Origin of the sequence: Tabrizicola sp. (assembly GCF_016793705.1) — a bacterium.
In the GTDB taxonomy this organism is placed as follows: Bacteria; Pseudomonadota; Alphaproteobacteria; order Rhodobacterales; family Rhodobacteraceae; genus Tabrizicola.
In genome coordinates this window covers 1-44,612 of record NZ_JAEULO010000009.1, presented here as the reverse complement: position 1 = coordinate 44,612, position 44,612 = coordinate 1, and the positions used below count along the sequence as shown (strand labels likewise).

At 65.8% G+C, this 44,612-nt stretch carries 47 protein-coding genes; 21 read left to right on the top strand and 26 right to left on the bottom strand.

Annotation, left to right across the window (positions count from 1 at the left end):
• Window positions 1-328 precede the first annotated feature (328 nt).
• Window positions 329-856, top strand: a complete 528-nt coding sequence (locus JNJ68_RS02025) for a hypothetical protein (protein ID WP_294978276.1) — start codon at window positions 329-331, stop codon at window positions 854-856.
• A 207-nt stretch (window positions 857-1,063) separates the two neighbouring features.
• Here JNJ68_RS02025 and JNJ68_RS02020 read toward each other — a convergent pair whose 3' ends face one another.
• From JNJ68_RS02020 to JNJ68_RS02000, 5 genes are all read right to left on the bottom strand, one after another.
• On the bottom strand, window positions 1,064-1,885 hold the full coding sequence (locus tag JNJ68_RS02020) for a ferredoxin--NADP reductase (RefSeq protein WP_294978273.1): 822 nt from the start codon (window positions 1,883-1,885) through the stop codon (window positions 1,064-1,066).
• A gap of 74 nt (window positions 1,886-1,959) precedes the next feature.
• A complete protein-coding gene (locus tag JNJ68_RS02015; RefSeq protein WP_294978270.1) occupies window positions 1,960-2,379 on the bottom strand; it encodes a DUF934 domain-containing protein in 420 nt (139 codons plus the stop codon).
• Complete coding sequence (locus JNJ68_RS02010; RefSeq protein ID WP_294978268.1) at window positions 2,376-3,128, bottom strand: phosphoadenylyl-sulfate reductase; 753 nt, start codon at window positions 3,126-3,128, stop codon at window positions 2,376-2,378. Before JNJ68_RS02010 ends, JNJ68_RS02015 begins: the two co-directional genes overlap by 4 nt.
• The gene (locus JNJ68_RS02005; RefSeq protein ID WP_294978265.1) at window positions 3,118-4,788 is read right to left on the bottom strand and encodes a nitrite/sulfite reductase; all 1,671 of its coding nucleotides are present in this window, start codon (window positions 4,786-4,788) and stop codon (window positions 3,118-3,120) included. Before JNJ68_RS02005 ends, JNJ68_RS02010 begins: the two co-directional genes overlap by 11 nt.
• A gap of 5 nt (window positions 4,789-4,793) precedes the next feature.
• A complete protein-coding gene (locus JNJ68_RS02000; RefSeq protein WP_294978263.1) occupies window positions 4,794-5,099 on the bottom strand; it encodes a DUF2849 domain-containing protein in 306 nt (101 codons plus the stop codon).
• A 144-nt stretch (window positions 5,100-5,243) separates the two neighbouring features.
• Here JNJ68_RS02000 and JNJ68_RS01995 point away from each other — a divergent pair, with 144 nt between their 5' ends.
• Window positions 5,244-5,705, top strand: coding sequence for an Lrp/AsnC family transcriptional regulator (locus tag JNJ68_RS01995; RefSeq protein ID WP_294978261.1), 462 nt, complete (start codon window positions 5,244-5,246; stop codon window positions 5,703-5,705).
• Window positions 5,706-5,748: 43 nt separating this feature from the next.
• Here the strand turns inward: JNJ68_RS01995 and JNJ68_RS01990 are convergent, their stop codons facing one another.
• From JNJ68_RS01990 to ssb, 8 genes are all read right to left on the bottom strand, one after another.
• Window positions 5,749-6,924 carry a cytochrome P450 gene (locus JNJ68_RS01990; protein ID WP_294978259.1) on the bottom strand — a complete coding sequence of 392 codons (1,176 nt, stop codon included), beginning with the start codon at window positions 6,922-6,924 and terminating at the stop codon, window positions 5,749-5,751.
• Window positions 6,921-7,838 carry a DMT family transporter gene (locus JNJ68_RS01985; protein ID WP_294978256.1) on the bottom strand — a complete coding sequence of 306 codons (918 nt, stop codon included), beginning with the start codon at window positions 7,836-7,838 and terminating at the stop codon, window positions 6,921-6,923. The genes JNJ68_RS01990 and JNJ68_RS01985 overlap by 4 nt, the downstream gene beginning before the upstream one ends.
• 60 nt (window positions 7,839-7,898) lie before the next feature.
• Complete coding sequence (gene tpiA / locus JNJ68_RS01980; protein ID WP_294978254.1) at window positions 7,899-8,642, bottom strand: triose-phosphate isomerase; 744 nt, start codon at window positions 8,640-8,642, stop codon at window positions 7,899-7,901.
• A 105-nt stretch (window positions 8,643-8,747) separates the two neighbouring features.
• Window positions 8,748-9,107 carry an iron-sulfur cluster assembly accessory protein gene (locus tag JNJ68_RS01975; protein WP_294978252.1) on the bottom strand — a complete coding sequence of 120 codons (360 nt, stop codon included), beginning with the start codon at window positions 9,105-9,107 and terminating at the stop codon, window positions 8,748-8,750.
• Window positions 9,108-9,131: 24 nt separating this feature from the next.
• A complete protein-coding gene (locus tag JNJ68_RS01970; protein ID WP_294978250.1) occupies window positions 9,132-9,947 on the bottom strand; it encodes a DUF3307 domain-containing protein in 816 nt (271 codons plus the stop codon).
• Entirely contained in the window at window positions 9,940-10,593 is a 654-nt protein-coding gene (locus JNJ68_RS01965; protein WP_294978248.1) for a hypothetical protein, read from the bottom strand. Before JNJ68_RS01965 ends, JNJ68_RS01970 begins: the two co-directional genes overlap by 8 nt.
• 108 nt (window positions 10,594-10,701) lie before the next feature.
• Window positions 10,702-11,079, bottom strand: a complete 378-nt coding sequence (locus tag JNJ68_RS01960; RefSeq protein ID WP_294978246.1) for an SUF system Fe-S cluster assembly protein — start codon at window positions 11,077-11,079, stop codon at window positions 10,702-10,704.
• Between the two features lie 105 nt (window positions 11,080-11,184).
• A complete protein-coding gene (gene ssb / locus JNJ68_RS01955; protein ID WP_294978243.1) occupies window positions 11,185-11,718 on the bottom strand; it encodes a single-stranded DNA-binding protein in 534 nt (177 codons plus the stop codon).
• Between the two features lie 200 nt (window positions 11,719-11,918).
• Here ssb and JNJ68_RS01950 point away from each other — a divergent pair, with 200 nt between their 5' ends.
• Window positions 11,919-12,524, top strand: a complete 606-nt coding sequence (locus tag JNJ68_RS01950) for a lytic transglycosylase domain-containing protein (RefSeq protein WP_294978241.1) — start codon at window positions 11,919-11,921, stop codon at window positions 12,522-12,524.
• Window positions 12,525-12,585: 61 nt separating this feature from the next.
• Here the strand turns inward: JNJ68_RS01950 and JNJ68_RS01945 are convergent, their stop codons facing one another.
• The 6 genes from JNJ68_RS01945 to miaA all read right to left on the bottom strand — a co-directional run bounded on the left by JNJ68_RS01945 (window position 12,586) and on the right by miaA (window position 20,986).
• Window positions 12,586-14,679, bottom strand: a complete 2,094-nt coding sequence (locus JNJ68_RS01945; RefSeq protein WP_294978239.1) for an ABC transporter ATP-binding protein — start codon at window positions 14,677-14,679, stop codon at window positions 12,586-12,588.
• 4 nt (window positions 14,680-14,683) lie between these two features.
• Entirely contained in the window at window positions 14,684-16,096 is a 1,413-nt protein-coding gene (locus JNJ68_RS01940) for an ABC transporter permease (protein ID WP_294978237.1), read from the bottom strand.
• 13 nt (window positions 16,097-16,109) lie between these two features.
• Entirely contained in the window at window positions 16,110-17,198 is a 1,089-nt protein-coding gene (locus JNJ68_RS01935) for an ABC transporter permease (protein WP_294978235.1), read from the bottom strand.
• Window positions 17,199-17,278: 80 nt separating this feature from the next.
• A complete protein-coding gene (locus tag JNJ68_RS01930; RefSeq protein ID WP_294978233.1) occupies window positions 17,279-18,913 on the bottom strand; it encodes an ABC transporter substrate-binding protein in 1,635 nt (544 codons plus the stop codon).
• Window positions 18,914-19,137: 224 nt separating this feature from the next.
• Window positions 19,138-19,938 (bottom strand): AraC family transcriptional regulator, encoded by an 801-nt coding sequence (locus JNJ68_RS01925; protein ID WP_294978230.1) that lies wholly within the window; start codon window positions 19,936-19,938, stop codon window positions 19,138-19,140.
• A gap of 175 nt (window positions 19,939-20,113) precedes the next feature.
• On the bottom strand, window positions 20,114-20,986 hold the full coding sequence (gene miaA / locus JNJ68_RS01920) for a tRNA (adenosine(37)-N6)-dimethylallyltransferase MiaA (protein WP_294978281.1): 873 nt from the start codon (window positions 20,984-20,986) through the stop codon (window positions 20,114-20,116).
• Between the two features lie 75 nt (window positions 20,987-21,061).
• Here miaA and pyrH point away from each other — a divergent pair, with 75 nt between their 5' ends.
• From pyrH to lpxB, 12 genes are all read left to right on the top strand, one after another.
• Window positions 21,062-21,784, top strand: a complete 723-nt coding sequence (gene pyrH / locus JNJ68_RS01915) for a UMP kinase (protein ID WP_294978228.1) — start codon at window positions 21,062-21,064, stop codon at window positions 21,782-21,784.
• 155 nt (window positions 21,785-21,939) lie between these two features.
• On the top strand, window positions 21,940-22,506 hold the full coding sequence (gene frr / locus JNJ68_RS01910; RefSeq protein ID WP_294978226.1) for a ribosome recycling factor: 567 nt from the start codon (window positions 21,940-21,942) through the stop codon (window positions 22,504-22,506).
• 38 nt (window positions 22,507-22,544) lie between these two features.
• Entirely contained in the window at window positions 22,545-23,261 is a 717-nt protein-coding gene (gene uppS, locus JNJ68_RS01905) for a polyprenyl diphosphate synthase (protein WP_294978224.1), read from the top strand.
• Complete coding sequence (locus tag JNJ68_RS01900) at window positions 23,261-24,067, top strand: phosphatidate cytidylyltransferase (RefSeq protein WP_294978222.1); 807 nt, start codon at window positions 23,261-23,263, stop codon at window positions 24,065-24,067. The genes uppS and JNJ68_RS01900 overlap by 1 nt, the downstream gene beginning before the upstream one ends.
• Window positions 24,068-24,070: 3 nt before the next feature.
• A complete protein-coding gene (gene dxr / locus JNJ68_RS01895) occupies window positions 24,071-25,255 on the top strand; it encodes a 1-deoxy-D-xylulose-5-phosphate reductoisomerase (RefSeq protein WP_294978220.1) in 1,185 nt (394 codons plus the stop codon).
• Window positions 25,255-26,583, top strand: coding sequence for an RIP metalloprotease RseP (rseP, locus tag JNJ68_RS01890; RefSeq protein WP_294978217.1), 1,329 nt, complete (start codon window positions 25,255-25,257; stop codon window positions 26,581-26,583). Before dxr ends, rseP begins: the two co-directional genes overlap by 1 nt.
• Before the next feature lie 157 nt (window positions 26,584-26,740).
• Window positions 26,741-29,071, top strand: coding sequence for an outer membrane protein assembly factor BamA (gene bamA, locus JNJ68_RS01885; protein WP_294978279.1), 2,331 nt, complete (start codon window positions 26,741-26,743; stop codon window positions 29,069-29,071).
• A gap of 2 nt (window positions 29,072-29,073) precedes the next feature.
• Window positions 29,074-29,634: an OmpH family outer membrane protein gene (locus JNJ68_RS01880; RefSeq protein ID WP_294978215.1), complete on the top strand. Its 561-nt coding sequence runs from the start codon at window positions 29,074-29,076 to the stop codon at window positions 29,632-29,634.
• Window positions 29,635-29,720: 86 nt separating this feature from the next.
• Entirely contained in the window at window positions 29,721-30,182 is a 462-nt protein-coding gene (gene fabZ / locus JNJ68_RS01875) for a 3-hydroxyacyl-ACP dehydratase FabZ (protein ID WP_294978213.1), read from the top strand.
• Between the two features lie 3 nt (window positions 30,183-30,185).
• Window positions 30,186-30,992 carry an acyl-ACP--UDP-N-acetylglucosamine O-acyltransferase gene (gene lpxA, locus JNJ68_RS01870; protein ID WP_294978211.1) on the top strand — a complete coding sequence of 269 codons (807 nt, stop codon included), beginning with the start codon at window positions 30,186-30,188 and terminating at the stop codon, window positions 30,990-30,992.
• Window positions 30,989-31,807 (top strand): UDP-2,3-diacylglucosamine diphosphatase LpxI, encoded by an 819-nt coding sequence (gene lpxI / locus JNJ68_RS01865; protein ID WP_294978209.1) that lies wholly within the window; start codon window positions 30,989-30,991, stop codon window positions 31,805-31,807. The genes lpxA and lpxI overlap by 4 nt, the downstream gene beginning before the upstream one ends.
• A 76-nt stretch (window positions 31,808-31,883) precedes the next feature.
• The gene (lpxB, locus tag JNJ68_RS01860; RefSeq protein ID WP_294978277.1) at window positions 31,884-33,002 is read left to right on the top strand and encodes a lipid-A-disaccharide synthase; all 1,119 of its coding nucleotides are present in this window, start codon (window positions 31,884-31,886) and stop codon (window positions 33,000-33,002) included.
• Here lpxB and JNJ68_RS01855 read toward each other — a convergent pair.
• The gene (locus JNJ68_RS01855) at window positions 32,962-33,456 is read right to left on the bottom strand and encodes a DUF2059 domain-containing protein (RefSeq protein WP_294978207.1); all 495 of its coding nucleotides are present in this window, start codon (window positions 33,454-33,456) and stop codon (window positions 32,962-32,964) included. The two genes, lpxB and JNJ68_RS01855, sit on opposite strands and share 41 nt — an antisense overlap.
• 4 nt (window positions 33,457-33,460) lie before the next feature.
• Window positions 33,461-34,597 (bottom strand): tRNA 2-thiouridine(34) synthase MnmA, encoded by a 1,137-nt coding sequence (gene mnmA, locus JNJ68_RS01850; protein ID WP_294978205.1) that lies wholly within the window; start codon window positions 34,595-34,597, stop codon window positions 33,461-33,463.
• 126 nt (window positions 34,598-34,723) lie between these two features.
• On the opposite strand from mnmA, the gene JNJ68_RS01845 reads away from it, so the two are divergent.
• The 5 genes from JNJ68_RS01845 (at window position 34,724) to JNJ68_RS01825 (ending at window position 40,285) form a co-directional block, all read left to right on the top strand.
• Window positions 34,724-35,002, top strand: a complete 279-nt coding sequence (locus tag JNJ68_RS01845; protein ID WP_294978203.1) for a DUF1153 domain-containing protein — start codon at window positions 34,724-34,726, stop codon at window positions 35,000-35,002.
• Between the two features lie 95 nt (window positions 35,003-35,097).
• Window positions 35,098-35,805, top strand: coding sequence for a response regulator transcription factor CtrA (ctrA, locus tag JNJ68_RS01840; RefSeq protein WP_294978201.1), 708 nt, complete (start codon window positions 35,098-35,100; stop codon window positions 35,803-35,805).
• A gap of 54 nt (window positions 35,806-35,859) precedes the next feature.
• Complete coding sequence (gene ligA, locus JNJ68_RS01835; protein ID WP_294978199.1) at window positions 35,860-37,977, top strand: NAD-dependent DNA ligase LigA; 2,118 nt, start codon at window positions 35,860-35,862, stop codon at window positions 37,975-37,977.
• Window positions 37,974-40,058, top strand: coding sequence for an ATP-dependent DNA helicase RecG (recG, locus tag JNJ68_RS01830; RefSeq protein WP_294978198.1), 2,085 nt, complete (start codon window positions 37,974-37,976; stop codon window positions 40,056-40,058). The genes ligA and recG overlap by 4 nt, the downstream gene beginning before the upstream one ends.
• A gap of 104 nt (window positions 40,059-40,162) precedes the next feature.
• Complete coding sequence (locus tag JNJ68_RS01825; protein WP_294978196.1) at window positions 40,163-40,285, top strand: hypothetical protein; 123 nt, start codon at window positions 40,163-40,165, stop codon at window positions 40,283-40,285.
• 127 nt (window positions 40,286-40,412) lie between these two features.
• On the opposite strand, the gene JNJ68_RS01820 is transcribed toward JNJ68_RS01825, so the two are convergent.
• Window positions 40,413-40,856, bottom strand: coding sequence for an iron-sulfur cluster assembly scaffold protein (locus tag JNJ68_RS01820; protein ID WP_294978194.1), 444 nt, complete (start codon window positions 40,854-40,856; stop codon window positions 40,413-40,415).
• Window positions 40,857-40,917: 61 nt separating this feature from the next.
• Here JNJ68_RS01820 and hisI point away from each other — a divergent pair, with 61 nt between their 5' ends.
• Complete coding sequence (gene hisI, locus JNJ68_RS01815) at window positions 40,918-41,289, top strand: phosphoribosyl-AMP cyclohydrolase (protein WP_294978192.1); 372 nt, start codon at window positions 40,918-40,920, stop codon at window positions 41,287-41,289.
• A 35-nt stretch (window positions 41,290-41,324) separates the two neighbouring features.
• On the opposite strand, the gene gluQRS is transcribed toward hisI, so the two are convergent.
• The 4 genes from gluQRS to JNJ68_RS01795 form a co-directional block, all read right to left on the bottom strand.
• On the bottom strand, window positions 41,325-42,332 hold the full coding sequence (gene gluQRS, locus JNJ68_RS01810) for a tRNA glutamyl-Q(34) synthetase GluQRS (RefSeq protein WP_294978190.1): 1,008 nt from the start codon (window positions 42,330-42,332) through the stop codon (window positions 41,325-41,327).
• The gene (gene trmFO / locus JNJ68_RS01805; protein WP_294978188.1) at window positions 42,320-43,651 is read right to left on the bottom strand and encodes a methylenetetrahydrofolate--tRNA-(uracil(54)-C(5))-methyltransferase (FADH(2)-oxidizing) TrmFO; all 1,332 of its coding nucleotides are present in this window, start codon (window positions 43,649-43,651) and stop codon (window positions 42,320-42,322) included. The genes gluQRS and trmFO overlap by 13 nt, the downstream gene beginning before the upstream one ends.
• 52 nt (window positions 43,652-43,703) lie before the next feature.
• Window positions 43,704-44,018, bottom strand: coding sequence for a hypothetical protein (locus JNJ68_RS01800; protein ID WP_294978187.1), 315 nt, complete (start codon window positions 44,016-44,018; stop codon window positions 43,704-43,706).
• On the bottom strand, window positions 44,005-44,612 hold a 608-nt coding region (locus tag JNJ68_RS01795; protein ID WP_294978186.1), incomplete at its 5' end, for a DNA gyrase C-terminal beta-propeller domain-containing protein. The genes JNJ68_RS01800 and JNJ68_RS01795, both read right to left, overlap by 14 nt.

The following is a 44,612-nucleotide window of genomic DNA, read 5'->3' as shown; positions in this document are numbered from 1 at the left end:
CACGACCCCGACATTCTCGCCATCCGCACCGATCAGGCGGATTTCCGGAGCGCGGATGCGGTCGTTGATGCGGGGACCGGTTTCGCGTTGCGGCGGGGCATTGTGCGGTCTGCGGGCTATGGTAGTCGTCCTTTGATGGTTCAATGTGCGGCGGCAATCTAGACGCGGGCGTGCTGCTCTGCAACCCGGCTGCGCCGCCTGAGGTCCAGAATTCCGCATGTTTCCGGCGTTTTTCGTCGTGCTGCATCGCAGCACCCTTTTCATTTCCCGGCCAAGCTGCCATATGACCCGCATCCGGGCGCTAGCTCCGGTCATGGGAGTATATGACATGAACAGAACCGTTATCATCGGCGCCATCGTCGTCCTTCTGGCTGCGGGCGGCTGGTACCAGTTCAGCTACAAGCCGAACCAGGAGGCTGCTGCCGAGCAGGCCGCCGCCGCCAAGGCTGCCGAAGAGGCTGCCGCCGCGAAGGCCGCTGAAGACGCTGCTGCTGCCCAGAAGGCGGCTGACGAGGCCGCCGCCGCTGCCGCTGCGACGACCGAAGCCGCGACCGATGCTGCCGCGGCCACCACCGAGGCTGCGACCGAAGCCGCGACGGAGGCAACCGAAGCTGCAACCGACGCAGCTGCCGCCACCACCGAAGCTGCCACCGACGCTGCCGCCGCTGCGACCGATGCCGCTGCCGCGCTTGATCCGGCGAACTTCAACGCCGACGCCGTCGTGGCGCTGATCGACGGCTCGACGCTCGACGACGCGACCAAGGCCACGCTGAAGACCGCCGTGGATGCCGCCAAGGCCAACCCGGCGCTGGTTGCCGACACCATCGCGCAGGTCAAGACCGCACTCGGCATGTGATCTTCGGCGTCCGTCGAAACCTGAAGGCCGCGAGGGGGAACCCTTGCGGCCTTTTCCTTTGCGCGCGGTCGGAGTTTCGCAGCGCCATGCAAAAGGCCGCGGGACTTGCCCGCGGCGCTTCGAAATCAAAAGTTAAGACCACCCTAACGGAATTTCGTAAGTCTTTGTAGGCGCTATATACTCTGAAAATGTCCACCGTGGACAGAGTCAGATTCCGTCGCCCACGAAGGCCTTCTCGACCACATATTCCAAGGGCTCCGAATTGGCCCCCTCCCGCAGCCCGAACTTCTCCAGCACCGCCTTGACGTCGTGGTTGAAGGCCAGGCTCCCGCAGACCATGGCCCGGTCTTCCTCGGGGTCCATCGGGGCGAGGCCAAGGTCGGCGAAGACCTTGCCGCTGGTCAGGTTGTCGGTGATCCGCCCCATCCGCTCCGAAGCCTCGCGGGTCGTCGTCGGATAGTAGAGCAGCTTCTCCCCCACCATCTCGCCGATCAGCGGATCATCCTTCAGGCTCTCCACCAGCCGCCGCCCATACTCCAGCTCCGCCACCTCGCGGCAGGTGTGCATCATGATGACCTGGTCATACTTGTCGTAGGTCTCCGGGTCGCGCATCAGGCTGGCAAAGGGCGCGATCCCGGTCCCGGTCGCGAGGAACCAGATCCGGCTTCCCGGCAGCAGGGCATCATGGACCAGCGTCCCCACCGGCTTCGGCCGCAGGATGATCTCGTCCCCCACCTTGATATGCTGGAGCTTCGAGGTCAGCGGCCCGTCCGGCACCTTGATCGAGTAGAACTCCAGCTCTTCGTCCCAGCTGGGCGAGGCGATGGAATAGGCCCTGAGCAGCGGCTTCCCGGTGTCGCCCAGAAGTCCGATCATCACGAACTCGCCCGAGCGGAAGCGCAGGGATGCCGGGCGCGTGACCCGGAACGAGAACAGCCGGTCGGTCCAGTGGGTGACGGAAGTCACGGTCTGCGCGTCGGGCAGGTGGGGTTTCGCTGCGGCGGTGTCCATCGTCACGGTCTCGTTCATCGTTTCGCCCCTCCATAGGCGAGCGGCGGCGGCAAGGGAAGCCTTCCCGCTGCGGCGAATTGGATCGCGGGAGATCAGGCGCGGAGCCGGGCCTGGTAGTGGTTCGCCTGCCAGTCGGCGGCCCGGAACTGCCACTGTTCGGCGGGCTGGCGCGCGGCGATCTCGGCCGGAATCTCGGCGCCGTCGAAGCCGACCCGGCGCAGCATGGCGTACTGGTCGGCGATGACCGGGCCAAGGGCCAGAAGCTGGCCGGTGTAGCCCAGCATCCTAAGCTTCCGGGCGATGGTGAAGGCGCGGCCGTCGTTGAAGGCCGGGAAGGCCACCCGGATCAGGGTCAACTGATCCAGCCGCCCGACCAGCGCCTCGGGGTCGTCGGTGTTCGACAGGTCGACCGAGGTCTGGTCGGCCAGGTCGGCCAGCGCGACGATCTCACGCGCGGGGGCGGGAGTGAAGCCCGCGTCGGTCACGATGATGGTGGTGGAGGGCTCGCTCATGCCGCGTTCTCCTTCGGTGCACGCACGGCCTTGCCGTCGATGAAATGGATGCCGCACTCGGTCTTGGACTGCCCGCGCCAACGGCCCGCGCGGGGATCTTCACCCGGCTTCACCGGGCTGGTGCAGGGCGCGCAGCCGATGGAAGGGTAGCCCTTGGCAACCAGCGGGTGCCGCGGCAGGCGGTTTTCCACCATGTATTCCTCAAGGTCCTCGCGACCCCAGTGCGCCAGTGGGTTGACCTTGATGCGGAAGTCGCCCTCGTTCTCGAAAAAGTCGATCGTGCCGCGGTCGGCGTTCTGGAACCGCTTGCGGCCGGTGATCCAGCCGTCGAACTTCGAGAGCGCGCGTTCCAGGGGTTCGACCTTGCGGATGTTGCAGCAGCTGTCGGTCGAGAACTGGTGCAGCGTGCCGTCCGGGTCCTCGAAATTCACCCGGGCGGGGTTGGCGCGGATGGTGCGGATGTCGCAGAGATGCAGCTTCTCGGCCAGGTCGCGCTGGTAGTCGAGCGTTTCCTGGAAGAGCATCCTTGTGTCGATGAAGAGGACCGGCGTCTCGGGTGCGATGACGCTGACGAGGTGCAGAAGCACCACCGATTCCGCCCCGAAGGAGGAGACCAGCGCCACCCGGCCCAGGTCCTCGTCCCCCAGCGCGTGCTCCAGCACCGCCGTCGCGGAATGGTGCTTGTAGCGCGCGTTCAGCGTGGCGACCCGGTCGGCGACGGGGCCTTCGTGGCGCCCGTCACGCGGCATGTTGCGCGCCTTCCGTCTCGTAGAGTGCCGCCTTGAACGGGTCCATCCCGACCCGCTTGAAGGCTTGCAGGAAGGTCTCGGACGGTTCCAGCCGCAACCCGAGATAGGCGCGCAGGATGCGTTCGATGGCGGGCACGATCTCATCATAGGCAAAGCCCGGCCCGGTCTTCTCGCCGATCACCGCATCCTCGGTGCCGTCGCCGCCGAGGGTGATCTGGTAGTTCTCCACCCCCGCCCGGTCGAGGCCGAGGATGCCGATATGCCCGACATGGTGGTGTCCGCAGGCGTTGATGCAGCCGGAAATCTTGATCTTCAGCGGACCGATCTCATGCTCCAGCTTGAGCGCCTCGAAATGGCTGGCCAGCTCCTGCGCGACCGGAATCGACCGGGCGGTGGCCAGCGCGCAATAATCCATGCCGGGGCAGGCGATGATGTCGGAGAGGAGCCCGACATTGGCGGTGCCAAGGCCCGCCTGCACCAGTGCGGCGTGCAGCGTGGGCAGGTCGGACTTGTGGACATGCGGCAGGATGACGTTCTGCTCATGGCTGATGCGCAGGTCGCTGTGGCCGTAGCGCTCGGCCAGATCGGCCAGAAGGCGCATCTGGGCAGAGGTCGCATCGCCCGGGGTCTTGCCATGGGCCTTCAGGCTGACGGTGACGATGGCATACTGGTCGTTGCGATGCCGGGTGAGGTTGGTGTCTGCCCAGGCCCGGAACACCGGGTCGGCGGAGTAGAAGGCGTCATAGGCATCGATCGGAGCGTCGCGAAAGGCGGGGGGGGCGAAGGCTTCGCGGATGTCGGCCAGAAGCTTCTGGTCGTTGCCGCCGAAGAGCGGGCGCAGGCGGGCGAATTCCGCCTCGACCATGCGGGTGATCTCGTCCTTGCCGGTCTCGTGCAGGGTGATCTTGATCCGCGCCTTGTACTTGTTGTCGCGGCGGCCGAGCGTGTTGTAGACGCTGAGCACCGCCTCGACATACGGCAGAAGGTCGGCTTCGGGCAGGAAATCGCGGACGGTCATTCCGACCATGGGTGTACGACCGAGACCCCCGCCGACGATCACCTCGAAGCCGGGCTCACCGGCGGCATTGCGGACCATGCGCAGGCCGATGTCATGCGCGCGGGTCACGGCGCGGTCGTTCGGGCTGCCGGTGATGGCGATCTTGAACTTGCGCGGCAGGAACTGGAATTCCGGGTGGTCCATCGACCACTGGCGCAGCAGCTCAGCATAAGGACGCGGATCTGCGATCTCGTCTGCGGCGGCTCCGGCGAAATGGTCGGCGGTGACGTTCCTGACGCAGTTTCCGCTCGTCTGGATCGCGTGCATCTCGACATCGGCCAGCGCCCCAAGGATCGCGGGCACGTCGGGCAGTTTCGGCCAGTTGAACTGGATGTTCTGCCGGGTGGTGAAATGGCCGTAGCCCTTGTCCCAGGTGTCGGCGATATGGGCGAGCTGGCGCATCTGGCCCGGGTTCAGCGAGCCATAGGGGATCGCGATCCGCAGCATGTAGGCATGCAGTTGAAGGTAGAGCCCGTTCATCAGTCGCAGCGGGCGGAACTCATCCTCGGTCAGCGAGCCGTCCAGCCGACGTTCGACCTGATTGGTGAACTGCGCGACGCGGGTGCGGACGAAGGCTTCGTCGAAGTCGGAGTAGGAATACATGCAGGTCAGCTCGCGAGGTCGGCTTGCTTGCCGTGGTTGTAGTTCGAGGGGCCGCGGGTGCGGAATTCCTCGCGGAAATGCGTGGGCTCGGGGCCATTCGCGCCCGGCTTTGCATCGGCCAGATAGGGGCCGACCACAAGCAGTTTCTGCGCCGCCGCATGGAGGAGGCGAAGCTGGGCATGGGCCTCGTCCTCGATCAGCTCGGCCTCGTTGTGGAAGGCGGACCAGCGGTCGTCGGCGGTCAGATAGACCACATCGCCTTCGCGCAGGCGGTTTGCGGTCACGATCTTGGGCGTGAAGCGGCGGCTCATCTTCGGGATCCTTGGCCAAGGAATGTTCCCTGGAATATAGAATATTTTCCCTGCAAAGGACCAGTGGCCCTTGCAGATAAGGATGCGTGTTCCGATACTGGCGGGGATGAAAACCGCTGTTCCGGGATATGGGGGAAATCAGGAATGACCGCCGCGCTGGACGATCTGGACCGGAAAATCCTGTCCGAACTGCAACAGGATGCCGAACAGTCGCTGGACGAGATCGCACGGAAGGTGGGGTCGTCGAAGACCCCCGTGTGGAACCGGATCCGGCGGATGCGCGAGCAGGGGGTGATCACCCGGACGACCGCGATCCTGGATGCCGAGGCCTTGGGGCTGGAGGCCTGTTTCTTCGTGTTGATCCGCACTTCGGAGCATGAGGCAGAATGGCAGCGGCGGTTCCTGAAGGCCTTGCGCGAGCGGCCTGAGGTGCTGGAGGCGCACCGGCTGGCGGGGGACATCGACTATATCCTGAAAGTGCGGGTGAAGAACGCGCGGGCCTATGACACGTTCTACCAGGCGCTGATCTCGGAGGTGCGCATCTACAACGTGACGGCGCTTCTGAGCATGGAGGAGATCAAGTCGACGACCGTACTGCCGGTATGAGGGCAGGAACCTCCGGCGGGGGTATTTGGGCAAAGATGAAAGTTCAGGCGGTGACGCGCAACTCACTGAGGCCGTGGAAGTGGTAGACGTCGGCGTATTCGGGCTTGGCGGCGAGAGCGAGGTTCGGGTGGTACTGGAAGAGGATCGGCAGGGCGATCTGCAATTCCAGCCGGGCGAGGGGGGCGCCGACGCAGAAGTGGAGCCCGGCGCCGAAGGTGGCGAGCGGTTTGATCGGGCGTGAGGGGTTGAAGCGGGCGGGCTGATCCCAGACCCCGGGGTCGCGGTTGGCAGCGGCGAGGAGGAGGCCAACCCGGTCGCCACGGCGGAATCTGTGGCCCATGACCTCGATATCCTCATAGGCCCAGCGGGTGAACATATGCAGCGCGGGGTCGTAGCGGAGGATTTCCTCGACGGTTCCTTCCGCGCTGTCGGGGGCGAGGGCGGTCAGGGACGTCCGGGTTTCCACGAGCGTCTTCACCCCGTTGCCGATGGTGTGAACAGTGGCCTCGTGGCCCGCGTTGAGGAGGAGGATGCAGGTGGCGATCAACTCGTCGGTCGAAAGCTTCTCACCCTCGCTTTCGGCGGCGATGAGCTGGGTGATCAGGTCGTCGGCGGGGCGGGCGCGGCGGTCCTCGACATAGGCGCGCAGGAAGGCGACGAAGGCTTCGGTGGCGGCGACGGCGCGGTCCTCCATCGCGCGGGTGCGGCCGGCCATGTACATGCCGACCATCGCGTTCGACCAGCGCAGGAGGTCGGGGGCCATCTCTTCCGGAACGCCGAGGAGGCGGGCGATGATGCGGACGGGGAGCGGTTGGGCGAAGGCTTGCAGGAGGTCGAACTCGCCTTCAGGGAGGGCTTCGACGAGTTCGGTCGCCAGCGCGGTGATGTCGGGCGCAAGGCCAGCGATCCGGCGCGAGGTGAAGGCGCGCAGGACGAGGTTGCGCAGGCGGGTGTGGCGGGGCGGCTCCAGCTCCAGCATGGAATGCGCCTCAACGGCGTAGAACGGGGCGAGATGCGGCGGGATGACGGGGGGCTCCACCGGCTCGCGGCCGAAGCGGCGGTCGCGGAAGATGGCATTCACCGCCGCCGAATTGCCGGTGCAGGTCAGGTCGTAGTCGGCCCAGCGGAAGAAGGGGCCGGCGGCGCGGGCGCGTTCGTAGAACGGATAGGGATCCTGGACGAAGGCCGGGTCCTTGGGCGATTGCGCAAGCTCGATCATCGCCGTGTCCCGCCCAGGAGACCTTGCGCGATGGCCGCACCGGTCACAACGATGGCGGCGCCGAGCGTCTGCCACCAGTTCCAGGGGCCGCCCGCGAGGAAGACGATGAGCATGACGTAGAACGGCACCGCGTTCATGTGCATCGAGGCCGCGCCGATTCCGATCCTGCCGACCGAGAGTATCCAGAGAAGCTGGGCGATGGCCATCGAACCGATCCCGAAGGCAGCAAGTCCACCGAACTCCGGCCAGCCTATGGCGCCCCAGTCTGGCCACTCGCCGCGCAACACCCCGTCGGCGAGAGCGGCAAGGGTGGCGACGATCGCGCCCCCGGCGATGGTGATCGTGCTGCGGCCGAGAGGGGTGAGGTCGGGAAATGCCTTCACCGTCTCGCGCGAGCCCCAGGTGTAAAGCGCGACCGAAATGAGAGCGGCGAGGACGCCGATGCCCAAGCTGACCTCGCCCTCTGCTCCGTTGACGGCGATGAGGCCGCCGGCCACCGACAGGACCAGCCCGGCAGCCAGTGCGCGGGTGAATGGGCGGTGGTCGGCCACGCATTCCAGCAGGATGCCAATCACCGGCATGATCGCACTGACGATGGCGACGGTGACGGGATCGTTGTAGCGCAGCGCGATGATGACGAAGAACGAGGCGAGCCCGAGGGTGACAAAACCGACCCACGCACCCTTCATCCAGTTGGCGCCCAGCACGACCGCCTTGCCCTCGACGATCCACCAGACCGGCAGCAGCACCGCCGCCGCCAGCAGCGCACGAGCGGCGGTCAGCGCCACCGGCGGCATGTGCGGGATGATCAGATCGGCTGCAGGCAGGCCGCTGGCCCAGATCACCATCGAGGCCAGGCAGATCAGGTTTGACGCGATCAGGTTGCCACGCGTCGTCGTATCGAAAGTTGTCATCGGGCCAGCCTAGGCGGGCAGGGCGGGCTCGGCTGGCCCGTCAGCGACAGGGAGAGGTCGTCAGGCGGCCGAGAGTGCCGCGACGATGGCGCCGAAATCGGTGGCCTTTAGGCTTGCGCCGCCCACCAGCGCGCCATCGACATGCGGCACGGCGAAGATCTCGGTGGCGTTCGAGGGCTTGACCGAGCCGCCGTAAAGGATGCGGACGCCCGCGGCCTCGTCCCCGATCAGGCCGCGCAGCCGACCCCGCAGGAAACTGTGCACTTCCCCGATTTCCGCCAGCGTCGGCGTGCGCCCGGTCCCGATGGCCCAGACGGGTTCATAGGCCACCACAAGGTTCGCCGCTGTCGCACCCATGGGGATGGAGCCGTCGATCTGGTTGCCGATCACTGCCAGCGTCTTGCCCGCATCATGCTCGGCCTCGGTTTCGCCGATGCAGACGATGGCCACGAGACCGGCTTCGACCACCGCCTCGGCCTTGGCGCGGACCTGGGCGTCGGTCTCGCCGTGATCGGTGCGGCGTTCGGAGTGGCCAAGAATCACGTAGGTCGCGCCCGCGTCCTTCAGCATGGACACAGAGATGTCCCCGGTGTGGGCGCCCTGCGGTTTCGCATGGCAATCCTGCGCGCCGACCTTCAGGGCCGAGCCTTTCGCGGCCTCAGCCATCCGGGCGATCAGCGTGGCGGGGGGGCAGAGGAGCATCTCGCAGGCCGGGGCAGGGTGCGCGGCGAGAAGCGCCGTGACCTCGGCCAGCGAGGCCTTGGTGCCATTCATCTTCCAGTTCCCGGCGGCGAGTTTCTTCATGCTGCGTTTCCTTTTGCGCTTCCGGACACGCCTAGCGTGTATGGGGCGAAAGGAAAAGGCTTCCGATCGCGAACAATCTGTCGTTGGCAGGGGATTTATCGTCGATCAGACGGCGGGCGTATCGCGGAACTTGATCGACTCGCCGCAACCGCAGGCCTCGACCACGTTGGGGTTGCGGAACTTGAAGCCGCTTTCGACGAGGCCGGTTTCATAGTCGATCTCGGTCCCGAAAAGGAACATCTGCGCCATGGGCGCGATCATCACCCGGGCACCGTCCTGGTCGACAACCTCGTCCAGCGGATTGACCGAGTCGACATATTCCATGGTGTATTCCATGCCCGCGCAGCCGCCCTTCTTGACGCCGATGCGCAGACCCTGCGACCCCTCGCGCTGCATCAGCCGCGTGATCTGGCGGCTGGCGGCGGGGGTCAGGGTGACAGCGGCTTTGCCGGGAATGCCGAACATGGGGGTGGCTCCTTTGGCGATAACTTAGGGTGTCGCGGCTGGGATTCCAAGCGGGGGGAATGCGGCAAGGCCGACAAGCGTGGCGTAGGCGACGATCAGCGCCCAGCCGAACGAGGCGAGCGTGCCGATGATGACATATTCCGACAGGCGGCGATCATCCTTGACCGCGCCGAAGCGCAGGATGGATTTCGCGGCGATCAGAAGGCCCACGCCCTGCGCCTGGCCGAACATGACCAGGGCGAAGATCAGCCCGCGCTCCAGATGGCCGATGACGCGGCCCGCGCCGGGCAGGCTTTTCCCGGCATCGCCCTTGCCGAGATGGGGGGCGAAGGGCTCCATCAGAAGGCCGACCGCGAAGCCGCCGGCGCGGGTGGCCAGAATCAGGCCGGTCAGGAGCACCATCAGCGCAGGCAGGTGGCTGACGGGTAGCGCGGTTTCGCTTGACCAGAGACCGGTCCCGAGGATGCCGCTGTCATCGCCGGTGACAAGGGCTCCGGGCGTCCAGAGGCCCTGCTCCCAGAGGTCGGGCAGCCAGAGCGTCAGGGCAACGAGGCTGGCAAGATGCAGCGCCTGGTCGATCATGAAGGGGCCGAAGCCGCCGGAGGTCTTCCAGACGGCGGACAGGACAAGCTTGCCGACGTCTATGCCGACGTGGATCAGGGCGAGGGCCAGCAGCATCGGGTGGACCGAGCCGGTGGCCGCCACAGCGGTGGCGTAGACGATCAGCCCATGCAGGCCCAGCGCGAGGGGGTTGCGCTTGTTCACCACCATCCAGTTGGTCTGGAAGACGAAATCGGCGAGCGTGTGGGCAAAGAGGAGGGCTGCGAAGGTTTCAGGCATGCTTCGCCTCACCGTTGTAGGCCTGGAGGAAGGCTTCGATTGCATCGTTCAGGATCGGGTAGTCCGCTGCCTTCAACCTGGCGTCGACCGCCTGACGGGTAATGCCCAGCTGCCGGGCGATCCTGTCGTTGGATTCGCGGTCGCCGGCCGGGCTGTCGACATCCAGTTTCAGCGCCATCGCTTCCGCCTGGCTGACGCTCCAGCGGCCTGCTAGGTCTCCGGCGATCACGAAGGCCAGCTTGCGAAAGGCGTCGATGCTGCCTTTCGGACCGTCGAGCGTCAAAAGCCGGTCCGGCTTCATCTGTTCCAGCGCCCGGCCCGAAGCGGTGAAGGCGGGGCCCATTGCGGTGGACAGATCGCTTGCATCCGTGGGGTATTCCTCGCCGATGCCGACGGCAATGCGGGTGCCCAGCGCACCTTCTTGAGCGCGCAGCCGTGCCAGGATCAGCAGGCAGGCCCAGAGACAATCGCCCGGTTGCACCAGACGCATCTGCCAGCCATCACCGCGAAAACGCGTGAAATCTGTTGGCCCTTCAATCTGAGTCGCGCAGTGTTGGATAAGCGCCATTGTGCCGTCCACAATTCCCGGGCGGGCACTGGTCGATCCGATCAGATCGCCGGTCAGGATGGCTACGATGCGCGACACGGGCAAATGATTTGCCTTGCCAGCAAGAAATGCAAGGATTTTCTTTTGCTATACCAGAAAGCAAATTAATAGGCTTGCATTACGACAACGCAAAGCCATTGCCTTGCCTTACATGAACCCCAGTTCCAGCCGGGCCTCGTCGGACATCATGTCCATGCCCCAAGGCGGGTCGAAGGTCATCTGGACGTCGACCTGCTTCACCCCCGGCAGAGGCTCCACCGCATTGGCGACCCAGCCGGGCATCTCGCCCGCCACCGGGCAGCCGGGGGCGGTCAGGGTCATGGTGATCTCGACCGCGTTCTCCTGCCCGATCTCGATCGTGTAGACGAGGCCCAGGTCGTAGATGTTCACAGGAATCTCGGGGTCGAAGACCGTGCGGCAGGCCTCGACGATCTGCGGATAGAGCGGATGGTCGGTGGTGGAGGGCTTGATGAGCGGCTGGCCCTCGACTCTGGATTCGGGCCTCACCTCGGTCTGGTCCTGCATGTCTTCGTCTCGGTGCCAAGGGATGTTGACCGATTATATAGGGATTGGCCGGTCAAGGTCCAGTGGCGCCGGTCATGGTTGCGGGCGGTGCGACGATCCGACCGATCAGAAGGGGATCTCGTCGTCCATGTCGGACCGGCTGCCGCCACCGCCCGAGCCGCTGCCGCCCGAACCGCCGCCATAGCTGCCACGGCCGCCGCCGGAAGACCCGCCACCACCCTGGCCACCCTCGTCATAGCCGCCCCGGTCATCATAGCCGCCACTGCCGCCACCCGAACCGCCGTCACCACGGCCGCCGAGCAGGGTCAGGTTGCCGGAATAGGGCCGCAGGACGACTTCCGTCGTGTAGCGGTCCTGCCCCGACTGGTCCTGCCATTTGCGGGTTTCGAGCGAGCCCTCGATGTAGACCGTGCTCCCTTTCTTGAGATACTGCTCGGCGATCTTGGCGAGAGGTTCGCTGAAGATCGCGACCGAGTGCCATTCGGTGCGTTCCTTGCGTTCGCCCGAGTTGCGGTCGCGCCAGGTTTCCGAGGTGGCGATGCGCAGGTTCACCACCTTGCCGCCGTTCTGGAAACTGCGCACCTCGGGGTCGCGGCCGAGGTTGCCGATGAGAATGACCTTGTTGACCGACCCCGCCATGCGAATCTCCCTTGCAGCTGTCCGGGGCAGCTTGGCCCTCGGATGGTTAACAAACCTATAGCGTCCTTTCAGCCCGCCGCAACCAGACTACGGCAGGTGGGGAATACCTGTCATGAGCGGTCTGGAAAATCCGGGCGGAATGGCTATAGTCGGCCCGGGTCGCACCCGACGGGTGCGCAAGGGACGGTGTGGAAAAGCTCATGCGGATCGTTGGCCAGATGGCGGTTGCGGTGCTGCTGGCGGGTGCGCCGGTCGGCGCCCTGGCCGAAGGACTGAACCTGACGGGTTCGACCAAATCGCGCACGGCGATCTTCAAGTCGCAGGCCGACCTGATCGACAAAAAGCTGAAGAAACAATACTCCGGCTCGGTCAAGCTCACGCCCAAGTACAAGAAGGGCGAGGAGACGGCCGCAGCAGAGGGCATTCCCGCCTATCGCGGCAGTTACAAGGGTGAGTATCTCGAGGTCGCCAAGGCCGCCGCGCGCAAGCATGGCGTGCCGGAAGACCTGTTCCTGCGCCTCGTGCAGCAGGAAAGCGGCTGGAACCCGGTCGCGGTCTCGGTCAAGGGCGCGACGGGGCTTGCGCAACTGATGCCGGAGACGGCGAAGCACCTGGGGGTCGACATCGACGTTGCCGAGGAAAACCTGGAAGGCGGCGCGCGCTACCTTCGGATGATGTACGACAAGTTCGGCACCTGGGAACTGGCACTGGCCGCCTACAACGCGGGCCCGGCAGCGGTGGAAGAGCATGACGGCATCCCGCCCTTCGCCGAGACGGAAAGCTATGTGAAGGCGATCCTGGGGTAGAGTGGCAACCTGCCCACCGGCCCGTGAACGATGGCAGATTTGCCCGCCCTGCGGGTCGCCCTCACTCCGCTGCGATCTTGATCACCGGTTCCATCGTCGCCAGCACCTCGCGCGAGAGATGGCACTTGATCTGATGACCGCCCTCCAGCATCTGCACCGGCGGCACTTCGCGGTCGCAGAGGCCCGCGGGCGTCACCTGCGACTTCCAGCGGCAGCGGGTCTGGAACGGGCAGCCGGGCGGCGGGTTCACCGCCGAGGGGATGTCGCCTTCCAGCACGATGCGCTTGCGTTCCACCTTGGTGTCGGCAATCGGGACGGCCGAGAGCAGTGCCTCGGTATAGGGGTGGTAGGGGGGCGCGAAGACCTGGTCGGTCGTGCCCATTTCCACAACGTGACCGAGATACATGACCATCACCCGGTCCGAGAGGTAGCGGACGATGGAGAGGTCGTGGCTGATGAAGAGAAGCGTGGTCCGGTTCTCGCGCTGGATGTCCATGAGAAGGTCGGTGACGGCGGCCTGCACGCTGACGTCCAGCGCCGAGACGGGCTCGTCCGCTACCACCACTTTGGCTCCGCCGGCGAAGGCCCGTGCGATGCCGACGCGTTGCTTCTGCCCGCCGCTGAGCTGGCGCGGCATCCGGTCGGCGAAGGCCCGGGGCAGTTTCACCAGGTCGAGGAGTTCCAGCATCCGCTGGTGACGGTCGGCGTCGGACGCGCCGTAGTTGAAGATCTCCAGCGCCCGGATGATCTGGCGGCCGACCGACATCGACGGGTTCAGCGTGTCGAACGGGTTCTGGAACACCATCTGCACCTGGGAGACGGTGTCGGTGTTGCGCTTCTGGATCGGGGTCGACTGAACGTTTTCGTCAAACAGCATGATCGAGCCGGAGGTCGCGGTTTCCAGCCCCATCAGCACCTTGGCGAAGGTCGACTTGCCACAGCCCGATTCGCCGACGATGGCCAGCGTCTCGCCCTCGCGGGCCTCGAAGGAGAGCGTCTCGTTCGCCTTCACCACCTTCGACGCGCCGCCCCCGAAGGCGCCGGTCGAGACGTTGTAGTACTTCCGCAGGTCCTCCATCTTAAGTACGACCTGTCCGATCTCGGCCTTCTCCTTCACCTCGCGCGCGGCGGAGGGCGCGGACCAGTCGATTTCCTGCCAGCGCAGGCAGCGGCTGTCGTGCCGGTCATCGCCCGGGATATGCGACATCGGCACATCGGTCTCGTCGCAGCGGCCATGCTGGAAATAGTCGCAGCGCGGGCCGAAGTTGCAGCCCTTGGGGCGTTCATGGGGCAGGGGGAAGTTGCCGGGGATGGAAATCAGGGGCCGGGCGTTCTTGTCGGCGCCGGGCAGCGGGATCGAGCGGAACAGCGCCTGGGTGTAGGGGTGGCGCATCTTGTCGAAGACTTCGGTGACATTGCCGGTCTCGACCGCCTCGCCGGAATACATCACGCAGATCCGGTCGCAGACATCCATCACCAGGCCGAGGTTGTGGCTGATGAACAGCATCGAGGTGCCGTATTTTTCGCCCAAGTCCTTGACCAGATCGACGATCCCGGCCTCGACCGTCACGTCCAGCGCGGTGGTCGGTTCGTCAAGGATCAGAAGCGCGGGCTTGGCCATCAGCGCCATCGCGATGACGATGCGCTGCTGCTGGCCGCCCGATAGCTGGTGCGGGTAGGAGTTGATGATGCGGTCGGGGTCGGGGAGCCGCACGTCGGCGACGATCTGGCGGGCCAGCGCCCAGGCGTCGGCCTTGGACATGCCGGAATGCAGCATCGGCACTTCGGCCAGTTGCGCGCCGACTTTCATCGCGGGGTTGAGCGAGGCCATCGGCTCCTGGTAGATCATCGCGATCTCGGAGCCGCGGATATGCCGCAGCTCCTCGTCGTCCATCTGCGCCAGGTCGCGGCCCTTGAACTTCATCGACCCGGCGACGATCCGGCCCGTCTTGCCCAGCTCTCGCATCACTGCCAGCGCGACGGTGGACTTGCCGCAACCGCTTTCGCCGACGAGGCCCATCGCCTCACCGGCCATGACTGTGCAGGAGAAGTCCATCACCGCCGGGATTTCCCGCAGCCGGGTGAAGAACGAGATCGAGAGATGCTCGATTTCCAGGATCGGTTGTGACGGGTCCCAGGTGTCGGAGGCTGTCATGGCATCAATCCTTCAGGCTTTCTTCGCGCAATCCGTCGGCGAGGAGATTCAGGCCGAGGACGAGGCTCATGAGGGCGAGGGCTGGCGCAAGGGCAGGGTGCGGGTAGAGGTTCAGGAGTTTGCGGCCATCGTCGATGGTTGAACCCCAGTCCGGGCTGTCGGGCGAGACGCCAAGGCCGAAGAAGCCGAGCGTACCAAGGAGGATCGTGGTGTAGCCGATACGAAGGCAGAAGTCGACGATCAGCGGTCCGCGGGCGTTGGGCAGGATTTCCCACAGCATGATGTACCAGGGGCCTTCCCCCCGGGTCTGGCCTGCCGCCACATAGTCGCGTGCCTTGATGTCCATCACCAGGCCCCGGACGATGCGGAACACGCCGGGCGAGTTCACGAACACGACCGAGACGAAGACATTCAGCATGTTCGGCTCCATCGACCAGATGCCGAGCGGGTCCATGTTGAAGGCCAGGCCCGAGTAGGCCCAGAGGCCGATCAAGAGGGTGATCCCGACGTAGAGGTTCCGGCGTGGCGGGTTGGTGTAGTAGCGGCTGTTCCAGAGCGTGCAGAGGAAGATGATCGGGAAGATGAACAGGAGTGCTGCCAGGACAATCGGGATGCCGGTGTCGCGGATTTCCGGTGTGACGAGCAGGTAGAACAGCAGGATCACCGGGAAGGCGAGGACGAGGTTTGCGAGGAACGAGATCACCGTGTCCAGCTTGCCGCCGAAATAGCCCGCGGGCAGACCGAGCGTGATGCCGACCATGAAGGCAAAGAGCGTGGCGGCGGGGGCGATCTTGAGAACTTCGCGTGCGCCCATCACCATGCGGGAGAAGACGTCGCGGCCCAGGTGGTCGCCGCCTAGGAGATACCAGCCATAGCCGACGCCATCGGGCACAGCGACGCCCGGCGCGTCGTTCTTCAGTCCGGCGATCTGGGAAAACGGGTCATAGGTGGCGATCATCCCCGCGAAGATCGCGGTGAAGATCCAGAACATCACGATGGCGAAGCCGATCATGCCCACAGTGGAATCGAAGAGCTTGCCATAAAGGCCGAGCTTGCGCCGGAAGCGGATCGACAGGACGAAGGTCGCGATCAAGGCCAGCCAGACCGGCCAGAACCGGACTGCCATGGCGCCAAGGATTCCCGCCTCGACCGGCGAGGGCATCACGGCCCCGGCGGCAAGGATGCAGAGAATGGCGGCAAGTGCGGCGTAGAAGCTGTAGCGCGCCGCGATGCCGGCCATGTCACCGGGGGAACGGCCGGTCGTGGCACCATCGGGGCCCGGCAGGCGGGGGGTGTCGAGGCCCGCGAGCACAAAGATCAGCTTCGCCAGAAGCGCCAGCGCCAGTGCGACGACGGCCAGTTGCAGGACGGGGAGCAGGGTTGTGCCGGCGGTTCCGGTCCAGGTGAGGAAATCCATCGCGCGCCCTCCCTCAGGCCAGCCGGATGCGGGGGTTCAGGAAGACATAGCCGATGTCCGAGATCAGCTGTGTCAGCAGGACGACGACCACCGCCACGCAGGAACAGGCAAGCAGGAGCGGAATGTCGTTGTTCGAGGCCGCCTGGACCAGCGTCCAGCCGAAGCCTTTGTAGTTGAACAGGCTTTCGACGATGACGACACCGTTCAGGAGCCAGGGGAACTGCAGCATGATCACCGTGAAGGGCGCGATCAGCGCATTCCTGAGCGCGTGTTTCATCACGACCGTGCGGAACGGGACCCCCTTCAGCCGGGCGGTGCGGATGTATTGCTGGGTCATCACCTCGGTCATGCTCGCGCGGGTCATCCGGGCGATGTAGCCGATGCCGTAAAGCGCGATGGTCATCACCGGCAGGGCGAAGTTCCAGAAGGTGATGTCGTCCATCGCCGAGGTGGCCGAGGCAAGGAACAGAGTCTTCTTCGGCTCGATCAGCCCGTATTCGGCCAGCAGCGGCGAGATGCCGGTGGCTGCGGTGGCAAAAAGCGCGACCAGCACCACACCGGACACATATTCCGGCGTGGCGGTCGAGGCGATGGAGAAGGTCGAGAGCGTCCGGTCAGTGGCCGAGCCTTCACGCATTCCCGACAGCACGCCGAGAAACAGCGAGGTCGGCACCATGACCAGCATCACCGCAAGCATCAGCCAGCCGGTCGCGGCAAGTTTCTCGCCCAGCGAGTCGACGACGGGTTTCTTGAAGAAGGTGGAGTAGCCCCAGTCACCCTGCAACAGGCCGCAATAGCGGGGGGCATTGGCGGCGTCCTCGCCGATGGCGAAGCATCGGCCGCGGGTGTCACCCTTCTCGTCGGTGTAGGTCCAGCCGGGAACGACACCCAGCCATTGTCCGTAGCGGCCGATCACCGACCCGGAATGGCCGTTCTGTTCGATCCAGTCCTGCACCGCCTCTTCGGTCATGCGGACCGAGCCCTCGGTGCGGGCCAGTTTCTCAAGATTAGGGGGCAGGTTGGTCAGGTAGAAGACCACAAAGGTCAAGGCAATGGCTGTAAGGAGCATGACCCCCAGCCGCCGCAGCACGAACTTTCCCATGCCGGTCCTCTTGCTAAAGCGTCTCTGGCAGGGGCGCGCATCGCGCGCCCCTTTTTGCTGGATTCAGCTGATCGGAACGATCAGGCGATAGACCACTTGTAGTGGTGATGTTCGAAAGCCGGGTGTTGCTCCAGCCCCAGGAAGCCTTCCTTGTGGTGGCTGAAGAGCGACCGCGAGAACGGATTGATGATGTAGCCTTCCTCTTGCAGGATCGTGCCCATCCGCGCCGCCAGTTCGCGCCGCTTGTCGGCATCGGCCAGGGAAAGGGCCTGAGCCATCAGCGTGTCGAACTCTGGGTTTGCCATCGCCGTCTCGTTCCAAGAACCGGTCGAGGTGTAGGCAAGGCTCATGTTCTGCACCGCAAGCGGGCGGTGGTTCCAGGTCGTCGAGGAGAAGGGATACTTCTGCCAGTCGTTCCAGAAGGTCGAGCCCGGCATGACCGTATGCTTGATATTCATGCCCGCGTCCTTGAGCTGGGCCTGCACCGCAGCAGTGGTCGCAGCCTCCCAGCCGTCATCCAGCGAGATCACCTCGAACTCGGCATCCTTCAGCCCCGCTGCTTCCAGCGCCGGCATCAGCCCCGCGGGGTTGATCACCTGCGGCGGCAGCGTCGGATATTCCGGATGGATCGGGAACATGTGGTGGTTTTCGCCGGTCTTGCCGAGGTTGTTGTAGCCAAGCTCCAGCACCACGGCCGGATCGACCGCCAGCTGCACCGCCGATCGAACCGCCTTGTCCTTGTACAGGTCCGACAACGAGTTCATCCGCACCACGATGGTCGAGGCGGTGACAAGCTCTTCCTTCACCAGGCCCATGCCATCAAGGATGTCGATGAATTCGCCCACCGATTCGTAGTTCTTGTCGACCTCGTCAGACGAGAAGAGCGCAACCATCGCCGCCGGGTCGGTGCCGAAGTCGATGTAGTGGATTTCGTCCAGCGGCGAGGTGCCGCCCCACCAGGTGTGGTTCGGCGCGCGGACCAGGACGACCTTCTGCCCGACAGAAACTTCCTGCGGGATATACGGTCCGGTGCCGATCGGGTTGGTGGACGGATCCTCGCCGTCCTTGAACGAGGAGTGCACCACCGCAGCCGGGTAGTCGGCCAGGTTCGGCACCACGGCGATGTCGGAGATGGTGAGGTTCAACTGAACGGTCGTGTCGTCGACCTTGACCACCGCGCCCTCGCGCAAGGTCTTGGTCGCCTCGTCCACGAGGCCCGGGAAGCGCGAGGCCATCGCGTTGCCCTCGACATTGCCGTCGGTCCAGCGACCGAAATTGCGCACCACGTCATCGGCGGTGAAGGGTTCGCCGTTGTTCCAGGTCACGCCGGGGCGGATTTTCAGCGTGTACTGGGTCGCGTCCTCGTTGGCTTCCCAGCTTTCCAGCAGGCGGCCTTCGAAGGTGCCGTCGTTGTTGTACTGGATCAGATATTCCAGCCAGCCGCGGTAGATGTTGGCGATCTGCGGCCAGTCGGCCAGGCGCGGGTCCTTGGTGCCCTTCACTTCCATCGCGACGCGGATCATGCCGCCGGCTTTGGCCTCTTGGGCCTGAGCCGGGGCGGGCAGGCCGATCAGCCCATAGGCGGCGGCGGCCGAGACGCCTAGCGCCGTCGTGCGGGTCAGAAACTCGCGACGGCTGAGCTTGCCGTCGGCATATTCCGAGGCATACATCCGCGCGGCGGAATGCAGGCCGCCTTCATGGGTCGTGTCTTTCATTCTGGTCTCCCTGTCAGGTTTTTTAGTTGGTTATCTGGCAGCACCGAACCCCATGCCGCTGGAACGAACTGGCCATGGCCAGGACACCCCGACAGCCTGCGCGAACAGCGCTTCCCCGCGCCTATTGCGCACCTTTTTGGACCTTGCGTCAACGGCTGGTTTCGACGGTTGAGAGACAAAAACGACATCGACGTGTCGATTCCTTTACCGTCCGGACAAAAGCTCTATCCGGCGCGTCGGAAGGCCGAGGGCGATTTCCCGGTCAGATGTTGAAAGGCGCGGGTGAAGTAGGCGGGCGAGTTGAAGCCCAACTGCTCGGCGATCTTGCCGACGGGGATGCGGGTTTCGGCCAGAAGCTTGCGCGCCTCGAAGATTCGGCGGTCCTGCAAGAGCGCCGATGCTGGGCGGCCGCAGGCCGTGTTGCAGCAGCGGGTCAGGTGGGTCGGCGTCACTCCGAGGGCGGCTGCAAAATCGGCGACGTTCATGCCGGTCCGGAAGTTCCGCTCCAGAAGCGCGGTATAGCGGGCCACCAGGCGCCGGGTCGCATCCTGCCGCGGGCTTTCCAGCGGGTCGGCTTTGCGGGCCTGACGTTCAAGCCAGACGCCGAGCAGGCCAACATAGGCTTCGGTCGCGCGATCATGGGCGGGGGTGTCACTTTCCAACTCGCGCAGAATCGAATCAAGCAGGACGTTCACCTCCTGCTGGGCATGGACTTCGCGGATGCGCAGGTGCAGCGGAATCTTTGGCAGAGTTACCTTCGGATCGCGTCCGAAGAAGACTGCGGTGCCGAAGACCTGGGCTCCTGCTTCGAAGCCGTGCATGACGCCTGCGGGGATGAAGACCGCATTATGTGCCGTGTAGCCGCGCGTCACCCCCGAGATCGTGATGCGGCCCTGTCCCTTGGTGAACCAGAGGAGACAGGGTTCGGAGAGCGAGCGCATCGCCTCGACCCGCCAGCGACCGCCTGCGGCGAGGCGGGGAATGGCGACAAGACGCAGTTGGGAAACGGGCGCGGACTTCAGCATTTCGAGGCAGTTCCTGTGGCAGAGGCGCTGGCAGACCGAAGTAAAGCAGGGCGCGGGGGCCAACCCAAGCGATTTTCGTGCATTCCCGAGCCAGTTACCCACAAATGTTCCATTATTATGGGTATAACCCTGTGGATAAGCAGCAATCCGCTGAAGCTTCGCGCCGCAACCTGCGTCAAGGCAAGGAAAGTTTAGTCCAAGGCTTCATGTTCGATCTGAACCAGGTTCGCTGCCGTTTGGCGTATTGGCGGCTGGCGAGCGTCGCCGCTTCAGTGGCCTCGGCAAGGGTTAGCTCCCCGCGCAGATGCGCAATCAGTTCCGGCCCGCCAATGGCCTTTGCGGACGGGCGCTTCGGGTCCCAGCCTGCAAGGTTCGCCCGCGCTTCCTCCAGCGCGCCGAGGGTCAGCATCTGCTGGAAACGGCGGTCGATGCGGGTGTTGAGCCAGTCGACATCCGGGACCAGGACGAAGGCTTCGGCCCGGGTCAGGGGCAGGAGGGGCGTGGGGGTTTCGGATTGCCAGGCGGCGAGGCCCCGGCCGGTGGCGCGCTGCACCTCCCAGGCCCGCTGGATGCGGATGGGGTTCATCCGGTCGATCCGGGCCGCGGTTGTGGGGTCGAGTTCGGCAAGCAGCGCCTCGTGCCCCTCGGCGGCGCGGCGTGTGTCGGCTTCGCGGCGAATGGCAGGCGGGGTCTCGGGAATCTCCGCCAGCCCCCTGGTCAAGGCATTGAAACTCAAACCTGTTCCACCAACGATCACCACCGGGCGATCCAGAAGCGGCGCCACCTCGCGCAGCCAGTGACCGACCGAGTAGGGCTGGTCGGGGCCGATGTGGCCGTACAGCGCATGGGGCAGGGCGGCCTCGTCGGCGGGCGAAGGGCGCGCGGTCAGGACGCGCCAGTTGGCATAGACCTGAAGCGCGTCGGCGTTCACGATCACGCGCCCGTCGCGCGCCGCAAGTTCCATCGCCAGGGCGGACTTCCCGCTGGCGGTCGGCCCGGCGACCAGCACCGGCGCCTCGCGCGATATGCCGTCGATCCGCACCGCGATCCCCCGTTGAACCCGACGCGGTTTTGCGACATTTTGCGGCGCAGTCCAAACAGAAAACGATATGCAGGGGGTGCCATGTCCGCAACGGCCACCAAATACAGCCGCGTGATGCTGAAGATCTCGGGCGAGGCGCTGATGGGCGACCAGGGCTATGGCCTGCATCCGCCGACGGTGAACCGCATCGCCGAGGAGGTGAAATCGGTCCGCGACATGGGGGTCGAAATCTGCATGGTCATCGGCGGCGGCAACATTTTCCGGGGCTTGCAGGGCAGCGCTCAGGGGATGGAGCGGACGACGGCGGATTACATGGGCATGCTGGCGACGGTGATGAACGCCCTTGCCATGCAGTCGGCGCTGGAGGCGATCGGCGTCTTCACCCGCGTCATCAGCGCGATCCCGATGGATCAGGTCTGCGAGCCCTACATCCGACGCCGGGCCGTCCGCCATCTGGAGAAGAAGCGGGTCTGCATCTTTGCCGCCGGGACCGGGAACCCCTATTTCACCACGGATACGGCGGCGACGCTGCGCGCAAACGAGATGGCCTGCGAGGCGATCTTCAAGGGCACCAAGGTGGACGGTGTCTATGACAAGGACCCGAAGAAGCATGCAGATGCGAAACGTTACGACCATGTCAGCTATGACGAGGTGCTGGAGAAGCACCTTGGCGTGATGGACGCGACGGCGATTGCGCTGGCCCGCGACAACGACCTGCCGATCATCGTCTTTTCACTGGATGAGCCCGGCGGGTTCCGGGGAATTCTGGCGGGTCAGGGGACCTATACACGGGTCCAGGGCTGATTCCTCGCGGTCGCTCGCAGCCCCGCGCCTGAATTGCGCTAGGCATGGGGTGGCGGGAGGGTCAGGAGCTTTGGCCTATACCCGCTCCCTGCGCCTCTGCTATAGAGCGCGAAATCGCAGGGGAAGCCCTGCCGGGGAAGTGAAGGACCAGTCGCATGGCACATGAAGAGATCGAGATCGACACCGATGCAATCCAGCGCCGGATGGACGGGGCTATGGCGGCGTTGAAGACGGAATTCGCCAGCCTGCGGACGGGGCGGGCCAGTGCCTCGATCGTGGAGCCGATACAGGTCGACGCCTATGGTCAGATGACCCCGATCAACCAGCTGGGCACCGTCAATGTGCCCGAACCCCGGATGGTGGTGATCAACGTCTGGGACAAGGGGATGATTTCCAAGGTGGAGAAGGCGATCCGCGAGTCGGGCATCGGTATCAACCCGGTGACCGACGGCCCCTTGATCCGCCTGCCGATCCCGGAACTCAACGAGGAGCGCCGCCGCGAATTGACCAAAGTTGCCGCGCAGTATGCCGAGCAGGCCAAGGTCGCGATTCGAAACGTGCGGCGCGACGGCATGGACCAGATCAAGAAGGCGAAGGCGCAAGGCATGGGCGAGGACGACCAGAAGTTCTGGTCCGACGAGGTGCAGGAGCTGACCGACAAGGCGATTGCCGCGGTCGACCGGGCGTTGGAAGCCAAGCAGGCAGAGATCATGCACGTCTGATCGGCGGCAGGAGAACGGGTTTGTCTAAAGACTTGCAGGTGGGTATTGCGGCACGTCCGGTGAACCACCTGGCGATCATCATGGATGGCAACGGTCGCTGGGCCACCAACCGCGGCTGGGCCCGTCTGGTCGGGCATCGCAAGGGCGCCGAGCGGGTGCGCGAGATCGTCAAGGCCGCACCGGACCTGGGGATCAAGTGGCTGACGCTCTACGCCTTCTCGACCGAGAACTGGAAGCGGTCGACGGAAGAGGTCCTCGGCCTGATGGCGATCTTCGCCCGCTACATCGAGCGTGAGGCCGACCGCCTGGCCAAGGCGGGCGTGCGGATGCGCTTCATCGGCGACCGCAGCCGTCTGGACCCGAAGCTGCAACGCATGATGGCCGGAATCGAGGCGCGGACAGCGGGGCTGGACCGGCTGAACCTGACGGTGGCGATCAACTATGGCGGGCGGGACGAGATCGTCCGCGCGGTCCGCAAGATTGCCGAGGCGGCGGCGCAGGGCATCCTCGACCCGCGCCATGTGACGGAAGCCGCCTTTGCCGAACGGCTGGACACCGGCGGCCTGCCTGATCCTGACCTGGTGATCCGCACCAGCGGAGAGACGCGGACCAGCAATTTCCTGCCCTGGCAGGCGGCCTATGCCGAGTACGAATTTACCGAGACGCTGTGGCCGGACTTCGGGCCCGAAGAACTGGCGGCCATCGTCCGGCGCTTCTCCAACCGCGAGCGGCGCTTCGGCGGGGTGCTGAGGTGATGGACCCTGCGCCGGCGCCGTCCGGCAAATGGACTGATCTGCGCACGCGCATCCTGTCGGCCATCGTCATGGTGACGGTTGGCGCTGTGGAAATCTGGCTGGGCGGCACGGCCTTTGCCGTCCTGGTGGTGGTCCTGACCGGGGTGATGGTCTGGGAACTGGCGGGGATGACCCAACCGCTTGAGCGGCGGTCGGCGCTTGTGGTTGCGGCGGTGACGGGCGTGGCGCTGGTGGCGGCGCTGGCGCTGAAAACCCAAGTTGCCGTGCTCTTCCTTGCCGTGCCTTCGGCGGTACTCGTCCTGACGCCTCGGCGGGACCGCTGGCTTTCGGGGATCTATGCGCTGGCGATCCTGCTGGCGGGCTATGGGCTGGTCATCTTGCGGGATGCCGGGGGGACCACGGTGATCCTCTGGCTGGTGGCGGTGGTCGTGGCCTCGGACGTACTCGGCTATTTCACCGGGCGGATGCTGGGGGGGCCGAAATTCTGGCCTGCGATCAGCCCGAAGAAGACCTGGTCGGGCACGGTGGCGGGCTGGATCGGCGCGGCGCTGGTCGGGCTGGTCGTGGTGCTGACGACCGGGGCAGGCTGGGCGCTGGTGCCCTTGTCGGCGCTGGTGGCCTTTGCCGGGCAGATGGGCGACATCGCGGAAAGCTGGGTCAAGCGGCGGGCGGGGGTGAAGGATGCCTCGGCCCTGATCCCCGGCCATGGCGGGGTGCTGGACCGCTTCGACGCGCTCATCGGGGCGGTGGTTCTGGTGATGGCGCTGGGGCTGGTGGCGCCGGTCGCCGGGCTGTTCGGGGGCTGAGGGTTGCGCAGCCTGTCGATCTTCGGCGCGACCGGGTCTGTCGGCGAGCAGACGGTGGATCTGCTGCGCCGGGCGGGCGGAGCCGAGGTGTTCCGGGTGGTCGCGCTGACCGGGGGCCGGAACATCGTCCGGCTGGCCGAGATGGCGCGGGAGCTGCGGGCGGAGGTGGCGGTCTCTGCCGACCCCTCGGGCCTGGCGGAGCTGCGCGAGCGGCTGGCGGGCTCTGGCGTCGCGGCAGCGGCAGGGCCGGAGGCGATTGCCGAGACGGCGGACCGGCCTGCCGACTGGGTGATGAGCGCCATCGTCGGCGCGGCGGGACTGGTGCCAGGGTTCAGGGCGCTTCGCCATGGTGCAGTTCTGGCCCTGGCCAACAAGGAATCGCTGGTCACGGCGGGGCCGTTGCTGATGGCCGAGGCGGCGCGGCACGGCGCGCGCATCCTGCCGGTGGACAGCGAGCATTCGGCGATCTTCCAGGCGCTGGTGGGCGAGGATATCGGCTCGGTCGAAAGGATCATCCTGACCGCGAGCGGGGGCGCCTTGCGCGACTGGCCGCTGGAGAATTTGGCGAAGGCGACGGTCAAGGACGCGCTGGCGCATCCGAACTGGGCGATGGGGCAGCGGATCACCATCGATTCGGCCAGCATGTTCAACAAGGCGCTGGAAGTGATCGAGACGCGGGAGTTCTTCGGGGTCTCGCCCCACCAGATCGAGGTCATCATCCACCCTGAAAGCCTGATCCATTCGATGGTCGGCTATCGCGACGGGGCGATCATGGCGCATCTCGGCGCGCCGGACATGCGCCATTCCATCGGCTATGCGCTGAACTGGCCCGAGCGGTCGCATCTGCCGGTGGCGCGGCTCGACCTTGCGCAGATTGCCACGCTCACCTTCCGCGCCCCGGACCTTGCGCGCTATCCGGCGCTTCGGCTCGCGCGCGACGTGATGGACCGGCGGGGACTGGCGGGGGCGGCGTTCAACGCTGCGAAGGAAGTGGCGCTGGACCGGTTCCTGGCCGGGCAGATCGGGTTCATGCAGATGGCCAGCGTCGTCGAGGCGGTGCTGGAAGCAACGGACGCCGATCTGGGCCGCGAAAATGCCCCGATGACCCTTGAGGATGTGCTGGCCATGGACCATCTGGCACGGGTGAGGGCGGGCGAAGCAGCACGCGGCAGGGCAGGAGCAGATTGATGGAAGCGGTTGTAGCGGCCCTTGGCGGCACGGTCTGGACGGTTGCGTTCTTCGTGCTGGCGCTGTCGGTAATCGTCTTCGTGCACGAATACGGCCACTATATCGTCGGTCGCTGGTCGGGTATCCATTCCGAGGTGTTCTCCATCGGCTTCGGCCCGGTCCTGTTCAGCCGGACGGACCGGCGCGGAACCCGCTGGCAGGTCGCGGCGATCCCGTTCGGCGGCTATGTCAAGTTTCTTGGCGATGCCGATGCGTCGTCGGTCCGGAAGACCGATGTCTCGGGCCTGTCGGTGGAGGAGCGGCGGCACACGATGGCCGGGGCACCGCTTTGGGCCAGAACGGCGACAGTTGCGGCGGGGCCGGTGTTCAACTTCATCCTCACGTTCATCCTGCTTGCGGGTCTGTCGCTGGCGCTTGGCGTGCCGCGGGAAGAACCGACGGTTGGCGCGATGCGGGCCTTCCCGTTCGAAGGGCCATCCTTGCAGGAAGGCGATGTGATCCGCGCTGTCGAAGGCCAGCCGACGCCGGACTGGAAGACGTTCGCAGACGTGACCGACACGCTGAAGGGCAAGATGACGCTGGCCTACACGGTTCAGCGGGGCGACGAAGAACTTGTGGTGAGCGGCCCGCATCCGCAGGCTCCGGTCGTGGGCGACGTGCAGCTCCGCTCTGCCGCGATGGACGCCGGGATTCAGGAGGGTGATATCATCCTGAAGGTGGGTGGGCAGGATGTCCGCTACTTCGACGAACTGCCCGACATCGTTGCCGCCAGCAAGGGCGAGCCGGTCGCGCTCACGATCTGGCGCGCGGGCAAGACCTTCGATCTGTCGCTGTCCCCGCGTATCCGCACGGTCGACGACGGCAACGGCGGCTTTGCCGAGCGCTATCTTCTGGGCCTCTATTCAGGGATGTTCTTCGAACCCGCGACCCGCACGGTCGGCCCTTGGGAGGCTGTCACGAACGCGGCCGGCAGCATGTGGGCGATGACGACGACCACCTTTTCGGGCCTGTGGCACATGATCCAGGGCGCGATCTCGAGCTGCAACCTGTCAGGTGCCATCGGCATGGCCGAGGTGGCGGGCGATGCGGCGCGCAATGGGGCAGAGAGCTTTGTCGGCATGCTTGCAATCCTGTCGCTGGGCGTCGGTATCCTGAACCTCTTCCCGATTCCGGTGCTGGATGGCGGCCATCTGGTGTTCTACGCTTACGAGGCGGTGACACGGCGCCAGCCCTCGGAGCGGGCCCTGCGGGTGTTGATGACGGTGGGGCTGTCGCTGGTCCTGTCGATCATGATCTTCGGCCTCAGCCGCGACCTCTTGTGTCAGTAGGCTCTCGCAAGCTCGGAAATCCCTGACCCCACCCGCTTTGCCCTGATGCCACAACATCTTGCAAAGTTATCCACAGCGACCGCAGGCTTTTGACAAAGCTTGGCTTTCCCGCTAGCTATCCGGGAAACATATAATACGGCGAGGATGCAAAATGCGGATGACCCAAAGCGCGACCAAAGGGCGGTCGTTCGGGGCCAGGTCTAGGGCGCGTCTTTACGCCACTGCGGTTTTCCTTGGGGCCGCAACGGTTTCGGCTCCCTTCCTCACTCCGGCCATCGCGCAGGTCTTTTCGTTTTCGAACGTCGAGATTCAGGGCAACGAGCGGGTCGATGTCGCGACCATCCTCAGCTATGCCGGAATCAGCCGCGGCGAGGAGGTTTCCGCCGCCCAGCTGAACGACGCCTATCAGCGGATCATGAACTCGAATCTGTTCGAGACGGTGGAGCTGGTGCCGCAGGGCTCGACCCTGGTGATCAAGGTGGTGGAGTATCCCATCGTCAACGTCATCAGCATCGAGGGCAACAATCGGCTGAAGGACGAGAAACTGTCCGAACTGATCCAGTCGCAGCCGCGCCGGATCTACTCTCCCAGCCAGGCCGAGGCCGATGCAGCGGCGATCGCCGAGGCCTATCGCGTCGCCGGGCGGTTGGCTGCGACGGTGACGCCGAAGATCATCCGCCGCGACGGCAACCGCGTCGACCTGGTGTTCGAGATCACCGAAGGCAAGGTGGTCGAGATCGAGCGGCTGTCCTTCGTCGGCAACAAGGCCTTCTCCGACCGTCGCCTGCGGCAGGTTCTGGAGACCAAGCAGGCCGGCATGCTGCGCAACCTGATCCAGCGCGATACCTATGTTCCCGAACGACTGGAGCTGGACAAGAAGCTCTTGACCGATTTCTACCTGTCGCGCGGTTTCATCGATTTCCAGGTGCTCGACGCCAGCGCCGAGGTGAGCCGCGAGCGGGACGCGACCTTCGTCACCTTCACGGTGCGCGAGGGCCTGTCCTACAACATCGGCAATGTGACGACGGTCTCCGAGGTCGAGGGACTTGACGCCGCCGAGTTCGAGGCGGTGCAGAAGATCCGTCCGGGTCAGACCTACAGCCCGCTCCTGATCGACAACAACATCACCCGGATGGAGACATTGGCCCTGAAGAAGGGGCTGAACTTCATCCGCATCGAGCCGCGCCTGACCAGGAACCAGCGCGGCCAGGTCGTCGACGTGGAATTCGCCATCGTCCGCGGCGAGAAGGTCTTTGTCGAGCGAATCGACATCGAGGGTAACACCACGACGCTGGATCAGGTCGTCCGCCGCCAGTTCCGTACTGTGGAAGGCGACCCCTTCAATCCGCGCGAAGTCCGTCAGGCGGCCGAACGCATCCGGGCGCTCGGCTTCTTTGCCGATGCCCGGGTCAACGCCGACCAGGGCAGCGACCCGGATCAGGTGGTGGTGAACGTCGATGTCGAGGAACAGCCGACCGGGTCTTTGAGCTTCGGCCTGGCCTATTCGGTCGCGAGTGGCGTCGGGGTGAACGTCGCCTTCTCCGAAACCAACTTCCTGGGCAGGGGACAGAAACTGGCGCTGAGCATCTCCACCGCCTCGGCGAACCAGAGTTCCAGCTTCAGCTTCACCGAACCGGCGCTCCTGGGCCGCGACCTGAGTTTTACGGTCGGCGCCTTCTACCGCACGAGCGAATCCGACTATTCGGTCTATGACACGCGCAACATCGGATTCACCACCGGGATAGGCTTCCCGCTGGGCGAGCAGTCCTCGCTCGACCTGCGCTTCGGCGTCGCCGAGGACAAGCTCTACAACTACACCGGCGATTCCACGATCATCGCGGCGGAAGAGGCGCAGGGCGCGCTGTCCACCATCTCGCTGGGCTATACCTACGAATACGACAACCGGATCACCGGCCTGAATCCGAAGGGCGGCGTGCTTTTGCGCTTCGGTCAGGATTTCGCGGGGCTCGGCGGCGACAACGAATACATCAAGACCACCGCGCTCGCCCTGGCCGAGACGAAAGTCTGGCACGAGGAAGTCACCCTGCGGGCGATCTTCGAGGGCGGGGCGATCAGTTCGCTCGGCGACAGCCAGACGCGCGTGACCGACCGCTTCTTCGGCAACAGCAAGATCCGCGGCTTCGAGCCGAACGGCATCGGCCCGCGCGATCTGGCGGCGACCGACGACGACGCGCTTGGCGGCAACATGTTCGCGGTGGCGCGGTTCGAGGCCGATTTCCCGCTGGGCCTGCCCGAGGAATACGGCATCACCGGCGGCGCCTTCATGGACGTGGGGTCGGTCTGGAGCCTGAACGACACCAATGGCGGCGCGGTCGACGACAGCTTCATCCCGCGCGCCACGGTGGGGGTGTCGATCTTCTGGAATACGCCGATCGGACCGTTGCGCTTCAACTTCAGCCATGCGGTGAAGAAGGAAGACTACGACAAGGAGCAGAGCTTCGATCTGACGATCTCGACGAAGTTCTGATCATGGCAGGGCGGCGCATAGCAGCCCGCCCCTGGTCCGGGCTTCGGCTGATCGCGGTCGTGCTGGCGCTGGCGACGCAGGTGCAGGCGCAGGAGACCCCTGCACCACTGCTGATCCTGGATCAGGACCGCTTCTTCCTGGAATCCGAATTCGGCCGGGCGGTGATCGAACGGGAACGCCAGGCGGCGGCGGCGCTGGAGCAGGAGAACAAGCGGATCGAGGCCGGGCTTGTGGCCGAGGAACAGGCGCTGACCGATCTGCGCAAGACCCTGCCGGCCGAGGAGTTCTCGGCCCGGGCCCAGGACTTCGACCAGAAGGTCGAACGCATCCGCGACGAACAGGACGCGAAGTCTCGGCAACTGACCGAGGCGCGCGACCGCGACCGCCGGGAATTCCTCCAGGCGGCGCTGCCGGTGCTGGGCGACCTTCTGGGCCAGAAGCAGGCCGCGGCGATCCTGGACAAGAACATGATCATCGTCTCTCTGGCCGCCATCGACGTGACGGACGAGGCGATCGCCGCGGTGAACAAGGCGCTCGCCGGGAAGCCCGCGCCCGCGCCGTGAGGGCGGCGCGTCAACTTGTCTCGACCGGCGCGACTTGCTAGCAACACCGAAGGGCCGGTTAGCCCGGGACTTTCAGGGGAAGAAAGATGAACGCCACCGCTGTCACGACCGCCGATCTGGAGCTGATCCAGCGGATCATCCCGCACCGCTATCCGTTCCTGCTGATCGACAAGGTGCGCGACATCATCGTCAACGACTCTTGCGTCGGCATCAAGTGCATTACCCTGAACGAGCCGCAGTTCCAGGGGCATTTCCCCGGGATGCCGATCTTTCCCGGCGTGATGATCATCGAGGCGATGGCGCAGACGAGCGGAGTGCTGGTCGGGCTGTCGATGGATCTGGTCGACAAGAACGCCAAGGTCTTCTTCATGGGCGTCGACGGGGTGAAGTTCCGCCGCAAGGTGGTGCCGGGCGACGTGATGGAGCTGCACGTCAAGGCGCTGCGCGGCGGGGGAAGGGTCTGGAAATTCGAGGGCCGCGCAATGGTCGAGGGGGAGCTGGCCTGCGAGGCGACCTTCATGGCGATGTTCGACGTGGCGAAGGCCTGAGCGATGGCAGTTCACGGTACGGCGGTCGTCCATCCTTCGGCTTTTGTCGAGGAAGGCGCGGTTGTCGGCGAAGACTGCTACATCGGACCCTTCGCGGTGATCGGGCCGGAGGTGGTCCTGGGTGCGCGCGTCACGGTGAAATCCCATGCCGTGATCACCGGCTGGACCGAGCTTGGTGACGACTGCACCATCTGGCCCTTCGCCTGCGTCGGCGAGGTGCCGCAGGACCTGAAATATCAGGGGGAACGCACCCGGCTGGTCGTGGGCGCCCGCACCCGCATCCGCGAGGCTGCCACGCTGAACACCGGAACCGAGGGCGGCGGTGGGATCACGCGGGTGGGCGAGGATTGCCTGATCATGACGGGCGCCCATGTTGGCCATGACGCGCAGATCGGCGACCGGGTGATCCTGGTGAACCATGTGGCCATCGCGGGCCATTGCGTGCTGGGCGACGACGTGATCGTCGGCGGCCTCTCGGGTGTGCACCAATGGGTGCGGATCGGGCAGGGGGCGATCATCGGCGCGGTCACGATGGTGACGAATGATGTGATACCCTATGGGCTGGTGCAGGCGCCGCGGGGCGAACTGGACGGGTTGAACCTGGTCGGGCTGAAGCGCCGGGGCGTGGACCGGGCCGGGATCACCGCGCTCCGCGCCGCCTACCAGACGCTCGCGCAGGAGGACGGCAGTTTCCTCGACCGCGCGCGGAAACTGGCCGAGGAGAGCGACTCGCCGCTCGTCCGCGAGATCGCCGATTTCATCCTGTCGAAATCCGACCGCAGCTTCCTCACCCCGAAGGGCGGCAGATGACTGGTGGCATGAGGACGGCGATCATCGCCGGGCAGGGCCGTCTGCCCGCCGCTCTGGCCGCGCGGATGGCCGAGCCGCCGCTGGTCGCCGCGTTGGACGGATCAGCGCCCGAGGGGCTGACGGTAGACCTGCGCTTCCGGGTGGAGCGGCTGGTGCCCTTCCTGCGCGCGCTGGAACGTGACGGGGTGGGGCAGGTGATCTTCGCCGGCGCCGTGACGCGGCCGCGTCTCGACCCGGCGCTCTTGGACGAGGCCACCGCGAACCTGCTGCCGCGGCTGATGGCGGCGATGGCGCAGGGCGACGACGCGACGTTGCGGGTGGTGATCGACCTGTTCGAGGAGTCCGGTTTCTCGGTGGTGGGGGTCGAGGCGGTGGCCCCGGCACTGCTGCCCGGCGCGGGAGTGCTGGCGGGTTCGGTGACGCCCCGCGACGAGGCGGATGCGGCCCGCGCGGCAGCCATCGTCGCGGCGCTCGGCGCGGTGGACGTGGGGCAGGGCGCGGTGGTGGCGCAGGGCTTGTGCCTGGGGGTTGAGGCGCTGCCGGGGACGGATGCCTTGCTTGAGGCGGTTTCCGGGCTGAAGCCTGGCCTACGGCCCGACCCGGCGCGGGGGCGCGGGGTGTTCTACAAGGCCGCGAAGCCGGGTCAGGACCGGCGGATCGACCTGCCGACCATCGGGCCCGAGACCCTGCGCGGCGTGGCGGCGGCTGGGTTGGCGGGGGTCGTCTTCGAGGCCGGGTCGGTGATCTGTCTGGACCTGGAGGAGATGCGGCGGCTGGCGGGCGAACTGGAGCTTTTCCTCTGGGCGAGGGGATGACGCGCCGGGGCTCATCGCTTGCTTCGCGGGGCGCGCCGCAGCGAAGAACGGTCGAAGACAGGCGATGAGCGGTTCGCTGAAACTCTTCCTCATCGCGGGCGAACCCTCGGGCGACCGGCTGGGGGCGGCGCTCATGGCGGGGCTCAAGTCCCTGACGCAGGTGGAATTCACCGGCGTGGGCGGGCCGCTGATGCAGACCGAGGGGCTAACAAGCCTCTTCCCGATGGAAGAGTTGTCGGTCATGGGCATCGCCGAGGTGCTGCCGAAATACCTTCCCTTGAAGCGGCGTATCCGGCAGGCGGCCGATGCGGTGCTGGCCAGCGGGGCCGAGGCGCTGGTCACGATAGACAGCCCCGATTTCTGCCTGCGCGTGGCGGCGCTGGTCAAGGCGGCGCGACCGGGGTTCCGCATCATCCACTATGTCGCGCCCTCGGTCTGGGCCTGGCGGCCAGGGCGGGCAGCGAAGATGGCCAAGGTCATCGACCATGTACTCGCCCTTTTGCCCTTCGAGCCGCCCTACATGACGGCGGCGGGCATGACCTGCGATTTCGTCGGGCATCCGGTGGTGGCGGAGCCTTTGGCATCCGACGCCGAGAAAGCGGGTTTCGCGGGGCAGGGGCCGCTTCTTCTCGCTCTGCCAGGGTCGCGCAAGGGGGAGGTCACACGGCTGGCCCCGGTCTTCGGTGAGGTGGTGGCGCGGCTGAAGGCCCGGCACTCCGACCTGCGGGTCGCTTTGCCCACGGTGCGGGGCGTGGCGGGTCTCGTCCGAGAGCTGACGGCGGGCTGGCAGGTCGCGCCAGAGATCATCGAGGATGCCGCCGCCAAGCGCGGGGTCTTCGCCGCTGCCGATGTCGCGCTGGCGGCCTCGGGCACCGTCTCGCTGGAACTGGCGGCGAATGGCTGCCCGATGGTCATCGCCTATGACATGCATCCGCTGACCCTGTGGCTCATGCGCCGGGCGGCGTTGATCGACACGGTGACGCTGGTCAACCTCGTCAGCGAAACCCGGGTGGTGCCGGAGTTCATCGGGCCGGACTGCCGGGCGGAGAAGATTGCCCCGGCGCTGGAGGCCCTGCTGGCGGATCCCTCGGCGCAGCGCGCGGCGATGGCGCTGACGATGGAGCGGCTCGGGCAGGGCGGCGAGCCCCCCGGGCTCAGGGCTGCGCGGTCGGTGCTGGGGGCGCTTCGCCGTTGACGATGGCAAGGACCTGCGGCATCAGCCCGGTCATCTTGTCGTTGATCAGCGCCATCATCCCCGGCTGCTGCGCTGCGGTCAGTTGCGGCAGCTTGGCCATCACCGACCGGCCTTCGGGCGTGGCGTAAAAGTCGCGCAGCGCGGTGATCTCGGCCAGCGTCATCATGTCGGCCATGATCCCGGCCTGATCGCGCATCAGCTTGGCCAGCGGCTCGGTGAAGGTGTCGAGGTAGAGCTGGCGGATCTGCGCCACCTGCGCCTCGGTCAGCGTGGCACCACCCGCCGCCACCTGTTGCAGGATCGGCTGATACATCGTTTCGATCATCGCCGCCATGTCGAAGCCTTGCAGGGCAAGCTCGACATATTCCGACGCGACCGCCACCCGCTCATCGCGGGTTTCGGCCAGGGCGGGGAGGGGCAGCGCCAGCAGGGCCGCCAGAAGGAGGGGTCTCAACGGGTCATCCTTTCCAGATCCAGCCGCCGCCGAAAATGCGGCTGCCTTCGGGAGCGTAGAAGACGCAGGCCTGCCCGGCGCTGACCCCGTCCTCGGGGGCCAGAAGCTCGACCTCTGCGGTCGTCGGGCCGGTCGGTCGCAGGATCGCCTCGCGCGGGGGGCGAGTCGAGCGGACCTTGACCTTCAGATGCCACTCCGGGCGCGAGTCAAAGGGGGCGTCGCCCAGCCAGTTGATCTCGCGCACCGGGATGATCCGGGTCGAGAGCGCGGCCTTGGGTCCGACGATGACCCGACGGGTGTCCGGGTCGAGCTTTACGACATAGAGAGGCTCACCGAGGCCACCGATGCCCAGGCCCTTGCGCTGGCCGATGGTGTAGTGGATCACCCCACGGTGGTCGCCCAGCACATTGCCGTCCAGATCGACGATCTCGCCCGGATCGGCCGCACCGGGGCGCAGCTTCTCGATCACCGCGGCGTAATCGCCGTTCGGGACGAAGCAGATGTCCTGGCTGTCGGGTTTGTCGGCGACCGGCAGGCCATATTTCGCCGCCAGCGCGCGGGTTTCGGCCTTGGAGGCCAGATGGCCAAGCGGGAAGCGCAGGTAGTCGAGCTGCTCGGGCGTGGTCGAGAACAGGAAATACGACTGGTCGCGCGCAGGGTCGGCCGCCTGGTGCAGTTCCGGCCCGCCTGGTCCGACTTTCCGCTGGATGTAGTGCCCGGTCGCCATGCAATCGGCGTCGAGGTCCTTCGCCGTGGCCAGCAGGTCCTTGAACTTCACCCGTTCGTTGCAGCGGATGCAGGGCACCGGGGTCGCCCCCGCCAGATAGGCATCGGCGAATTCCTCGATCACCGCCTGGCGGAAGGTGTTCTCGTAGTCGAGGACGTAATGCGGGAACCCCATTGTCTCGGCCACCCGGCGCGCGTCGTGGATGTCGCGACCCGCGCAGCAGGCGCCTTTCTTGGCGAGCGCCGCGCCGTGGTCGTAAAGCTGCAGGGTGACGCCGACGACCTCATAGCCTTCCTCGGCCAGCATCGCGGCCACGACGCTGGAATCGACGCCACCCGACATGGCGACGACGACCCGCGTCTCTGACGGGGGCTTGGCAAAGCCGAGGGAGTTGAGGGCGACGTCGCGCGGCATGGGTCGAATGTCCGGGTTACGGGAATGATGGGGAATATATGAAAATGCCGTGCACTCTCAATCCCCCGTTTCAGGATTGATTAAGCCTGTTCCGTCATCCTGCCCCAAACCAACGAGGGAACGGTGATGTTTCTCAAGCGTGTCGACGGGCCGCGGCAGGTTTCGCTGCCGGACGGCAGCATTCTTTCCCGGGCGGATCTGCCCCCGGCCGACACCCGCCGATGGGTTGCCAGCCGCAAGGCGGTGGTCGTCCGTGCGGTGGTCTATGGCCTGATCACCGAGAAGGAAGCGCTGGACCGCTACGCCCTGTCGGAGGAGGAGTTCGGCCTCTGGCGCACGGCGGTCGCGAAGCATGGCGACGCTGGCCTGAAAGTCACAGCGATCCAGAAATACAGACAACTTTAAATGGATTAATACTCTCCCTCTGGCATAGTAACCGTCCGTTAACCATTGATCGCCAAGGTTGTTAACGATGAACCACCGGAGCGGAGTTTTGAAGAATGCGCATTCTGCTTGTTGAGGACGATCCCACCACCTCGCGCAGCATCGAACTGATGCTGACCCATGCCAACCTCAACGTCTATTGCACTGACATGGGCGAAGACGGGATCGACCTGGCGAAGCTTTACGACTACGACCTGATCCTGCTCGACCTGAACCTCCCGGACATGAGCGGACATGAAGTGCTGCGCCAGGTGCGCCAAGCGCGGGTGGAAACGCCGATCCTGATCCTCTCCGGCGCGGATGATACGGAAAACAAGCTGAAAGGCTTCGGTTTCGGCGCCGACGACTACCTGACCAAGCCCTTCCACCGCGAGGAGCTGGTGGCGCGCATCCATGCGATCATCCGCCGGTCGAAGGGGCACAGCCAGTCGATGATCAAGACCGGGCGGGTCTCGGTGAATCTGGATGCCAAGACGGTGGATGTGGACGGCAAGGCGGTGCATCTGACCGGCAAGGAATATCAGATGCTGGAACTGCTTTCCCTGCGCAAGGGGACGACACTCACCAAGGAGATGTTCCTCAATCATCTTTACGGCGGGATGGATGAACCCGAATTGAAGATCATCGACGTCTTCATCTGCAAGTTGCGCAAGAAACTGGCCGAGGCGACGGGTGGCGACAACTACATCGAAACCGTCTGGGGCCGCGGCTATGTGCTGCGCGATCCATCCGCCGGGCAGGCCCGCCTCGCGGCCAGTGCCTGACCTTTACTGTCGTGGGCCCGCCGCCTAACGTCTTCGGGCAGAATGGGGGCGGGCATGGTGGAGAAGGCGGTCGAATCCCTGACGGAGGCCGAGGCGCGCGATGAACTCGCGCGCCTGGCCCAAGCCATCGCAGATGCGAACACCGCCTATCACACGCTCGACGCGCCCGAGATTTCGGATGCCGACTACGACGCGCTGAAGCGGCGGAATGCCGCCATCGAGGCGCGGTTTCCCGGCCTGAAGCGGGCGGATTCGCCCTCCGACCAGGTGGGCGCGGCGGTGGCCGAGGGCTTCGGCAAGGTCCCCCATCGTGTGCGGATGCTGTCGTTGGAGAACGCCTTCGCGGCGGAGGAGGTGGCGGAGTTCGACGACCGCGTGCGCCGCTTCCTCGGGATTACGGGCGAGGTCGCCTATACCGCCGAGCCGAAGATCGACGGACTGTCGCTGTCGCTCCGCTATGAAGGCGGGGTTCTGGTCCAGGCCGCGACCCGCGGCGACGGCGAAGTGGGCGAGAACGTCACCGAGAACGCCCGCACCATCGCCGACATTCCGCAGCGGCTGGCGGGAGACGCGCCAGAGGTGCTTGAGGTGCGGGGTGAAGTCTACATGTCCCATGCCGATTTCGCCGCCTTGAACGAACGCCAGTCCGCAAGCGGCGACAAGACCTTCGCCAACCCGCGCAACGCCGCCGCCGGGTCGCTGCGCCAGCTTGACGCCCGCATCACCGCCGCCCGCCCGTTGCGCTTCTTCGCCTATTCCTGGGGCGAGCATTCCGCCCCCCTCGCTGGCACCCAGTTCGAGGCGATACAACGCCTCAACGCCTTGGGATTCCAGACCAATCCGCTGACCACCCTCTGCTCCGGTCCCGAGGAAATGCTGACCCACTACCGCCTGATTGAGGCGCAGCGTGCGACGCTCGGCTACGATATCGACGGCGTGGTCTACAAGGTGAACGACCTTGGCCTGCAATCCCGGCTCGGCTTCCGTTCCTCCACACCCCGCTGGGCCTTGGCGCACAAGTTCCCGGCGCAACTCGCCTGGACCGAGCTTCTGGGCATCGACATCCAGGTCGGCCGCACCGGGGCGCTGTCCCCGGTCGCGCGGCTGAAGCCGGTGACGGTGGGCGGGGTGGTTGTCAGCAATGCGACCCTCCACAACGAGGATTACATTGCCGGGCGCGACAGCCGGGGCGAAGAAATCCGCGGCGGCAAGGATATCCGCGTCGGCGACTGGGTGCAGGTCTACCGTGCCGGGGACGTGATCCCCAAGGTGGCCGACGTGGACCTGTCTCGCCGCAAGGATGGCGCGCAACCCTATGTCTTTCCGACGGAATGCCCGGAATGCCACAGCCCCGCCCACCGCGAGGAGGGCGATTCCGTCCGCCGCTGCACCGGAGGCCTGATCTGCCCGGCGCAAGCCGTCGAGCGGCTGAAACATTTCGTCTCCCGCGCCGCCTTCGACATCGAGGGCCTGGGCGCGAAGCAGGTGGAGATGTTCTTCAACGACGCAACCTTGCCGGTGAAGACCCCCGCCGATATCTTCACCCTCGCTGCAAGAGACGCTACCAACCCCTTGCAGAAGCTTAAGAATCGTGACGGCTTCGGCGAGGTCTCCGCCGCCAAGCTTTTCGCCGCCATCGAACAGCGGCGGACGATTACGCTCGACCGGTTGATCTTCTCCTTCGGCATCCGCCATGTCGGGGAAGTGGCGGCGGGGTTGCTGGCCCGGCACTACTCCGGCTGGGAGGCTTTCGAGGCGGCGATCACCCAAGCCAGCCCCGGCAGCGCCGAGTGGGAGGAACTCACCTCGATCAACGGGGTGGGCGAGGTGATGGCGCAAAGCCTGGTCGACGCCTTCCAGAACCCGGCGGAACGCGCGGCCATCGACGCGCTCGCCTTGCAACTGACCATCCAGCCGGTCGCCCCGCGGGGGCAGATCGACTCCCCCGTCGTGGGCAAGACCGTGGTCTTCACCGGTACGCTGGAGAAGATGACCCGTGCCGAGGCCAAGGCCCGGGCCGAAGCCCTGGGGGCCAAGGTCGCGGGCAGCGTCAGCGCGAAGACTGATCTGGTCATCGCCGGGCCGGGGGCGGGGTCGAAGGCGAAGGAGGCGGAGCGGCTGGGGGTCGAGATCATCGACGAAGACGCCTGGCTGCGGCTGATCGGCGGATGAGCCGGCCCGAGGCTCTGTTCCCGCTCTTCGCCGGGCTGGAAACCCTGCCCGGCATCGGCCCCAAGGCGGCGAAGGCGTTTGAAAACCTCGGGGTTACCCGCCCGAAGGATCTGCTCTACCTCCTGCCGCATTCCGGGGTCGACCGGGCGCTGCGGGGATCGGTGCGCGATGTGGTGCCGCCCGCTACGCTGACGGTGGAGGTGGAGATCGGCCAGCACCTCCCGCCGCGCCGGAAGGGCGGCCCCTACCGGGTGCATGTCCGCGACCGCAAGGTCGAATTCCTGCTGGTCTACTTCCACGCCCGCGCCGAGGCGCTGGCCAAGCTTCTGCCCACCGGCCAGCGCAGGCTCGTTTCCGGCAAGGTGGAGCTTTTCGACGGCATCGCGCAGATGGTCCACCCCGACCATGTGCTGCGGGTCGAGGAGGCGCGCGAGATTCCAGCCTATGAGCCGGTCTATCCGCTGGCGGCGGGCCTGACGCAACGGCTTGTGGGCAAGGCGGCACAGGCGGCGCTGACCCGGCTGCCGGACGTGGCGGAGTGGATCGACCCCGGGCTGAAAGCGCGCGAGGGCTGGCCCGGCTGGCCGGAGGCGCTGAAGGCCGCGCATGGGCCAGACGGACCGCGGGCACTGGCCTTCACCCACCCAACCCGCCAGCGGCTCGCCTATGACGAGCTCTTCGCACATCAGTTGACCCTGTCGATCGCCCGCTCGCGGATGCGCCGGGGCAAGGGTATGGTGACGGAAGGCACTGGAGATTTGCGCCGCAAGGTACTGGAGAGTCTACCTTATGCGCCAACTGGCGCCCAGGTTCGCGCGGTGTCCGAAATCGCCGCCGACATGGCCCAGCCCCTTCGGATGAACCGCCTTCTGCAAGGCGACGTGGGCGCTGGCAAGACGCTGGTGGCCTTCCAGGCGCTCCTCATCGCGGTCGAGGCCGGCGGCCAGGGCGTGATGATGGCACCGACGGAAATTCTTGCCCGGCAGCATTTCGAAGGCCTCGCCCCGCTGGCCCGGGCGGCGGGAGTGCGGCTGGAATTGCTCACGGGCCGAGACCGCGGGGCGGAGCGGGCGATGAAGCTGGAAGACCTGGCGATGGGGCGCATCCCGATCCTGGTCGGCACTCATGCGGTCTTCCAGAAGGACGTGGAGTTCCACGACTTGCGGCTGGCGGTGGTGGACGAACAGCACCGTTTCGGCGTGGCGCAGCGGATGGAACTGGGCGCGAAGGGCGCGGCGGTGGATGTGCTGGTGATGACCGCGACGCCGATTCCCCGCAGCCTGGCGCTGGCGACGCATGGCGACATGGACGTCTCGGTGCTGGACGAGAAACCGGCGGGCCGGAAGCCGATCCGCACCGCGATGGTCTCCGCCGAACGGCTGGATGAGGTGGTGGACCATCTGCGCAAGGCCGTGGCCGAGGGGCGGCAGGCCTATTGGGTCTGCCCGCTGGTCGAGGAATCCGAGGTCGTCGACTATGCCAGCGCCGAGGAGCGGTTCCGCTCCCTGCGGGCGGCGCTCGGCGACCGGGTGGGGTTGGTCCACGGCCAGATGCCCCCTGCCGAGAAGGATGCCGCGATGGTGCGCTTCGTGGCCGGGGAAACCTCGGTCCTGGTGGCGACCACGGTGATCGAGGTGGGGGTGAACGTGCCCAACGCGACGATCATGGTGATCGAGCAGGCGGAAAGCTTTGGCTTGGCGCAACTGCACCAGCTCCGGGGCCGGGTCGGGCGCGGTGAGGCGGCCTCGACCTGTCTCCTCATGTACCAGCCGCCGCTGAACGAAACCGGGCGGCGGCGGCTGACCACGATCCGGGACACCGAGGACGGTTTCCGCATCGCCGAGGAGGATCTGGCGATGCGCGGCGCGGGCGACCTGATCGGCACGGCGCAGTCCGGACTGCCGCGCTTCCGCGTCGCCGACCTTGAGCGGCAGGCGGCGCTGATGGCACTGGCCCAGACCGATGCACGGAAGCTGATGCACGATGACCCGGAGCTTTCCAGCCCCCGTGGCCTGGCGGCGCGGTCGCTTCTCTGGCTGATGGATCAGGATCGGGCGCTGCGCCTGATGAGTGTCGGCTAAGGCCGAATCGGTCCTGTCGCGTTTTGTTCGCTAATGTTCTTAAAAAGTTCTTTACATGGCGCTGCGGATGTGGGAACAATCCAGCAACAATCATGGAGGACGCGATGAAAGACGCCATGAAGACCCTGCTGACCCGCACGCCGAAGGGCGCTGTCGAAGATATGGTCGGGCTCGCCGCGCTGTTCGTGATCCTGTTCGCCGTGCTGTCGCTGCCCGGCATGGCCTGAGTTTCTGCCCCGCGCTCTGTCCCCCGAGGATGACGGTCCGCCTTGCCTGGCCCACCGTCCGCCGTTTCCAGACGCGCCACTGCCGCCGCCATCCCTTTGGATGTGCGGCGGTTTTTTATTTGGACGTTCAGGCTGCGGCCTGGGCCGCCTCCATGGCCTCGCAAGCGGCCTCCAGCGCGAGCAGGATCGACGGGTGGCGGTTCTTGTAGTCGCGGGCCGGGAGGAGGACTTCGTAGCCGTCGAACGGGGCGGGGGGAACCTGGCCGCCGTCCTTCAGCATGGCCTGCAGGGCCTCGCGGGCGGCTTCCAGTTCGGGCAGCGTGCGACCGATGACGACCTGACCCAGCACGGCAGCCGAGGCCTGACCCAGGGCGCAGGCCTTCACGTCCTGGGCGAACTCGGCCACGCGGCCGTCCTTCACCACCACGTCCGCCGTCACCGTCGATCCGCACAACGGAGAGCGGCGGCGGGCGCTGGCTTGCGGCGCGGAGAGCCTCCCGAGATGGGGGATATCGGCGGCGAGCGCCAGGATGCGTCCGGAGTAGAGCTTGATGAGGTCGCTGTCGCTCATGGTCTTTTCCCGAGTGACCCCTTATTTAGACCCGCGCGGCGCGCCTGCCAAGGAGAAGCCCATGCCCTTCGACCCGGCTACACTGAAGTATGATGCCGCAGGGCTGATCCCTTGTGTTGCACAGGATGCGGCGTCGGGCGAGGTGCTGATGGTCGCCTGGATGAATGCGGCCTCGGTTGCGCGGACGCTGGAGACGGGCAAGGTCACCTATTGGTCGCGCTCGCGCGGGGCGTTCTGGATCAAGGGGGAGACCTCGGGGCACCATCAGCGCCTGATCGAGCTGCGGGTCGATTGCGACCGGGACTGCCTGCTGGCACTGGTCGAGCAGGAGGGGCCGGCCTGTCACACCAACCGGAGGTCGTGCTTCTATACGGCGGTCCGGGAGGGCGAGGAGGTCGAGATCATGCAGCCTGTCCACGGTGGACAAGGCTGAAGTCTCCTGAATTTTCAAAGACTTGCTTTCTGGCGTTAAGGATTTGGTAACCCGACCATCCGCCGGATATCGGCAGCGGTCGCGCCCTCGGCCCGGTATTTCGCGATCGCGCGGGCGTCGTCGCGCTTGGCCAGCCGTTTGCCCGCTTCGTCTCGGATCAGGCGGTGGTGGTGGTAGATGGGGGTCGGCAGGTCGAAGAGGTGCTGCAATAGCACATGGATTCGCGTGGCCTCGAACAGGTCTTCTCCGCGCACCACATGGGTAACGCCCTGCGCGGCATCGTCCAGCACGACAGAAAGATGATAGGATGTTCCCATGTCTCGGCGTGCCAAGACCACGTCGCCGACCGTGTCAATCATCTCCTCCAAATGTAAGGGGATGGTGCCGTGCTCCCCGGCGGGGCCGTGTCCATTCTCCCGAAACTCCAAGAACGGCGCCTCGCCGGGACGCCGTTGTGCAGCAACTTCGAAGGCCCGATCCATTCGCAAGCGAAGCGCATGCTGCAATTCGATTTCAGGGAGAGCTTCCAGCCGCTCGTAGAAGCGTTGGACAATTGCCATGTCCTCGATTCCGCGCCTGATCAGTTCAAGCGCTTCCGCGTCTTCCGAATGTGTTTCGGCGGGCACTCGGAAAGGCAGTTTGCGCGTTCGGCAGGTGCCAGGATAGATCGGCCCGTCGGGACCGAACAGCGGGGCACCCTCTTGGGGGGCGTCGAGGGCAGCCGCGATGTCCGATCGCCGACAATCGCAGCGATAGAGTATATCCCCAACGGCATTGAGGCGGCGAAGTCCATCGGAATAGGTATTGATCCGTTCGGACTGTCGCATCACCGGCTCTGGCCACCAGAGACCCAGCCATTCGAGGTCGCGATAGATTGCGGCTTCCCATTCGGGGCGCGATCTTTGTCGGTCGATATCTTCGATCCTGAGCAGCCAATCTCCCCCTTCGCGCATAGCCAAATCGAAGCCGAGCATCGCCGAGTAAGCGTGCCCCAGATGCAGGGGGCCGGTCGGCGAGGGGGCGAAGCGGGTTACGAAAGCCATTCGGTGAAGGCCTGCTTCGCCCGGTCGGTATAGGCCTTGTAGCGGTCTTTCCGGCCCTTGCGGCCGCCCTTCGCGTCGATCGGGGGGAAGAGGCCGAAGTTGACGTTCATCGGCTGGAAGGTCTTCGCCTCGGCCCCGCCGGTGATGTGGGTGACCAGCGCCCCCATCGCGGTTTCCGGGGGCGGCGGGGAAAGTTCGCGCCCGAGAAGATCGTGCGCGGCCATTCGACCGGCCAGGAGGCCCATCGCGGCGGATTCGACATAGCCCTCGACCCCGGTGATCTGCCCGGCGAAGCGTATATACGGGCGGGATTTCAGCCGCATCTGTGCGTCCAGAAGTGTGGGCGAGTTGATGAAGGTGTTGCGGTGGATGCCGCCCAGCCGGGCAAAACTGGCGTTCTCCAGCCCGGGAATAAGCTTGAAAACAGCGGTTTGCGCCCCGTATTTCATCTTGGTCTGGAAACCGACGATGTTGTACAGGGTGCCAAGCTTGTTGTCGCGGCGGAGCTGGACCACGGCATAGGCCTTCTGGTCCGGCTGGTGTGCATTGGTCAGGCCCACCGGCTTCATCGGGCCGTGGCGCAGTGTCTCGCGGCCGCGTTCGGCCATGACCTCGATGGGCAGGCAGCCGTCGAAGTAGCCCGCTGTTTCACCTTCGTGGAATTCGGTCTTCTCGGCGGCGAGGAGGGCGTCGATGAAGGCCTCGTACTGCTCACGGGTCATCGGGCAGTTGATATAGGCCTTTTGCTCATCCTCGGTCTCGCCCTTGTCGTAGCGGCTTTGCAGCCAGGCGACCGACATGTCTATACTCTCTGTATATACAATCGGTGCGATGGCATCGAAGAAAGCCAGCGCCTCGGAGCCGGTGGCGGCGCGGATACTTTCCGCCAGCGCGGGGCTGGTCAACGGACCGGTGGCGAGGATCCAGTGGCCGAATGAGGGAAGGGTCGTAACCTCCTCATAGGACGTGGAAATCAGCGGGTGGGATCTCAGCTTGGCGGTGACGGCAGCCGCGAAAGGGTCGCGGTCGACGGCCAGCGCGCCGCCTGCGGGAATCCGGTGCTTCCCGGCCATTTCCATCACCAGACTGCCCGCCTGACGCATTTCCCAGTGGATCAGGCCAACCGCATTGCGCTCGTGGTCGTCGGAGCGGAAGGAGTTGGAACAGACCATCTCGGCAAAATCGCCGGTGCGGTGCGCGAAGGTTCCGACCTTCGGCCGCATCTCGTGCAACACGACCGGCACGCCGAGGTTTGCGGCGGCCCAGGCGGCCTCGGAGCCTGCCATGCCGCCGCCGATGATGTGGAGGGGGTCTGTCATGCGCCGGATGTAGCTTTGCGGGGTGGGCGTTGCAAGAAGGGGCGCTGCCCCTTCACCCCGGGATTTTTGGGCAAAGATGAAGGGCCGTTCGTTCTGCTTTGGTGAAGGCGATCGGGTCGTCGGTGGGGCGGCCAAGTTCGGTGGCCTTCTGGAAGAAGCCGGGCGCCGGGAGCTGGTCGGGCGAGAGGCGCTGGTGGAGGAGGGCGGCGCGGAAGGGTTTTCCGGCGGCCGCGTCCTCTTCCATCAGGGCTTCGAGGCTTGAGGTGAGTTGCGCCATCGTCCAGCCAAGATCGCGCGCGATCTGACCGTAGGCGATGGTTTCCCCCGCAGCCGCGAGGGCGGCGAGGCGGGCCTCAAGCGGGGTCATTGCCCGACTCGTCCCCCTGATCCGCCACGCGCGCGACCGACACCACTTCCTCATCCGCACCGATGGCGAAGACCTTCACGCCGCCCGCGCTGCGCGAGCGGAAGCTGACCTGCTCGACCGGCGTGCGGATCGACTGGCCGGTCGAGGTGGCGAGCATGATCTGATCGCTGAGGTCGACCGGGAAGGAGGCGATGATGCGGCCGCCCCTCGGGCCGGGGGAGATCGCCTTGACGCCCATGCCGCCACGGCCCCGGACCGGGTAGTCATGGCTGGACGATAGCTTGCCCGAACCGCCCTTGGTGACGGTCAGGATCAGGTCCTCGGCTGCCGACATCTCACTGTAACGTTCGGTACTAAGTTGGCCTGCAGCAACGGAATCCTCGTCATCATCGGTGTCGTCTTCGGTGATCCCGGCCATCAGGCGGCGCTGTTTCAGATAGGCCGCGCGTTCCTCGGGGCTGGCCTCGAAGTGGCGGATGATCGACATGGAGACGACGTGGTCTCCGTCCGCCAGACGGATGCCGCGCACGCCGGTCGAGCCGCGCGACTTGAAGACGCGGATCTCGGTGGTCGAGAAACGGATGGCGCGGCCTG

Excerpts from the sequence above, each read along its gene's own strand:
- JNJ68_RS02025 (WP_294978276.1), top strand. The coding sequence starts at position 329 with ATGAACAGAACCGTTATCATCGGCGCCATCGTCGTCCTTCTGGCTGCG.
- JNJ68_RS02020 (WP_294978273.1), bottom strand. The coding sequence starts at position 1,885 with ATGAACGAGACCGTGACGATGGACACCGCCGCAGCGAAACCCCACCTG.
- JNJ68_RS02015 (WP_294978270.1), bottom strand. The coding sequence starts at position 2,379 with ATGAGCGAGCCCTCCACCACCATCATCGTGACCGACGCGGGCTTCACT.
- JNJ68_RS02010 (WP_294978268.1), bottom strand. The coding sequence starts at position 3,128 with ATGCCGCGTGACGGGCGCCACGAAGGCCCCGTCGCCGACCGGGTCGCC.
- JNJ68_RS02005 (WP_294978265.1), bottom strand. The coding sequence starts at position 4,788 with ATGTATTCCTACTCCGACTTCGACGAAGCCTTCGTCCGCACCCGCGTC.
- JNJ68_RS02000 (WP_294978263.1), bottom strand. The coding sequence starts at position 5,099 with ATGAGCCGCCGCTTCACGCCCAAGATCGTGACCGCAAACCGCCTGCGC.
- JNJ68_RS01995 (WP_294978261.1), top strand. The coding sequence starts at position 5,244 with ATGACCGCCGCGCTGGACGATCTGGACCGGAAAATCCTGTCCGAACTG.
- JNJ68_RS01990 (WP_294978259.1), bottom strand. The coding sequence starts at position 6,924 with ATGATCGAGCTTGCGCAATCGCCCAAGGACCCGGCCTTCGTCCAGGAT.
- JNJ68_RS01985 (WP_294978256.1), bottom strand. The coding sequence starts at position 7,838 with ATGACAACTTTCGATACGACGACGCGTGGCAACCTGATCGCGTCAAAC.
- tpiA (WP_294978254.1), bottom strand. The coding sequence starts at position 8,642 with ATGAAGAAACTCGCCGCCGGGAACTGGAAGATGAATGGCACCAAGGCC.
- JNJ68_RS01975 (WP_294978252.1), bottom strand. The coding sequence starts at position 9,107 with ATGTTCGGCATTCCCGGCAAAGCCGCTGTCACCCTGACCCCCGCCGCC.
- JNJ68_RS01970 (WP_294978250.1), bottom strand. The coding sequence starts at position 9,947 with ATGCCTGAAACCTTCGCAGCCCTCCTCTTTGCCCACACGCTCGCCGAT.
- JNJ68_RS01960 (WP_294978246.1), bottom strand. The coding sequence starts at position 11,079 with ATGCAGGACCAGACCGAGGTGAGGCCCGAATCCAGAGTCGAGGGCCAG.
- ssb (WP_294978243.1), bottom strand. The coding sequence starts at position 11,718 with ATGGCGGGGTCGGTCAACAAGGTCATTCTCATCGGCAACCTCGGCCGC.
- JNJ68_RS01950 (WP_294978241.1), top strand. The coding sequence starts at position 11,919 with ATGCGGATCGTTGGCCAGATGGCGGTTGCGGTGCTGCTGGCGGGTGCG.
- JNJ68_RS01945 (WP_294978239.1), bottom strand. The coding sequence starts at position 14,679 with ATGACAGCCTCCGACACCTGGGACCCGTCACAACCGATCCTGGAAATC.
- JNJ68_RS01940 (WP_294978237.1), bottom strand. The coding sequence starts at position 16,096 with ATGGATTTCCTCACCTGGACCGGAACCGCCGGCACAACCCTGCTCCCC.
- JNJ68_RS01935 (WP_294978235.1), bottom strand. The coding sequence starts at position 17,198 with ATGGGAAAGTTCGTGCTGCGGCGGCTGGGGGTCATGCTCCTTACAGCC.
- JNJ68_RS01930 (WP_294978233.1), bottom strand. The coding sequence starts at position 18,913 with ATGAAAGACACGACCCATGAAGGCGGCCTGCATTCCGCCGCGCGGATG.
- JNJ68_RS01925 (WP_294978230.1), bottom strand. The coding sequence starts at position 19,938 with ATGCTGAAGTCCGCGCCCGTTTCCCAACTGCGTCTTGTCGCCATTCCC.
- pyrH (WP_294978228.1), top strand. The coding sequence starts at position 21,062 with ATGTCCGCAACGGCCACCAAATACAGCCGCGTGATGCTGAAGATCTCG.
- frr (WP_294978226.1), top strand. The coding sequence starts at position 21,940 with ATGGCACATGAAGAGATCGAGATCGACACCGATGCAATCCAGCGCCGG.
- JNJ68_RS01900 (WP_294978222.1), top strand. The coding sequence starts at position 23,261 with ATGGACCCTGCGCCGGCGCCGTCCGGCAAATGGACTGATCTGCGCACG.
- rseP (WP_294978217.1), top strand. The coding sequence starts at position 25,255 with ATGGAAGCGGTTGTAGCGGCCCTTGGCGGCACGGTCTGGACGGTTGCG.
- bamA (WP_294978279.1), top strand. The coding sequence starts at position 26,741 with ATGACCCAAAGCGCGACCAAAGGGCGGTCGTTCGGGGCCAGGTCTAGG.
- JNJ68_RS01880 (WP_294978215.1), top strand. The coding sequence starts at position 29,074 with ATGGCAGGGCGGCGCATAGCAGCCCGCCCCTGGTCCGGGCTTCGGCTG.
- fabZ (WP_294978213.1), top strand. The coding sequence starts at position 29,721 with ATGAACGCCACCGCTGTCACGACCGCCGATCTGGAGCTGATCCAGCGG.
- lpxA (WP_294978211.1), top strand. The coding sequence starts at position 30,186 with ATGGCAGTTCACGGTACGGCGGTCGTCCATCCTTCGGCTTTTGTCGAG.
- lpxI (WP_294978209.1), top strand. The coding sequence starts at position 30,989 with ATGACTGGTGGCATGAGGACGGCGATCATCGCCGGGCAGGGCCGTCTG.
- mnmA (WP_294978205.1), bottom strand. The coding sequence starts at position 34,597 with ATGCCGCGCGACGTCGCCCTCAACTCCCTCGGCTTTGCCAAGCCCCCG.
- JNJ68_RS01845 (WP_294978203.1), top strand. The coding sequence starts at position 34,724 with ATGTTTCTCAAGCGTGTCGACGGGCCGCGGCAGGTTTCGCTGCCGGAC.
- ctrA (WP_294978201.1), top strand. The coding sequence starts at position 35,098 with ATGCGCATTCTGCTTGTTGAGGACGATCCCACCACCTCGCGCAGCATC.
- ligA (WP_294978199.1), top strand. The coding sequence starts at position 35,860 with ATGGTGGAGAAGGCGGTCGAATCCCTGACGGAGGCCGAGGCGCGCGAT.
- recG (WP_294978198.1), top strand. The coding sequence starts at position 37,974 with ATGAGCCGGCCCGAGGCTCTGTTCCCGCTCTTCGCCGGGCTGGAAACC.
- JNJ68_RS01825 (WP_294978196.1), top strand. The coding sequence starts at position 40,163 with ATGAAAGACGCCATGAAGACCCTGCTGACCCGCACGCCGAAGGGCGCT.
- JNJ68_RS01820 (WP_294978194.1), bottom strand. The coding sequence starts at position 40,856 with ATGAGCGACAGCGACCTCATCAAGCTCTACTCCGGACGCATCCTGGCG.
- hisI (WP_294978192.1), top strand. The coding sequence starts at position 40,918 with ATGCCCTTCGACCCGGCTACACTGAAGTATGATGCCGCAGGGCTGATC.
- gluQRS (WP_294978190.1), bottom strand. The coding sequence starts at position 42,332 with ATGGCTTTCGTAACCCGCTTCGCCCCCTCGCCGACCGGCCCCCTGCAT.
- trmFO (WP_294978188.1), bottom strand. The coding sequence starts at position 43,651 with ATGACAGACCCCCTCCACATCATCGGCGGCGGCATGGCAGGCTCCGAG.
- JNJ68_RS01800 (WP_294978187.1), bottom strand. The coding sequence starts at position 44,018 with ATGACCCCGCTTGAGGCCCGCCTCGCCGCCCTCGCGGCTGCGGGGGAA.